Below are 57,671 nucleotides of genomic sequence, written 5' to 3'. Positions count from 1 at the left end.
GTCAGCACCGTCTCCAGCGTGCGCTCCAGCACCGCCAGATAGTCCTCATCGCCCATGCCTTTCGGCAGGGGTACGTCCAGATCACTCTTCTGCTTGCGGGCCGGGAAGTTGCTCTCGGCATGCAGCGAGAGCGTGAAGACCCGTGGCTCGTCAGCGAAGATCAACGCGGTGCCATCGCCCTGATGGACGTCGAGATCGACGATCAGCACCCGCGTCACGCCATCTTCCAGTGCCTGATGCGCCGCCACGCCGATGTCGTTGAGCAGACAATATCCGCTGGCCGCCTCGGGATGGGCGTGATGGGTACCCCCGGCGGTATTGCAGGCCAGGCCGCGCGTGAGGGCTTCGCGCACGGTGGTCAGCGTGCCGCCCACCGCCAGCACGCTGCGCTCGCGCAGGGCCTCGCTCCACACGAAACCGCTGCGACGCTGGGCCTGATGACTCAAGGTGCCACTGAGAAATTCATGCACGTAGCGGCGGGTGTGCACGCTGAGCAGGTCTTCCTCCTCGGCGGGCTGGGGCATCACCCACTCGACGGCCCAGGCGCAGTCGGCCAGCTGGCGGTCCAGCAGCCGTTTGAGCACGCTGAACTTGTCCATCGGGAACGGATGTTTCTCGGGCAGCGCGATGCGATAGCCGGGGTGATGGATCAGCGCCAGTGGCGGGCAGGCAGCCTCAGCGACGTGGGACAAAGTGCACCTCCCGGCCCTCGGTGGTCAGCTGACGAATGGCGATGGGGCGGCCCTTTGCATCGAGATCCACCAGTCCGATACCACAGGCATTCAGCAGGCGTTCGCCGTGACTCGCGGCATCGTGACGACGTGGCGTGATGCGCATGTTGCGACGCCGTGTCAGCAGGTTGAGCGGTGAGCGTGGGGCGTACAGCCAGCGATTGAGGCGATCCAGCACGTCAAGCAACCCTACCGGGAAGCGGTTGCGGATGCCGCTGCTGGTGATCTGCCAGATGTGCGGGCTGGAACGGCGGTGCCTGAGGCGCACGTCGTAGGCGAAGGAGTAGTGCACATCGCCGGACAGAATCACGAAATGCTGCGGCGTGCGCGAATGGCGGAAGATGTTGAGCATCACGCTGGCGGCGCCCTGGTGGGCCATCCAGTTCTCGGCGTCCACCATCAGCGGCTTGCCGGCGAAGGTGAAGAGCTTCTGGATCGTCTCGATCAGCTTGACCCCGAACACGGGAGCTGGAGACACCAGTACCACCGCGCGCTGCTCCACCAGACGTTGCTGGAGTTCACACAGCGCCTCCCAGTCCATCAGACCCGAAGGGTGCGACAGCTTGCGCTCACTGCGCCAGCGGCGAGTGCGGGTGTCCGCCACGATCAAGGCCGGAGTGGTCTCGAGCTGATAGTCCCAGCGCTCGCAGCGCTCGAGCCGGGCGATCAACGCCTCCTGACGCTCGACGTCGAAATGGCCCTCCGGCGCGGTCTCGGTGTCGGCATGCGCATCGGTGAACAGCTCGCTGGCCTGCTCCAGCAGCTCACCGAGCGCCCGAGGTGCGTTGCCCGCGCCCTGACACAGCAGGTAGCCGGTCAGCGCATTGCCGATGATGCGCCGCGAGAAGGGATTGCCGTAGGCGGCTTTTTCCCAGGCGGCACTCAGATTCCAGTCATCGGTGACGTCGTGGTCATCGAAGATCATCAGGCTGGAGACGTTGGCCAGCAGGCGGCGCACCTGACCGAGCCCAGCGCGGAAACGTGCCAGATGGCGTGCCTCGCGGGCATGGCGCTCGCGGGTGGCCTCGTCGTGGCCTTCGAGCGCTGACGGGTCTTCCAGTTCGACCCCGAGGGCCGCCCACGGCACGTCGGACCACACCAGCAGGTACATCGCGACGACTTCCGACAGGCCGATCAGGTGATTGTCAGCCCCGGTGGAGGTGAAGATGGGCTTGCGCTTGGCGCCGAAGAAACTGGCGGCCAGTCCCTCATTGGCTGGCATGTCCGGCAGCAGCTGCGGGCGATGATAGAGGTGCGACGGGTGCTGGCGCAGTTCGCGGCTGTCGGAGACCTCGGCGCCCAGCAAGGTCTCTTCCGGCAGCCCCAGGCGCTCGATCACCTGATCGATGGCCCCCAGCATGGGGCCGGCGACGTCATCGGCGTAGATCTGATCGCCCGTGAACAGCATCACTTCCGGCCATTCCAGCGGTGTGGTGCGCCGCTCACTCAGCCAGTGATCCAGTGCGACCAGACCATCGCCGGCCGGGCCTTCAGGAGCGCTGTCACTGGCGTTGGCACAGACGCGTTCGGCCTCCTTGTCACTCAGGCCGTGATGCGGCTTGCGACAGCTGCCATGCGCGATGCGGGTCAGCTTCGCCGGCAGACGGAAACGTGGCAGAGGCTCGCCGGGGTAGCAGATCTCTGGGCCCCACTCGGCGATGCCATGCCAGTCGCCGTCCTGCGGCGCGGCGCTACTGTCAGCGGTGTCCTCGCGCTCGCTCAGTGCCAGCTCGTAGGCGATGGCGCAATCGGCGGGCAGGGGAGACTCGGCATGGGCCTCCAGCAGCATCAGCCAGGCATGGGTGCCCAGAGGGATGGCCAGATGCTCCGTCAGTCGGGCAGGTGGCGTATCTGGGAGCCCCGCGAGCGGTGGGCGGCTCTCGTCTTCCGGCAGTAGCCACACGCGGGCTTGTTGAGGGCGCGAGGTCACCAGCCACAGTACGATGCTGTCTGGCGTGACGCGCCTGAGCATCGGACCCGCGAGAACGCGTGGCAGGAGAAGGGAAGGCTCGGGGGACGCTGGGCAATCAGTCATGAACGAAACGGACTCGACGGGTGAAAATGGGCAGCGCTGCAGATCGCGGCCGGCAGCATGGTGTGGGTCCCCGGTCAGGCGACACGACGCGACGCCGAGCGTTCAGAGCGGGGCCGGATGCAGGCCTTCAAAGGCAGCCGAGTCGTCAGGCACGCCTTGTCGCAGGCTCGCAAAGCACAGGGTGGCTGACGTAGAGTTGTGGCTCTCTGCGGACGTGGCGTTGGCAGGATAGCATGGGACAGCAGGATGAAAGAGTGCATGGCAGGCCGCTTCAAGGCCATCTGGACAGAGGCAGAAAGCACTCTGGTGGCGCCTGACAAGAGCGGGAAGACAGCCGTGGCGATTCGCGCATGGCGTGGGGCGCGGCGGGTCTCCTCGCTGTGCCTCGCTCTGTTGGCGGCAGGCCTTGCCCCGTCGGCCTTGGCGGCGCACGCGTCAGTGCCCCCTGCAAGGGAGTCGCACCCGCTCAAGGCCAACGAATGCCTGCCGTCGCCCAAGGGCAAGGTCGTGCTGACCATCAGCGGCGTGGTGACGTGTGGCAATGCCGGCAGTGAGACGTCGCCATTGGCTCGCTTTGACATGCCGATGCTGGAGGCGCTGCCCTCGCGCGTGAATGCCACCCACACGCCATGGACCCAGGGAGTCGTCCGCTTCAGCGGGCCCTTGCTGCGCGAGCTGATCCAGCGGGTGGGGCAGGATGTCTCGACGGTGAGCGTGAAGGCCATCAATGACTTTTCCGCCGATATCCCGATGTCGGATATCACGCGATACGAGGTGTTGCTGGCGACGCGCCGCGATGGCGAGCCGATGCCGGTACGGGATTTCGGTCCCTTGTTCATCCTCTATCCCTTCGATGCCCATCCGGAACTGATGACGGAAGAGATTCGCTTCCGTAGCGTCTGGCAGGTCAACGGGCTGGTGCTGCGATGACCAAGGCTGCGATGACGGATGTCGTCAAGTCGCCTCCGGGCGCCGTCGTCCCGGGCATCCTCGTCCCGGGGACCCCCTTCCTCAGGTACCCTCTGGCTCGCGCTTGAATCGGATCTTCTCGTCTCTCTCGTCCACGCCCGGCCATCCACATGATGGTGAGCCGTCTTCCCCCTCGTCGGTGGCGGGCTCCCCTGCATCACGGGATGAGGTGCTGGGCGGCGAGGCAGACTCGCACGCCATGCATGCTCTGGCCCAGGCGCCACGGACACGCTGGCCGCTGTGGGTCGGCATGGCCATCATCATCGCCTTGCTGCTGGCGGCCGTGGGAGTGGGCGGTGTCATCCTCCACAACCAGGTAAAGCTCGAGAACCGCACTCGCGATGATGCCGTCTGGACGGTCTATCAGCTGGACCGCGAGGCCATCACCCTCACCAATTCCCTCGCGCGCTATGCCCAGGCGCAGGGCGTGAAGCGTGGTGCGGCCTGGCAGGAGGTGCTGGAGGATTTCGAGCTGCTCTACAGCCGGACCTTCATCTTCCGGCGCGGCGACTTCCGTCATCATCTGATGAGCCTGGCCTCGGTGCCCATGCTGGCCGATGAGGTGATGAGCCAGATCGACTACCTCGACATCCGACTGGGCGTATGGCGCGATGAGGGGGAGTGGCGGAAGGAAGCAAAGTGGCGTGAGGGCAGAGAGTTGCCGGACGCCGCCTCTGTCGCGAGGCTGCAGGCGCTGAGCGACGAGATCAGTGACGTCACCCAGACGTTGCTGCTGCGGGTGAGAGCCCAGCTTGCCGAGGAGTCCACCCAGGAACGCCAGCAGCGCGATCGACTCGTGCATTGGATGCTGCTGCTGCTCGGGCTGATGGTACTGACGACCCTGCTGGTCAGTCGCCAGGTCTGGCTGCAGGCCCGTGCGCGGGAGCAGGCCCGCCAGCAGCTGCTGAGCCTGTCCACGGCCCTCAAGCATGAAGCCGAACGCGCCGAGCAGGCCAGCCGTGCCAAGTCCGAATTCCTCGCCACCATGAGTCATGAGATTCGCACGCCGCTCAACGGTGTCATCGGCATGAGCGAGCTGCTGCTGGCCGAGCCGCTGGACAACAGCGCGCACCGGTATGCCACCAGCCTGCGTGACAGCGGGGAGGTGTTGATGGGGCTGGTGGATGACGTGCTGGACTTCTCGAAGATCGAGGCCGGCAAGTTGACCGTCGAGCGGCGACCCTTCGATCTCCAGCAGGCCGTCGATGGCGTCATCGATCTGTTGCTGCCACAACTGGACAGTACCCGTGTGGCCTTCGTCGATCACCGCTCGGCCCAGCTGCCACGCTGGGTCATGGGAGACTCCGTTCGCCTGCGTCAGGTGCTGCTCAACCTGTTGTCGAACGCCTTCAAGTTCACCCGGCACGGCAGGATCACCCTGATGGTGCATCCGCTGCCGGCGGGGCGAGTCCGTTTCGAGGTCAATGACACCGGTATCGGCATCAGCGAGATGCAGGCCAAGCGCCTGTTCGAGCCCTTCACCCAGGGGGATGCCTCGATCGCGCGGCGCTTCGGCGGCACCGGACTGGGACTGGCCATCGCACGCCGACTGGTGGAGCTGATGGGAGGGCGTCTGGGCATGAACTCCCGCGAGGGCGAAGGCGCCTGTTTCTGGTGCGAGTTGCCGCTGCCGCTTGCCCCCATGAGCCCGCCGCAGACCGACTCCCACGCGCCTCTGCCGCTCAGCCGTGGAGAGAAGGTGCTGGTGGTGGATGACAACCACATCAATCGTGAAGTGGCGCGCGCCATGCTGTGCAGTCTCGGCTATGCGGTGACGGTGGTCGAGAGCGGTCAGGCGGCACTGGACTGGTGTACGGAAAACGACGATATCGTGCTGGTGTTGCTGGATCTGCGCATGCCGCGGATGGATGGCTTCGCCGTGGCGCGAGGCTTGAGGGCTCTGGAGCGGCGCGACGGACGCACCGCCAGCTTGATCGTGGCGATGACCGCCAATGTGGAGGCCGGTGAACGGGCGCGCTGTCTCGCGGCCGGCATGAATGACTTCCTCTCCAAGCCGATGCGCCGTCACCAGGTCGCCACCATGCTGGCGCGCTGGCAGCTGCGGGACGGAGGCCTGGCTGGCTGGCATCAGAATGAGGCGGAACCGGACTGGGGTGTCGAGCCGGGGCTCCGCCTTCGCGGCGACGCCGGGGGTGAGGCTCAGCGTGATGCTCAAGGGAGAGCATCGCCGGGAGCATGCGCCGAGACGCCAGGCCGCCCAGGGTCGGCGCCGCAAGCCCGTCATCTGGCGAGCCCATCGCCCTCCAGCTTGCGCGATGAGCTGGACATCGCCAGCATCGCCGAGCTCGAGAAGGCCTTCGATGCTCAGCTGACGGAGCAGCATCAACGTCTGACGCGTGCGCTGGCGCAAGGGGATCTGGCGCAGCTCACCCATGAGGCGCATCTGCTCAAGGGCAGTGCCGCAGCGCTGGAGCATGACCTGCTGAGCGACGCCGCGGAGCTGCTTGAACAGCACCTCGCCCGGCAGGCACCGCAGGGACGTATCGAGGCCGCCGTGGATGCGCTGCTGGCGGAAATACGTGAGCATCGTGCCACGGCGGGCGGGCAGGATAGCTGAGCTGGTCGCGGGGCCGGGCCCGACGGCGCGTGAGGCGTCTAGCGGCGACGCAACTCGCGTTCCACCAGGGTCAGGCCCGGCGTGATATCGCTCTGGATGGCGGCGAGCGCCAGGGTGAGGGTGGTATCCGCGATGCGCTGGTGGCACTGGGGCAGCGAATGGATCGGCAACGGCAGGAAGTCGAGCAGGCGATCATCGCCGAAGCTGGCCATCGCCCTGGGGGCGTTGACAGGCGGGCCCTTCGAGAACAGCACGTCCAGCACGCCGTCCATCAAGGTGTAGGAGGCGGTCACGATCGCCTCCGGCATGGGCGAGTGCGCGAGGTATCCGCGCAGTGCCTCGGCACCGGCGGCGCGCTCATAGCGGGCGGCGTGCAGTGTCGTCGCCTCAAGCGGCGTCTGGCTCTGATGGGTCTCGAGCGCCGAGCGCATGCCCTGGGCACGTTCCCGCGATATCTCGAGTTCCGGCAAGGCATCCAGCCACAGCAGGTCTCGTGGTGAATGCTCAAGCACCGCACGGGTCAGCTGGCTGGCGGCATCGGCATTGTTGCTGACCACGCTGGCGAAGTGGCGCGTGTCCAGTGCGCGGTCCACCCCGATCACCGGGAAGCCATCCAGCGTCAGTTCGCGGTAGAAGGGGTCATCCGGTGCCAGACAGCTGGCGGTGATCAAGGCATCGACCCTGCGAGCCTTGAGCATGCGGGCCAGTTCGCGCTCCGTGTCGGGGATGTCGTCGGAGCAGACGATGAACAGCTGATAGTCGCGCTCGCGGGCACCGCGTTCCAGCAGCTTGGCGAGGCGTGCGTAACTGGCATTCTCCAGATCGGGCAGCATGAACCCCAGTGTCCGGCTTTCCCCGCGGCGCAGGGCGGCTGCCTGGGCATCGATCCGGTAGTGATGGCGTTGCACCACCGCCATCACGCGCTCGACCGTCTGTGGGCTGATACGTCGTGCCTGTGCCTGCCCATTGACCACATAACTGGCGGTGGTACGTGAAACGCCTGCAAGACGCGCGATTTCTGCCAGGGTCATGCCACTGTCCTTGCTGGAAGAGGGAGAACGGGACCTGCGAGCTCCATGTGCGAGGAATGATGCTCACTTGTGGCCTGAGGTGCAAATCCTCACTGATGACGGTATCCCTCGACCGACCCCTCGCAACCCCGCACCACAGGCGGCTCTACGCCCAATGTCTAGTCACGAAAACCGCGCATCTGCATGGCATTCACTTGATCACGCGCAAGAAAACGGCCAGCATGAATCCATTGAGGTGACACGATTCAGCAGTATTCGTCATCACGCCACGCCGCCGCTACCCTTGTGGTACTCGCCCCATGAAGTGCCGGTGCGTCAGATGTCACGCCCGCGCCGCACGTCACACATTCAGGCCTCTTGCCAGAGAGGGGCCTCAAGGAGCCCGCCATGCTCAGCCTTGCTCATGAGGATGTCCTCCTCGCCGCCCACGCCAATGACTGGCGCGACGCCCTGAATCAGGCCGCTGATGCCCTGGTTGCCGGTGGGCGCGCCACGCCGGCCTATCGTGAAGGTCTGCTGGCTCGCGAAGCGCAGTCTTCCACCTACCTGGGGCAGGGCATCGCGATTCCCCACGGAACACCCGACAGTCGTGAGGCCGTGCTGGCCACCGGCGTGCGTGTCCTGCAATTCCCGCAGGGGGTGGAGTGGCACGATGGCAACCGTGTCTTTCTGGTGGTGACCATCGCGGCGCAGTCCGATGAGCACCTCGATATCCTGCGTTCCCTGACGCGCGTGCTGGACCGCGAAGGCGTCAGTGAGCGCCTGGCATCCGCGACGACCGCAGAGCAGATTCTCGCCGAGCTTGGTCGCGAGGTGATTCCGCCACGTCTGGATGCCGATACCGTGCTGTGTGGCTTCCCGGCACGCGACCGCGATGAGCTGGTGCTGGCAGGCGCGGCGCGATTGCGTCAGGCCGGTTGCGTCGGGGACGGTTTTCTCACCGCGATGCTCCAGACCGAGCCGAACGCTCTGGGCCAGGGCATCTGGCTGGTGCAGTCCCGACAGGACGTGAGCCAGCCGGCGCTGTCCGTGGTCACGCCCGAGAAGGCACTGGATACCCGTCACGGGCGCATCAATGCCGTGGCCTGTCTGGCGCTGGACGCTGATGGCGGGCAGCACCGCGTGTTGCTGGAGCGTCTGCTGACGCTGCTGGAAGATGGCGCGGGCGAGCGCCTGCCGGGGCTGTCCACCTCCGCTCTGCTGGCGCGGCTGCTGGGGGAGTCCTCCACGGCACAGCTGGCGAGCGTGACGCTGCTCAATGCACATGGCCTGCATGCCCGTCCCGCCAAGCAGCTGGTACAGGCCGCGCGGGACGCCGGCGAGAGTTTCGGCATCATTCCCTCGCTGCGCCTCGAGCAGGGGGAAGGCGGTATCGTCAGTGCCGCCAGCCTCACCAAGGTGCTGGGGCTGGGAGCACGTCGTGGCCAGACGCTGGTCTTCAGTGCCAACGGCGAGGATGCCCGGGCCAATCAGGCCGCGCTGGATGCCATGGTCGCGGCGGTCAAGGCAGGACTTGGCGAGTCCGTGGAGCCGCTGATGGACCAGCGTCCCGAGGCCAGTGCGCCGGATGCCCAGCCGGCTTCCGACAAGGTGGCAGCCCCCGAGGCCGACAGTGTCGTGCCGGCGGTGGCGGCCTCGCCGGGCATGGCCATCGCGCCCTGCTGGGTGATGTATCAGCCGCGCTTTCTCTATGAGGCGCGCAGCGATGCGGGCGCCGAGCACGAGGCCCAGCGACTGGCGAGCGGTATCCAGACGGCGCGTGAGCAGCTTCAGGAGCTGGTCAATCGGGCCGAAGGCGCCGAGATGGCCGAGATTCTCTCCATGCACGAAGAGATGCTCGGCGACCCGGAGCTGTTTGCCGCGGCGCGCGAGAGTCTCGAGGAAGGCCACAGCGCCGAGGCTGCCTGGTGGTCCGCCATCGACAGCGCCGCGCGAGCCCAGGAAAACCTCGCGGACCGTCTGCTGGCCGAGCGCGCCGCTGACCTGCGCGACGTCGGGCGCCGTGTGCTTGGCGTGCTCACCGACACGCCGCTGCCCAGCGCCCCCGAGACGCCGCATGTGCTGGTGACCGAGGATATCGGCCCGTCGGATGTGGCGCGTCTGGATACCTCCCGGGTGCGTGGACTGGTCACGGCCCTGGGCGGGGCCACCTCGCACAGCGCGATTCTGGCGCGTTCACTGGGCATTCCGGCGGTGGTCGGGGCTGGCCCGAGCGTGCTGGCGATCGCCGATGGCAGCGAGTTGATCGTCGATGGTGAGCGCGGGCGTGTCAGCGTGATGCCTTCCGCCAGTCGCCGCGCCCGGGCCGAAGAGGCGATCGCCGGCCATGAACAGCGTCAGGCCGCTGCCTGGGAAACCCGCATGGCGCCAGCCATCACCCGGGATGGCCATCAGGTCGAGGTGGTGGCCAACCTGGGCAATACCGCGCATGCCGGCGACGCCGTCGAGCGCGGTGCCGAAGGGGTCGGCCTGCTGCGGACCGAATTCGTGTTCATGGCCCATCCGCAGGCACCGGATCTCGCCACCCAGACCGCCCAGTACGGTGAGGCACTCGATGCGCTGGATGGCCGCCCGCTGGTGGCACGCACCCTGGATGTCGGCGGTGACAAGCCGCTGCCTTACTGGCCGCTGCCGCGAGAGGACAATCCCTTCCTCGGGCTGCGTGGCATCCGTCTGGCGCTGACGCGTCCGGAAGTGCTCGAGACCCAGGTCAGGGCACTGCTGATGGCGGCGGGCTCCCGCCCGATCCGCCTGATGTTCCCGATGGTCAAGGACCTTGCCGAACTGCGCGCTGCACGTGCCATCGTCGAGCGCGTACGCAGCGAGCTGGACGCCGCCCATGAAGCCGAGCACGGCCAGCCGCTGGTGCGTGACGTGCAGGTCGGCGTGATGATCGAGATTCCCTCGGCGGCGCTGACGGCCGCCAGCATCGCCCCCGAAGTCGATTTCTTCTCGGTGGGCACCAACGATCTTACCCAGTACACCCTGGCCATCGACCGCGGCCATGCCACGCTCTCCGCACAGGCCGATGGGCTGCATCCGGCAGTGCTGCGTCTGATCGAGATGACGGTGGCGGCCGCGCATGCCCATGGTGCCTGGGTCGGCGTCTGCGGTGAGCTGGCCAGTGATGATCAGGCCGTGGGTGTGCTGGTCGGCCTGGGGGTGGATGAACTGTCCGTCTCCAGTCGCCAGATTCCGCTGGTCAAGGCGCGGGTGCGTGAGCTGGATCTGACCATGGCGCGCGAACAGGCACGCGTCGCCCTGGCGCAGCCGACGTCGGAAGACGTGCGCAGTGCGCTGGACAGCCTGATCGAACAGAACGCCCAACCCCATCCCCGGCAGGAGGAGCAGGTGTGATGACAGCTTCCCATCACTCGCCATTACACCCGGCTGCTGACTGTCCCGTGCTGTGCGTGACGCTCAATCCTGCGCTGGATCTGAGCATCGGGCTGGACAGTCTGACGCTGGGAACGGTCAACCGTGCACGCAGTCATCATCTGGAAGCCGCGGGCAAGGGCATCAACGTGGCGCGCGTGCTGGCGACGCTGGGCCACCCGGTGACCTTGAGCGGCTTTCTGGGGGCCGACAATCAGGCCGATTTCACCGTGGCCTTTGCCGACTGGGGACTGGTGGACGCCTTCGAGCGCGTGGCCGGTGCGACGCGCATCAACGTCAAGCTTGGCGAGGCCAGTGGCCGGGTCACCGACGTGAACGGTACCGGCATGCGGGTGGACGAGGACGCCCTGGCACGCCTGGAAGCGCGCATCGATGACTGGATCGACCGCCAGCAGGCCGAGGGCAATCTGCCACGTTGTGCGGTGGTGATCGCCGGCAGTCTGCCGCCGGGGATCAGCCATGCCCAGCTGGCAGCACTGGTCAGTCGCGTGCGCGAACGCCATGTCGCCTGCTGGCTCGATACCAGCGGCGCCGCGCTGGAAGCGGGGCTGGCGGTGCCGCCCACGGCGGTGAAGCCCAATGAACAGGAGCTGGCGCTGTGGGCCGGGGAGCCGCTGGACAGTGATGCGGCCCGCGAGCGTGCGCTCAGGCGTCTGATCGATCACGGCATCGAGCAGGCGCTGATCTCCGCCGGGCCGGAAGGCGTGCTGTGGGCCAGCCCCGGCGCCGCCATGCTGCGCGCTCGGCCGCCGCGCATGCAGGTCGTCAGTACCGTCTGCGCCGGCGATACCCTGCTGGCCGCCATGCTGCATGGCGTGCTCTGTCAGCCCGATGCCTCACCCGAAGACCGCAAGCGGATTCTGCGCCATGCCACCGCACTCTCCGCCGAGGCCGTGACCCATCCCGGTCCCGGCAATCCGCTTGCCACCACACTCAAGACCCTCCAACAACACACCAGCATCGAGACATTGGCGTCTGCCGATGTCGAGACAGCCGGAGAGCCACGCCAATGAACGTCATCATCGTCACCGCCTGCCCGAGTGGCATGGCGACCACCTTCCTGGCGGCGCGCCGCCTGGAGCAGGCCGCGCGTCGTCGTGGCTGGAATCCGATCATCGACATGCGCTCGCGCATCGAACCCGAGATCACCCTCAGCGAGGCGCAGCTGGCGGAGGCGGAGCTGGTGCTGATCGCCGCATCGCCGCTGGCCAGCGTGGCGCTGGACGACTTTCTCGGCAAGCGGGTGCATCTGGCCCCCATCGAGGATGCGCTGCCGGACCCGCAGGCCTTTCTGGAGCTGGCCGACTCGCGTGCCCGGGTGCTGGAGCGCAAGGACATCGCGGCCCTCACGGACTCGGCCGCACCCGCGTCTGCTGCCGGTGGGACACCCGTCACGTCGTCCCGGGGGCCGTCCATCGTGGCGGTCACGGCCTGTCCCACCGGTGTGGCGCATACCTTCATGGCCGCCGAGGCACTGAGCGAGGCCGGGCGGACGCTGGGCTATCCGACCCGTGTCGAGACCCAGGGCTCGGTCGGTGCCCAGGATGCGCTGACCGAACAGGAGATCGCCGAGGCCGAGGTGGTGATTCTGGCCTGTGACATCGAGGTCGACCCGACCCGCTTCGCCGGCAAGCGCGTCTGGCGCACCTCCACCGGTACCGCGCTCAAGAAGCCGCGCGACACCATCGAGCAGGCGCTGGAAGGTGCCGAGGTGGAATCCGCTTCGGCCTCTGGCGGTCAGGGTGGCCAGCAGAAGGGCGAGAAGCGCGGTCCCTACAAGCACCTGCTGACCGGGGTGTCCTTCATGTTGCCGATGGTGGTGGCAGGCGGCCTGATGATCGCGCTGTCCTTCGTGTTCGGCATCAAGGCCTTCGAGGAGGAGGGCACGCTGGCGGCGGCGCTGATGCAGATCGGTGGTGGCTCGGCCTTCAAGCTGATGATTCCGGTACTGGCGGGCTACATCGCCTACTCGATCGCGGACCGCCCGGGGATCACGCCAGGCATGATCGGGGGCTGGCTGGCCGCGACACTGGACGCCGGGTTCCTGGGTGGCATCATCGCCGGCTTCCTCGCGGGGTACACGGCCTCTGGGCTCAGCCGCTACGTGAAGCTGCCGCAGTCCATCGAGTCGCTCAAGCCGATCCTGATCATCCCGCTGGTGGCGAGCATGGTCACCGGGCTGGTGATGATCTACGTGGTCGGCACGCCGGTGGCGGGGCTGATGACGGCGCTGACCGAGTTCCTCGAGTCCATGGGCTCGGCCAACGCGGTCCTGCTGGGCATTCTGCTCGGTGCGATGATGTGCTTTGACCTGGGTGGGCCGGTCAACAAGGCCGCCTATGCCTTCGGGGTCGGCCTGCTGGCCAGCGAGACCTACGCGCCGATGGCCGCGATCATGGCCGCGGGCATGGTGCCGGCGCTGGGCATGGGGCTGGCAAGCTTCATCGCACGTTCCAAGTTCGCCGAACCGGAGCGTGAGGCCGGCAAGGCCAGCCTCATTCTCGGGCTGTGCTTCATCTCCGAGGGCGCGATTCCCTTTGCCGCCAAGGACCCGCTGCGCGTGATTCCCACCTGCATGGTCGGTGGCGCCGTGACCGGTGCCCTGTCGATGCTGGTGGGTGCCAAGCTGCTGGCGCCGCACGGTGGTCTGTTCGTGCTGCTGATCCCCAATGCCATCAACGTCCCGCTGATGTATCTGGGCGCCATCGTCGCCGGCACCCTGGTGACCGCGATCAGCTATGCGATGATCAAGAAGGGCGCACAGCAGGTCGAGACCGTCGCCGCGACTTGAGATGTCCGGTGCCTCGGGCACCCGTGACGTGATGGCGCAGACATGGAAAAGCCCCCGCCGGGAGACCGGCGGGGGCTTTTGCGTTGCAGGCCGAGCGTAGGCTCAGCACCGGGTGACGACTCAGTCGATGTCGGTCTGCTTGCCGATCACGCCTGGCATCACCGGGGCTTCATTGACCGTATCGTTGCGCACGAAGGCCAGATGCTGCTGATAGGCGGTGACCACTTCATCGAGCACCTGAGCACGCGACAGGCCGTTGAGCTCCTGACCGCTGCCACCCTCGGAGAGGTGGACGGCCAGACGCAGGTAGTAGTCATCGTTGGCATCGATGAAGCTCGGCGTCTGGTGACGCACCGAACGCACCTGGTAGACGAAGTTGGAGGCATCCTCGAACTCGACTTCCAGTGTCACGCGCGGCAGCGGCTCACCCTCTGCCGTCTCTTCACTGACGGAGGAGACCTGGCCGCGACGGTTGAGCTCTTCGGCCAGCTGATTGAGCGCCGGACGAATGGAGCGCTTCAGCGTTGCCTCGGCACTGCCGCTCTTGGCGAAGTCGAGCACGTGATCCAGACGCTCGTGCCAGTCGACCCCTTCATAGACGCAGCTGTTGTCCTGACGCACGTTCTCCTTGCGGTCCTCGATCATCAGCGCCTTGTACATGCCGATCATCATGAAGATCAGCACGATGGAGAAGGGCACGGCGGTGATCACCACGGCGCTCTGCAGCGCGCTCAGCCCCCCGACCATCAGCAGAGCCAGCGTCAGCAGGCCGATGATGGCGGACCAGAAGATGCGCAGCCAGATCGGTGCATCGTGGTTGACGTCCTTGAGGATGGACGTGAAGTTGGCCAGTACCAGGGCGCCGGAGTCGGCGGAGGTCACGAAGAACACGATCCCCAGAATCGCCACCACGGCGGTGGTGATGGTGGAGTACGGCAGCTGCTCCAGGAAGGTATAGATGGTGTTCTGCGGTGCGTTCAGGGCTTCGGTGGCCAGTGCGCTGACGCCCTGGTTGGCGACCATGTCGATGGCCGAGTTACCGAAGACGCTCATCCATACCATCATGAAGCTCAGCGGGATCAGCAGCGCACCGAACACGAACTGACGGATGGTGCGGCCACGTGAGATGCGCGCGAGGAACAGGCCCACGAACGGGGTCCAGGCGATCCACCAGCCCCAGAAGAACAGGGTCCAGCCGCTCATCCATTCATCGGTCCCCGGCGTGTAGGCATAGGTATCGAAGCTCTTGGCGGTGAACTGGGTCAGGTAGTCACCGATGTTGAGCACCAGCGCGTTGAGCAGCTGGGAGGTGTCGCTGACGGCCAGCACGAAGATCAGCAGGGCGGTGGCCAGCAGCATGTTGAATTCGGACAGCAGGCGGATGCCCTTCTCGACACCGGTGATGACGGAAATCGTCGCCAGAATCATCACGCCGATGATCAGTGCCGCTTGCACGGCGAGGTTCTCGGGCACGCCCAGCATGAACTTGAGACCGTAGTTCAGCTGGATGACGCCGATGCCCAGTGAGGTGGCGATCCCGAACACGGTGGAGATGATGGCGAAGATATCCACGGCGTTGCCGATCGGGCCATTGATGCGGTTGCCCAGCAGCGGATAGAAGGCCGAGCGGATGGCCAGCGGCAGGCGGTGGCGATAGCTGAAGTACGCAAGCGACATGCCGGCGAGCACATAGATGCCCCAGCCGGAGAGCCCCCAGTGGAAGAAGGTTTCCACCATGGCGTTGCGGATCGCCGCCTGGGTCTCGGGGTCCCCCGTGACCGGTGCCACATAGTGGGACAGCGGCTCGGCGATGCAGTAGAACAGGATGTCGATGCCGATACCGGCGGCGAACAGCATCGCGGCCCAGGACATCAGCGAGAATTCAGGACGCGAGTCGTCCGGTCCCAGGCGGATGCGCCCGAAGCGTGAGCAGGCGATCAGCACACCGAAGACCAGATAGGCCACGATGGCCAGCATGTAGAACCAGCCGAAGGTATCGATGGTCCAGCTCAGGGCGTTGCCGATCCACTGGTCAGCCAGTTCGGTGAACAGCATCGCGAAGGCGAGGAACGCCACGATACCGATGATCGATCCGTAGAAGACCGTCGGATTGATGCGACTCGAGGTCGGCGCAGCGCTCTCGGAGGAAGCGGGTTTCTGCATGAGGAACTCCTGTCATGGGGAAGTTTCACTCGTGCGTAGTGCTTTGCTGACAGCCTGCGGCTGTGGGGGCAACGGCAGGGTGTCAGCAAAGACGGACACGAACGGCACGGGCCTCGCTCAGCTCCCGTCATGGGCAGCGCTGAAGCGGTGGCAGTGTCGACTGGCAGGCGGAGGAATGGCAGGTCCATCCGCAGGCAGCAGGCGAGAACGGCCTCAAGGCGATTCACGAAGGTCGGTCGGCGGGCGCCTCGGCAACGGCATGCCTGGCGACTGTCTCGCGACCTTCATCATGGTGAACGTTCACAGGGCGCTGCTGGACGTCAGAGACTGTCTTGCCAAGATCTCTGACTCCGACATCTGCGCGGCGCGAATTCCTTCGCGGCCAGTGCCGGGTCCGCTTTCCGCTGACGGTTGCAGGCATCCCCCTGCGGTGGCTTCTGTCATGGACACCGTTGCTCAATGCCCTGTCGTTCGAGAGAACCCTCGGACGGGGGAGCTCAGCAGTCAGGAAAGCACGACTCTCATCATCACGCCATGTAATGCTCAAGGCCTCGCAAAATTATTTTAATTGATTGTTCAATAAAAATATAACCCCCATTACCCAAAAAGACAGGGGGACTGTCGCTTTCTCTTATGAACCTGTCGCGATCCGTCGGGCGCGAGCCCTCATGCCAGAGCCTCCCGTCAGGAATGTCGCGGAGAGAGACATTTCTGTCGCCAATGGACGAAAACGACACCGCCCCGACCACCAGAAGGCGGCCGGGACGGCATCGTTTTCGCGTTTTCTTCCCCACAAGACCGATCAGGGTCACTTCATGGGGCGTGTCTGGCTGGCACCTGAAAAGGGGAGTCGCCTCTCAGGTGCCGCGCATCAGGCCTGCGGAGCCGGCTCGCCCAGTCCCTCCTGCGGACCACCGTGCGGGCCGCCATGACGCATGCCATTGGCCATGAAGGCCTCCAGCGCGTCCAGCTGTTCGGCGGACAGGACATCAGCCAGTTTCTCGCGGCCTTCCTGACGCAGTTCCAGGCGCTGCTCCTTCATCTCCTTGCGCATTTCCTGACGGGCCGCGACACGCTCCTGTCTGGTGTCGGCATCCTTCATGGCATCCCGCATGTCGTCGTGCATCTCTTTCATGCTGTCATGCATCTCGTCACGCATTTCCTTGCGGACTTCCTTGAGCGCCTGCATCTGATCATCGCTCAGATTCCAGCTTGCCAGCAGGGCCTTCATGCCTTCGCGCTGCTGGCGCTCCGCCATCTTCGGGCCGCGCTTGTCGCGCTGGTGCATCATGTCCAGCACCTTGATCTGGTCATCGTTGAGCACCTTGGCGAGGCGCTCGTGCTGCGTCTCGCGCAGTTCCTTGAAGGCGGCCTTGCGCGCTTCACGCGAGTCGAAGTCGGTTTCCTTGAGCGACTTCATGTCGCCGCGCATGGCATCGAAGGAATCCTTGAGGGACGCACGCTGGTCCTCATCCAGGTTCCAGCTGTCGAACAGGGCGCCCATCAGTGCCATGCGCTGATCGCCATCGCGTCCCATGTGCTTGCCGCCGGCCGGCTTGTCCTTCATGGCCATCGGCTTGTCGCCATGCTTGTCGGCCCCATCAGGGCGCTTGGCATCATGCTTGCCGTGCATCGGCTTGCCTGCGGCCCAGTAGGCTTCAAGCACCTTGACCTGGTTGTCGTCGAGAATCTCGGCGAGGGCGGCCTTGTGCTGGTCACGCTGGGCCTTGATGGCATCACGACGTGCTTCGCGAGAGTCGAAGGTCTGTTCCTTGAGCTGCTTGCGGCTTTCCATCTGCTGCTGCTTCAGCGTTTCGAGCTTCTGTTTCTGAGCATCGCTGAGGTGCCAGCTGGCGAGAATCTTGTCCAGGCCTGCCTGGCGGCCGGCGGCACCGTCGTGCTGTTCCTGTTGCTTGACGCCGCTGGCGGCCATGGCGGTCATCGGCAGTGCCAGGGCGGTCAGCAGACCGGAAACGATGAGCTTGCGAGAAATGCGGTTCATGGCGTACTCCGTATGTCGAGATAAAGAACTGCGTTCATGCGATATGGCGAGTATCGGCGGCGAATGTGCCGGGATTGTGCAAGTACTCGCGGGTAAGTGTGCAATGTGTCATGTCAGGATCTGCAACGCTGTCGCGGCAGCCTGCCACGAGGCCGTCAGTGCCGGGCTTGCTTGCCCGTGCTGGCCTTGTCGGGGTAGTGGCGATCGAAGTGCTGATGAAAACGGCTTGTCTGCTCGGCGTTCAGGATTCTGTCGACCTTGGCCAGATAGTCCTGACGGGCCTTGGCCAGCGCCTTTGCATCGTGGTAGCTCTCGGCCGCCTGACGCTGCTGGCGGTAGTGACGATATTGCGTGTCGAGGGTGTCGCGCTGACTGACGTTCAGGCTGATGCCATCCAGCAATACGCTCAGGGAGACATCGGCGGCGCTGGCGCTGCTCACGGTCAGCGGTGACACCATCAGCATGACGCTCAGCATGCCGGCACTGATCAGACGAGTGCGAGGACGCGCACGCTTGGCAGGACGGTGGGACATGGCGAATACCTCACTTGTGGCGTGAGCCCGAGCTCATGCGGCAGTCGATGTCGCGTACTCAGGCAGTGATGACAGTATCCGTCGCAGTTGGACAGCAAGTTAGCACCGCGGGTGCAACAAAAACGCAACCGCCGTCTGTGGTCACAGACGGCGGTTGTCATGTTGCTGAAAGGTTCGCGGGCCCGGGGAGAGGCGGGGAGTCAGTCCAGCACGTCAGGCTCGAACTTGTAGCCGACGCCATAGATGGAGCGGATCACGTCGCGCTCCGGCCAGGCACTGGCGATCTTGCGGCGCAGCTTCTTGACGTGGGAATCCACGGTGCGCTCCGAGACGATGCGGTGATCCCGGTACATGTGGTCCATCAGCTGATCACGGGAGAAGATGCGCCCCGGTGATTGCATCATCACCTTGAGCAGCTGGAACTCGACGGCGGTCAGCCCCAGGTCATGGCCATCCGCCAGGGCCTGCCAGCCTTCTTCGTTGAGCGTCAGCTGGCCCTTGGCGGAGCTTTGCGAGAGCGTCTGGTCGAGTGCCTGGCTGCGACGCAGCACGGCCTTGATGCGGGCGACCACCTCGCGCGGGCTGAAGGGTTTGCAGATGTAGTCATCGGCGCCCAGCTCCAGCCCCAGCAGGCGATCCACTTCCTCGACGCGGGCGGTCAGCATCACGATGGGCAGCAGGCCGTCTTCAGCGCGCAGCTGACGGCACAGGGTGAGGCCATCGGTACCCGGCAGCATCAGGTCGAGCAGGACCAGTGCCGGTCTCTCGTCATTGACCGCGGCGATGACGGCATTGCCATCATCCACGTGGCGGGTGCGATAACCGCTGCCATTCAGATAATCGCACAGCAGGCTGGCGATCTTGGGCTCATCCTCGACCACCAGAATCAGTGGCTTGCGAGATTGTGCCTGGTCATCGGAGTGGTCGGCGTGAATGTCGCTCATGGTCAAGAGTCCTTGCGGATGAAAAAGAGTCAGTCTCAAGTAGACAACAGCGGCAGGCGAATGTCCCATCGCAGCCCGCCCAGTGTGGAGTGCCCCGGCACCAGCTCGCCTTCATGGGCACTCACCAGCGCGCTGGCGATGGCCAGCCCCAGCCCGCTGCCACCGCTTGAGCGATTGCGCGAGTTCTCGACGCGATACAGTCGCTCGGTGAGGTGGGCAAGCTCGGCGTCCGGCACGCCGGGGCTGGAATCCTCCCAGCGCACGATCGCCCAGCCGGGGTGGCCGGCTCCCTGGGCGGGGCTTGCGGCTTCGTGCAGCAGACTGACCTTGAGTCTGCCCGGTGCATCGGTATAGGCACGGGTGTTGCTGGCCAGGTTGCTCCACAGCTGATGCAGGCGTTGCGTGTCGCCCAGCACCCGCAGCGGCAGCGGGATGTCGGTCTCCAGTGCGATCCCGGCATCCGCCAGCCAGCCGCGCAGGTCGTCCAGGCTGTCACGGAGCTGGGTATCCAGCGCCAGCGGCTCGCGCCAGGCTTCCAGCGTACCGGCATCGCTCTGTGCCAGCAGGCGCAGGTCCGCCACCAGGCGATTGAGGGCGTCCACCTCCTGGGCCAGCGAGCCGAGGCTTGAATGGCTCATCGGGCGGAAGCCATCCTGCATGGCTTCAATCTCACCCTTGAGCACCGCCAGGGGAGTCCGCAGCTCGTGGGAGATGTCGCTGACCCAGCGCTGGCGGGAATCGCGATTGCTCTCCAGCGTCGCCGCCAGGGCATTGAAGTCCTCGGCCAGCCGCGACAGCTCATCCTGCCCGCGAACCGGCAGACGGGTGGCATAGTCGCCACTCGACAGGCGATTGGCACCAGAGGCCAGGTCACGGACGCGGTGCCCCAGCCACCAGGCGATCCCGGCGGCCGCCAGCAGCGAGGCGAAGGCGGATGAGAGCATGATGATGGCCAGATCGCGCGACTGACGTTCCAGATACTGGTCCTTGCCGCGTTTCAGCATCTCGCTTACCGGCAGATAGCCGAGTTCTCCGATCTTGCTGCCATCAAGCATCAGGTCCTTGAACTGCATGCCGGGAATGGGGCGCGGTGCCCCATTGAGACGCTGGCCATCGGCATCACGCAGCATGTAATCCTGCGGGCGCGTCATGTTGGGCCCCAGCAGCATGGCCTGCTCTCCGACCGGCGGGCGCGACATGCCGGGGCCGGGCATCATGCTGTCCTCCCGTCCCGGCGGGCGCGACATGCCGGGGCCGGGCATCATGCTGTCCTCCCGGCCTGGCGGCGGTGACATGCCGGGCCCGGGCATCATGCCGTCCTCTTCGCTCGGCGGGCGGGAGTGCACGATACGCCCCCAGTTGCGCCGACTCTTGAGCCATTGCCAACTGCCCTCGGCGGCATAGGCGCTGATCAGGTCCGTCGAGATCATCTCGACGCGTTCCTGCTGGGTCTGCTGCAGGTACTCGGCGAAGCCCTTGTCCATGCTCTTGGAAATGAACAGGTAGATGCTGCCGCCGATCACGACATTGGTCAGCAGCAGGATCACGAACAGGCGGACCGAAAGTCTCGAGCGCAGGGCGGTCACGGGTTGGATCATGACGCACGTTCCTCCTGAGGCGGGGTGCGGGGCGGCAGTCCCAGCAGGCGACGCAGGCTGTGCTGCAGGTCTTCCAGCAGCAGATAGAGCGACGGCACCAGGATCAGCAGGATGACCGTCGCGAACAGGATGCCGAAGCCGATGGATACGGCCATCGGGATCATGAAGCGAGCCTGGCGCGAGGTCTCGAAGATCATCGGCGCGAGACCGAAGAAGGTGGTCAGCGTGGTCAACAGGATCGGGCGCAGACGTCGCGTGGCGGCCATGATGATCGCCTCACGCGCACTGGCTCCGGCCAGCCGCTGGCGGTTGGCATAGTCGATGAGGACCAGCGCATCGTTGATGACGATGCCCGACAGCGCCAGCATGCCCATCAGGCTGATCACCGATAGCCCGTAGCCCATCAGCTGATGGCCGATCACCGCGCCGATCAGGCCGAAGGGGATCGCCGTCATCACCAGCAGCGGCTGCAGATAGCTTCTGAAAGGCAGGGCCAGCAGCAGATAGAGCGCCGCCAGGGTCAGCAGCAACGAGACCTGCAGGGACCCCAGATTGTCGGCGGTCTCCTCCTGACGCCCGCCATAGCCGATGCTCAGAGTTGGATACTGACTCTTCAGCTCGGGATAGACATCGCTTTCCAGACTGGTGATCACCTGACTGACCGCATCGGACGGCGTGACGTTGGCGGTGACCTCGATCACGCGGCGACCATCGATGCGCAGGATGCTGGAGGCGGCGCGCCCCTGCTGGATGTCGGCCACCAGTCCCAGCGGCACGCTGACGCCGTCGGCCGTCTGCACGCCGAAATTCTCCAGCTGGGCCAGACTCGCGCGCTGGGCTTCGGGCAACAGCACCTTGACCTCGACCTCATTGCGACCCTGCTGCTGCTTGAGTGCCGTGGCGCCGGACAGCGGTCCGCGCAGCTGGTTGGCCAGCGTCGCGCCGTCCAGTCCCAGCGAGCGTCCATAGGCATTGAGCTGCAGATAGAGCTCGCGCTTGCCGTCATCCAGACCGCTGTCGATATCCGACAGCGAGCTGTAATCCTCAAGCGAGGTCGCCAGGGTCGCGGCGGCCGCCATCAGCGCGGCACTGTCGGAGGATGACAGTCGAATGGTGAGGCCCGCGCCGCGTCCCGGCCCGCCGATATCGGATTCGAACAGCAGCGATTCGGTATTGGCGATGGTGCCCGCTTCCTCGCGCCAGGCCTTGATCAGCTGCGAGGGCGACCAGTTGTTCTCCACCGTGGTGTCCAGATTGGCGATGATGCTCAGCGAGTTGCCTTCTATCTCGGCGCTGGTGGAAAAGACCGCCAGGTCGGCTTCGCGCTCGCGCACGCGGTCCAGCGCCGCCAGCAGCAGGGTGCGCACTTCGCGGTCCTGGCTGATCGGGCTGCCCACCGGCAGATTGGCGGTGACGCCGGCGCGGTTGGATTCCACTCGTGGCATCAGCGAGAAGCCGAGACGGCCACTGGCCATCCAGGCCATCGCCAGCACCAGCAGCGCCAGGCCACAGATGGCGGTCAGACCACGGTAGTTCAGACACCCCTCGAGGAAGGGCTGGAAGCGCTGACGCGTGAAGCGCTCCAGTCCGTGCTGGACGCCGTGACGCACGCGGTCCAGCGGTGCCAGCCAGCGAATCGGCTTTTCGCTGGTGTGTCCCAGGTGCGCGGGCAGGATGAAGATCGCCTCGATCCAGCTCAGCGCGAAGATGCTGATCACCACCAGCGGGATGATGCCGAATACCAGCCCGAGGAAGCCGGGCAGGAACAGCAGCGGAATGAAGGCCACGATGTTGGACAGGATCGAGAACGCCAGTGGCACCGCGATCTCGCGTGCGCCGAGGATGGCGGCTTCGCGCATGCTGGCGCCGCGCTCGCGATGCGAGTGGATGTTCTCGCCGACGATGATGGCGTCATCCACCACGATGCCCAGCGCGATGATGAAGGCGAACATCGAGATCATGTTGATGGACACGCCGACCAGCGGCAGGAACAGCATCGCGCCCAGGAAGGCCGTGGGGATGCCCAGGGTGACCCAGAAGGCGAGGCGCGCCTCCAGGAACAGGCCCAGCAGCACCAGTACCAGCACCAGCCCCATCCAGGCGTTCTTGAGCAACAGTTCCAGACGGTCCTGGTAGACCAGCGAATCATCGTCCTCGACACTCAGCGTCAGGCCGCGCGGCAGGCTGGCGGACAGCTCCGGCAGCATCGCCATGGTCGCGGCGGACAGCTCGTTGGGTGTCTGGGAGCCGACCTGATAGATGTCCAGGCCGATCGCCGGTTCACCGTCATAGAGCACTTCCTTGTCACTGTCGGCGAAGCCGTCGGTGACGGTGGCGATATCGCCCAGGCGGATGACATTGCCTTCCTGACTGGAGATCACCGGCAGCTGCGCGAACTCGGCGGCACCGTCGCGTCGCGCCTCGTAGCGCACCAGGTACTCGCCCTGCTGGGTGTCCAGACTGCCGCCGGCCAGGTTGAGCGCCTGATTGCCGATCAGGCTGGCCACATCCTGATGCGAGAGGCCGTAACGGCGCAGCGCCCCTTCCTCCAGTGACACGTGCACTTCCCGGTCACGGATGCCGGTCAGCTCCACCTTGGTGATGTCGTTGCTGTCCAGCAGGCTCAGGCGCAGACGCTCGGCGACGTTGCGCAGGGTCTGGTCATCCGTCTGGCCGTGCAGCTTGAGTTCCATCACGCTGCGCGAGCGACCTGCCAGCGAGTAGACGGGCGGATCGGACTCATCGGGCAGGGTAGTGATGCTGTCGATGGCCTGCTGGATGTCCTGGTAGGCGCGCATGGTCTCGACGCCATCCTGAAGCTCGATGGACAGTGAGCCGAGGCCTTCCTCGGCCGTGGCGGTGATCTCCTCGATCCCCTCCACGTCCTGCACCGCGGATTCCATGGCCTGCAACAGACTCTCGGACACTTCATCGGGGGTCGCGCCGGAATAGCTGACGCTGACGTTGATGATCTCGAGCTCGAAGGAGGGGAAGACCTCCTTCTTGATCTGGCTGGACATCAGCAGACCGCCGAGAATCAGACACAACATCAGCAGGTTGGCGGCGACACCATGATCATGCATCCAGCGGATGGGGCCCTTGAGGCGCGACGGTGCCGTCATGAGTCACTTCCGGTGGTCGTGGCGCGCTTGTCGGCAACCGGGGCGTTCTTGTCACCAGTCGCGGTGTCCTGCTCAACTGTCGCGGTGCTCTTGTCGCCAGCCGTCGTCTTGTCGTCAGCCGCCTTGTTATCAGGGGTCCTGGTGGTCGGCGTCGGCGCATCACCGCGGGCACGCAGCGCCATGCCGGCCTCGACATTGCTCAAGGCACTCACGATGACCCGCTCGCCATCGCTCAAGCCTCCGGCGATCAGCAGGGTGTCGTTGCCCAGATGGCGCACGCCCACCGCACGTTTCTCCAGATAGCCATCCTCCGTCAGCACCCAGACCTGCTGGCCACTGCGCAGGGCGCTGACCGGCAGCTCGATCAGCGATGCGGTGCGCTGAGGTGTCAGAGTCGCTTCCACCACATCGCCCAGACGCAGGGCCGGCGTGCTGGCGCGCGCCTCCTCGGAGACGTCGAGCGCCAATGGGTCTTCCACTGCCACCATCACCTGAGTCAGCAGGCCGTTGTCCTCCAGGGACGGCAGGACGCTCCACACTTCGCCGCGCCGATGCTGGCCCTCCGGCCATGCCTTGCTGGACAGCAGGACCGGCGTGCCCTGTCCGTCACGGGCATGGGTCGAGAGCCATTCCATGTCGGCCTGCGGGAGATTGAGACGCACCCAGAAGCGGTCGGTGGCCACCAGCGTCAGCAGGTCGGTGAAGGCGTTGAGGTCACTGCCTTCGCCGACCAGACGCTCGCTGATCAGGCCGTCATAGGGCGCGCGGATCTCGGTACGTTCCAGATTGAGTCTGGCCTGGTCGCGGCTGGCGCGGGCACTGTCCACCGCGGCCTGAGCCGACTTGAGCTGAGGCTCGCGCAGCACCAGCGCTTTCTGCGCCGCCGGCAGGTTGCGACCGAAGGTCTTGTATTCCGAGGCCGCGCGGATCTGCTCGCCCTTTTCCGAGGCGAGGCTGGCTTCTGCCGTGGCGAGATCCGCCTCGGCCTGACGCAGCGCCAGCTGGTAATCCAGCTGGTCGAGACTCGCCAGCAGCTGGTTCGCGCGGACTTCACGGCCCGCCTCGATGCCCTCGGGGAAGGGGGCCAGTTGACCGCTGACCCGGGTGGATACGGTCGTCTGACGATCGGCGATCACGCGGCCGTAGCCTTCCAGTGTCGGTGCACTGGCCGTATGGCTGACCGTCACCACTTCCACGCTGGGAACCGGGGCGTCACTGGGCGCGCGCTTGGGGGCGCCGGGGCGATGGGTCATCCACCAGGCCGCCAGCGCTATCGCCAGCGCGAGAATGATCAGCGCCAGCAGGCGCATCCAGATCAGACGGCGGGAGGAGGGTGGCTTGCTGCCAGTGGCGGAGGGTGGCGATGCCGGGGTTGGCGACTCAGGGCTGTTGTCCATGCGGACTCCGGACGAAAGATGTCAGGCCCTGATGTGCAACGCCCTCTGACCAGTCGCGAGAGCGCCGGGCAGAGACGTAGGATCATGGGCCAGAATGGCGGACGAAAGGGTGGATGATCGCATGATGTCATGCAGGCGCAATGCAAAAGTGGGAAATAGCGTGCAAGACGCGCGATAGGGAATTCTGGCATTTGCCAGGCACAAAAAAAGCTGCCACATGACGTGGCAGCTTTTCGTCAGCGCTCCGGGTCGCGGGTGTCTAGAGGAACAGCCCGATCAGCAGCGCCATGCTGACGCCGATCACGCCGATCAACGTCTCCATCACCGTCCAGCTTTTCAGGGTGTCCTTCTCGGTCAGGCCGAAGTAGCGGCTGACCAGCCAGAAGCCGGAGTCATTGACGTGGCTGAGCACGGTGGCGCCACTGGCGATGGCGATCACTACCAGTCCCAGCACCGGACCGGACAGCGCCAGCGTATCGATGACCGGCGCCATCAGGCCGGCGGCGGTGATCATCGCCACGGTAGCCGAGCCCTGGATGACACGCACCGCGGTGGCGATCAGGAAGGCGAGCAGGATCGGTGGCAGATTGCTGTCGGCCATCAGGGTGCCGAGCACGTCACCGACGCCGGAGTCGATCAGCATCTGCTTGAAGACACCCCCAGCCCCGGTGACCAGAATGATGATGCCGGCCGGCTCCAGTGCCTTGGTGGCGACTTCCATCACCTGTTCACGCGTCATGCCGCGACGCGTGCCCAGCAGGGTGAAGGCCATCAGCGTGGCCAGACTCAGTGCCACGAACGGGTGGCCGAGAAAGCCCAGCCAGCCGACCAGCGGACTGTCGTCACCGAACAGGAAGCCGGAGATGGTGTTGAGCACGATCAGCGCCAGCGGAAGCAGCACGATGGACAGGATCAACCCGAAGCCCGGGGCGCGCTGATTGACCTCTTCATCGCTCATCACGCTGCCGGCATTTTCCATGTACTCCGGGATCCTGGCATCGATACGCTTGGCGATGAAGCGACCGAAGATCGGCCCCGCGACGATCATCGCCGGCAGACCGCACAGCGCCCCGAACAGGATCACGTAGCCGAGGTCGGCACCGATCAGCTTGGCGACCGCGATCGGCCCCGGGGTCGGCGGAATGAAGGAGTGCGTCACGGCCAGACCGGCCAGCAGCGGGATGCCGTAATAGAGCAGCGAGCGGCCGCTGCGACGCGCCAGCGCATAGACCAGCGGCACCAGGATGATGAAGGCGACATCCAGGAATACCGGAATCGCGACCAGAAAGCCGGTCAGCGCCAGCGCCCATTGCGAGCGTGAGGTGCCGAAGCGCCCCAGCAGGGTGTTGGCCATGCGGTCGACGCCGCCGGACACTTCCAGCATCTTGCCGAACATCGCGCCGAGCCCGACCACGGTGGCCACGAAGCCCAGGGTGTTGCCCATGCCGTTGGTGACGGAATCGATGATGGCGTCGGGCTGCATGCCGGTGGCCAGCCCGACCCCCAGACTCACTACCAGCAGGGCGACGAAGGCGTGCAGGCGCAGACGCATGACGAGGTACAGCAGCAGCAGGATACCGCCGAGGGCGGCAAGGACGAGGGTGCTATCTGGGGACATGATGGCGAACTCTTGCGGCTGGCGGTGGCGGTGCGATCTGCCACGGCCTTGGGCGTATGGTGTGAGGCGTGTCGTGTGAGGCCTGTGGTGCAGGGCCGGTTTTGCCAGACCTGTTGTGCAGACCTGTTGTGCAAGACCTGTTGTGCAAGACCTGTTGTGCAAGACCTGTTGCTTCGTGCAGGATGAAAGTTACCGGTAACATAAGCGTCTGTGCAATGATCCGAAAGGTGCATGTCGCCGGGTCGCCACGACATGGATGATGCCTGCGCGGGGTATCCTGCGCAGCACCGCCGCTCATGGGCTCGCCACGCAGGGTTCGCCGTGGCCGGCCCGGGTGGCAAGGTGGGACGACAGACAACACGGATATTCTTCAAGGGGAAGGGGTGTCATGCAGCAGCAGGCAGAAGGGGTGTCATCCACGGCGTCCGCTCAGGGTAGCGTCGCGCTGGACGACGAGAGCGTCACCTTGCCCGAGGGTGGGGTGCGACTGGTGGTGATGGGCGTGTCCGGGTGCGGAAAGTCGCATGTCGGCCAGGCGTTGGCGGCATGTCTGGGGGCGCAGTTCATCGACGGTGATGACTATCATGGCGAGGCCAACGTGGCCAAGATGGCGCGCGGCATCCCGCTCAATGATGAAGACCGCCATGGCTGGCTGGCCCGCCTGGTCGAGCTGATCGATGAGGCGCGTCGCGAGGGACGCAGTCTGGTGCTGGCCTGCTCCTCGCTGAAGCGACGCTATCGCGATCAGCTGCGTGGCGGGGATGCGGCGCTGGGCTTCGTGTTCCTGGAAGGCACGCGCGAGCTGTTGCTGGAGCGTCTGGAGGCGCGCACCGATCACTTCTTCAAGGGCGCCGCCATGCTCGATGACCAGCTGGCGACCCTGGAGGTGCCTGAGCGTGAGACGGAGCGCGTCTATACCCTCGACATCAGTGCCACACCGCAGGCGTTGGTCGAACAGGTATGTCAGCAGCTGACGGCGCAGCACGCATCCTCGAAAGCGCTCACGCCCGGGGCAGACTCCCGCCTCTCTGCAGGCTGAAGCCCAGGTCTTCCCACAGGCCACGCGGCGTGGAGGCGTGGTCGCCGCTCAGGCGTGCCAGCAGCAGGGCGGCGGTGCGTTCGCCGATCTCTCGGCGCGGCGTGACCACGCTGGCAAGCGCAGGCCAGGTGCCACGGGTCATCTCCAGACCATTGAAGCCGGCCAGCGCCAGCCGTGCCGGCACTTCCAGGCCGCGACGCTGACACTCGAACAGTGCACCAGCGGCCAGGTCGTCGTTGCAGCAGAAGACGGCGTCGAGATTCGGCCACCGGGTCAGCATCTCGTCCAGCAATTCGCCGCCCAGCTTGACGCTTGAGGGTGCCGGAGTGGTCATCAGGTACTCCTGTGACAGGCCGGCGGCCTCGACGGCGGCGCGCCAGCCCGCCAGACGCTGCTCGACGCGGCGGTCCATGCGCGCGGCCAGAAAGCCGATGTGCCGGCGGCCGCTCTCGATCATCGCCTCCGCCATGGCGCGGCCGGCGGCGTGCTGATCCAGCCCCACTGCCATGTCCAGTGGCGCCTCACGCTTTTCCATGCACTCCACCACGGCACAGCCGGAGCGCGCGATCATCTCGGTGACGCGTTCGCTGTGGCGGCTGCCGCACAGCACCAGACCGTCCACGCCGAACGAGAGCCAGGTCTCGATCAGGCGCTCCTCTTCTTCCATCGAATAGCCGGTATGGCCGATCAGCAGCTGATAGCCGGCGGCGGCCAGCGGTGCCTCAAGCCCTCGATGCAGTTCCGAGAACACGGCATTGGACAGTGACGGGATCAGCAGCGCGATCAGCCGGGAGCGACCACTGGCGAGGCTGCCGGCCTGACGGTTGGGCATGTAACCCAGTTCGCGGGCGCACTCCCGTACCCGCTCGCGCATGGCGGCGGAGACCTTTTCGGGCTGGTTGAGCGCGCGCGAGACCGTGACCTTGGTCACGCCCAGGCGAGCGGCGATGTCGGCGAGCGTCACGCGTCTGGGGCGCGGTGGAGTGTGATGCAGAGGCGGCATGGCAATGTCAGGCGCTGGAAAGAGAGAGGCCGAGTGTCACCGTTCCGGGGTGTCATCGGCAAGGACCACGACGTCAGACGTGGCTGAGCGAGAGCAGGAACAGGATCATCGGCGGCGAGGCCAGCGAGAGCAGAAAGCCGGATACGACGGCCACGGGCACGCAGGCAACACCGCCGGTCTGCTGGATGACTGGCAGAGTGAAGTCCATCGAGGTCGCGCCGCCGAAGCCGATGGCCAGCGGCGTGAAGCGTTGGATGGTCAGCGGGATCAACAGGAAGGCGAGCAGTTCGCGGCTCAGGTCATTGAAGAAGGCTGCGCCACCCAGAATCGGCCCGAGCTGATCACCGATCAGGATGCCTGACAGCGAATACCAGCCGAAACCGGCCGACATCGCCATGCCCTGATTCCAGTCGAGTGCCAGCAGTGGCGCGGCCAGAAGGCCCCCCAGCAATGAACTCACCATCACGGTCAGTGCGATGAAGAGCCCATGCTTGTTGAGCAGAATCTGGCGCAGGCTCATGCCGGAGCTTCTCAGCTGGCAGCCGATCAGCGCCAGCAGGGCATAGAGTGCCCACTCGGCCAGGGTGTCGGTGTCGAGCGAGATCTCCATCAGTCCCAGCACGACGCCCGCCGCGACGCCCAGCGCGACCGCCGCCGTCAGTGTCAGGGAGCCGGACAGCGCTTCCCAGCGGGTCATCGGCGCTCCCTCCACCACGCGTGAGGCATCCGCACGCAGTGCACTGCGGCGTGACAGCGCCCACAGTGCCAGCAGATTCAATGGCGTGATGATGGCGAACAGAATCACCGCCTGCCCGCTCATGGCGGCCATGCCGGCGCCGAGTTGCTCCAGCCCGGCAAGCCCCATGCCCATCAGGAACAGGATGACGTAGATCGAGGCATTCACCAGCTGATTGACGACCGCCAGGCGTGCGGGCTGCTCGATACGCACCAGATAGCCGAGAATCAGCGGCAGCAGGATGAAGATGAGACCCGAGAGCATGACCCTTCCTTGTCATTGGCCGTCGACAGGACCAGAGCGACGTAAGCGATTGATTGTCAGTGAGTATCACTGGGAAGGGTTACTGTAACGATTGCCGGGGACAGAGGGTATCCCCGGGAGTGGATCCTGCGCGATAACTGCTGATGGGGGATCAGCGCGGCTTATGCCGCGGCCTGGACACCGAGCACCGGACACCGAGCCTCACGACGGGTCACGGACTGGCCTGGCGCCGCGAGCTGCTGAGCCGGTCGAGGGTCAGATGTGCGGAGCGCTTGGGGACTTCACCTGCGGGGCTGTCCTCGTAGTCGAGGTAGTCGAGAGCCACCATCAGGCCCGGCCAGCGGGGGGCCAGCCACAGGCGGTAGTGCTTCTGATCACGATGCTTGCGCCAGGTGTCCAGCCGCAGGGTGCGGAAGGTCTGACCGGCGGCCACGCGGGATTCCTGTGCCTGGATCTCATACATCAGTGTCCGGGTGCGCCCCTTGTGATCCAGATATTCCAGCGCACAGGGGGCTCCCGTCAGGCAACTTCCCGCGGCCCACTGGGCATCGGCCTGCTGGCTCAGCAGTACCAGCAGGGTCTGGCGGTCGGGGAGGAGCGTCTCGTCAGGCTCGGGTGCCTCGCGGCTGTAGTCCTTGCCGATACCCGCCAGACGATAACCGGAACGATACCCGGCCGGCTGCAGCTGGCCCTCCTTGAGGAGGAAGCGTCCCTGCTCGTAGCCGCTGGCCACCTTGATGGAGGCCTCCATGCTGGCGATGTAAAGCTCCCCGCTCTGGCTGATGCGCTGCGTGATGGGCACATCCGGCCAGCCGTCCAGCACCAGGGTGTATTGAGCGGTGAAGGGCACGGGAGACTCCGCGCTGCTCACGTCAGCGCTCGCCTGTTGCGCCGTGCTCAACAGGGCTGATCCCAGCAGCATCGCGCCAAGCCAGCCGTTCAGGCGGCAAGGCGAGGGTATCCGTCGCAGGCGTGTCCAGTGGATTCGTCGTGGTACAAGGGCAAGCATGGTGACTCCTGTCGAAGCTTTCTGTCCGCAAATGGGGCCGCCCTTGGGGAGTGGTGTCGTTCGGGGCGAGAGCATGATGATTGGGCAGCGTGGCCGCATGCAAGGTTCCCTCGCGCTGGCGCACCTCTCCTGCCAGTCGTGGATGACGCATGAGGACCTGCTGGCGATGGCCCCGATGACAGGCGCATCAGGCACAGGACGCTATTTCAGCGCTTGCTCATGCGCGCCGGACAGGTACTCTGGGAACGCCTTGTGCGTGAGCTGCAGGCTTCCCGACATGTTAGGCAGAGGTGATGTCAGGCGAGCGCGATGCAGTGATGCCAACCCCGTTTGTTCAATCAGGAGATCATCATGGCCAGCATTGTCATCATTGCCGGAGATTTTGTGGAAGACTATGAGCTGATGGTGCCGTTCCAGGCGCTGCAGGCGATGGGTCATCGGGTCGATGTGGTATGCCCGGACAAGCGTGAAGGCGATATCGTCAAGACGGCGATCCACGACTTCGAAGGCGATCAGACCTATACCGAGAAGCCGGGTCACAACTTCGCGCTCAACGCGAGCTTCGCCGATCTCAAGGCGGAAGACTACGATGCGCTGCTGATCCCCGGTGGCCGCGCTCCCGAGTACCTGCGTCTGGACGAGCGCGTGCTGAACCTGGTGCGTCACTTCGTCGAGGCCGACAAGCCCATCGCCGCCGTCTGTCATGGCCCGCAGCTGCTGGCGGCTGCCATGTCGCTGGAAGGCCATCGTGTCAGCGCCTATCCGGCCTGCGCGCCGGAGGTCAAGCTGGCAGGTGGCGAATTCGTGTCACTGGAAGTCACCGATGCCGTGACCTCCGGCAAGCTGGTGACCGCGCCGGCCTGGCCGGCCCACCCGGAGTGGCTGCGTCAGTTCAATGCCCTGCTGGCATGAGGCGTGACTGACCTCCATTGCGGCTGACATGCATTGCGACTGACATGAGCCGTGGCACGAGCTGCCATCGCGCCTCGTGATGCTCGACGACGACACCCCGCCTTGGCGGGGTGTCGTCGTTTCAGGCGGTGAGTCTCTCGATCCAGGCGCGATGCGGGGCGAGGCGTGACTGGTGTTCCGCCCGCCAGACGGGGTCGCCCAGGGTGCTGGCGTAGCGGCTGGCATGATCACAGGCCAGCAGCAGCCAGCTACCCGTCAGCGCCTCGCCGCGGGCGTGCTTGAGCTCGAGGGTTTCCAGCAGGCCCGCGAAGGCGGTGCCGGTGGAGGGCCCGACGGCAAGCCCGGCATGCTCTGCCAGCCATAGTGCCGCCGCCTGGCTGCGGGCATCCGCGATGCGTCGATAATCATCGAAGTGCACGGGGTCGAACGCTTCCAGTACACAGGGGCGGCCAATGCCCTCGATGGGGTTGGGTGCCTGAGGCGCGGGCAGTGAGGTCATGCGGGTGCCATGGGTGTGATGGTGCTGCCAGCAGGCGTGATAGACGGAGTGTTCGGGGTCCACGCCGATCACGCGAGCGCCATGGCCGCTGTGGTGAAAAGGCCCCGAGTGGTGAAGAGGCCCCGAGTGGCGAAGAAGACCCTTGTGACGCAGATGGCGCGCGAAGGTGGCGGCGCTGCCGCCGGTGCCAGCGCCGAGAAAGACCGCTTCAAGCTCCGGCAGCTCGCGTTCGGCGATCTGTGCCAGACACTCGCCCGGCAGGCTTGTCTCGCTCTGCCAGTCGCTGGCCGTGGCGGCATGCTGGAACTGATTGAGGAAGTGGCCGCCGCTGTCCTCGGCCAGCGCCTGGGCGGACTGGCAGAGGTGGGCGGCATTCTCGATCTCCACGACACGCCCGCCCTCGTCACGAATCGCCTTCAACTTGTCACATGCGGTGCCCTTGGGCACCACGGCGATGAATTCCAGTCCCAGGCGGTGTGCCAGCCACGCTTCAGAGACCGCCGTGGAGCCTGACGAGGCGTCGATGACCGGGCGTCCGGGACTGAGCCAGCCTTGCCTCAACGCCTGCTCGAACAACGCCATGGCCAGTCGATGCTTGAGTGAACCACTGGCGTGGGCGCGCTCGTCCTTGATCAGCACGCGCGCCTCGCCAAGCCCGCAAAGCGCAAGCTCCCTGAGCGGAGTGACGGGCGTGGCTGCCTTCAAGGCGGTCAGCTGTGCCAGGCACTCCTGTCGCCATGCTTCCAGAGGCGCCCTGTGCAGCAAGCCCTCCGAGGGAGTGGCGAGTGAAGAGGGCGCACACGGCGAGCGAGGGGGAAAGGCAGTGGTCGGCATGGCAGCGGTTCCTGTGGCGGGGAGGAGCCTTCATGGTACGACCGGCTGTCAGGCAAAACTTGCCAGTTGTCATGGCGTAGGCCATGTTCTGTAGCAAGATTTTGTCGTGAGGAGGGAGTATGGAGAAAATTGTGCTCGATGCCACGGACCGCGCGCTGCTGCGGCTGTTGCAGCGTGATGCCAGCCTGTCATTGGCGGCACTGGCGGAGTCGGTGCATCTGACCACCTCACCCTGCTGGAAACGCCTCAAGCGGCTGGAGGAATGCGGGGTGATCACCGCGCGGGTGGCGCTGCTGGATGCCGAGCGGGTCGGGCTGGGGCTGACCGCCTTCGTGCAACTCAAGACCCGCGATCATTCGCGGGCCTGGTTCGAGCGGTTCGTGGCGGTGATCGAGGAGATCGAGGAAGTCACCGAGTTCTATCGCATGGCGGGCGACTACGACTACCTGCTCAAGGTTCAGGTCGCGGACATGAATGCCTACGACCGCGTCTACAAGCAGCTGGTCAATACCCTCGATGACCTCACCGATGTCTCGGCACGCTTCGCGATGGAGTGTCTCAAGTCGACCACCGCGCTTCCGGTGTGAAACGCACGCCTCAGTAGCCGTGTTCCAGACTGATGCCCGTCAGGGACTCACCGCGCTGCACGCGGCGGATGTTCTCCGCCAGCTGGTCGGCGGCCTCGGAGACCGGGGTCGGGGCGGCGGCGTGCGGGGTGATGATCACCTTCGGGTGCTGCCACAGCGGGCTGTCGCCGGCGAGCGGCTCATGCTGGAAGACATCCAGCAGCGCGCCGCGCAACTGATCCTTCTCCAGCGCCGCGAGCAGATCCTCCTCGACCACGCTGCTGCCGCGGCCGGGATTGATCAGCACGGCGTCATCGGGCAGGGCCGCGAAGACCTCTGCATTCAGCACGTCGCGAGTGGCGGTGGTGTTGGGCAGCAGGTTGATCACCGCCTTGAGGCCAAGCGTTTCATCTCCCAGCACTGCCTTGAGCGAGCGACCGCCTTCCCCCTGTTCATGGTGGCAGGTCACGCCCTCCAGGGTGTGGGCGCTGCGGCTGAAGCCATGCACGGGGTAGCCGTCTGCCGCCAGCGCCTCGGCGATCTGCCGGCCGATGGCACCCAGGCCGAGCACCGCGACCGGATAATGCCTGGCGCGCACCACGCGATGTGGCGCCCAGTGACGCTCTGACTGCTGGACAGCGTAGCGATCGAAGTCACGTCGGAAATGCAGCAGGCCGTAGCGCACGTAATCGAGCATGTGGCTGGCCATGCCGGCATCGCGCAGTTTGAGCACCGGCACCTCTCGAGGCAGGGCGGGATTGGCCAGCAGGCTGTCCACGCCGGCACCCAGATTGAGAATCGCCTTCACGTCGTGATCGCGATGCCGCTCGAACAGTGCCGCCGGGGGTGCCCACACCACCAGGATGTCGCCCAGGGTCTCGCCGTCATCGGCGAGGATCTCGATGTCGCTGCTGTCCAGACGCTCACGCAGTGCCTCGCACCAGCGTTCTGCCCGCTCGTGATGTACCAGAATTCGCATGTGGCTCATCTGAAAGAGTCTCCTGAAAGGTCCTGGAGTATTTCCCGGTGATGTCGTGATGATGGCGCGGCCCTTGCAAGGGCCGAAGGGAAGGGCGACAGTGCCAGAGTCGCCTTTGACCCGCTGTCGGCAGAGTGACAGACTCGAATCAAGAGGGGAATTCGGATGTTCGCATATACGTTGACGGCTCTGGGCACCAGAGGCGCGCGTAAGGCTCCGCCCCGACGTGCTGCTTGCCTCAAGGCCTGATTGAACAGGAGCGCTGCATGAGCCAATTCCCGTCGCATCCGCCTATTGCCCAGCCTCCATTCGCGGGGCTCAACAACTTGCCGAATGGCGAAGCGCAGGCGATGCCCGACAACTGGGTACCGCGGCCACTGTCGGCCGGACGCCAGGCCTTCACCATCGGGGAATATCACGCCCGTATCCAGCGTGTCCGGGAAGCGATGGCGCGTGCCGGCATCGATGTGATGGTGATTTCCGACCCCTCCAACATGGCCTGGTTGACCGGTTATGACGGCTGGTCCTTCTATGTGCACCAATGTGTACTGCTGGGTCTGAGCGGTGAGCCAGTCTGGTACGGACGCCGTCAGGACGGCAACGGCGCGCTGCGTACCTGCTGGATGGGCGAGGACAACATCCTGTGGTATCCGGATTACTACGTGCAGAATCCGGACATGCATCCGATGGAGTTTCTCGCCCAGTCGATCCTGCCGCAGCGCGGCTGGCACGACGGCGTGGTGGGGGTCGAACTCGACAACTACTACTACTCGGCGCGTGCCCATCTGGCGCTGGTCAAGGAGTTGCCCCACGCGCGACTGGTGGACGCCAATTCGCTGGTCAACTGGTGTCGGGCGATCAAGTCCGAGCAGGAGATCGCCTACATGCGCGTGGCGGGGCGCATCGTCGAGCGCATGCACTCGCGCATCCTCGAGATGATCGAGCCGGGCCTGCCCAAGAGCGCACTGGTCGCCGAGATCTATCGTGTCGGGGTCGAGGGTGTGGTCGGGCCGAATGGCGAGATTCTCGGCGGCGACTATCCGGCCATCGTGCCATTGCTGCCGACCGGCAGTGATGCCGCTGCCCCTCACCTGACTTGGGATGACACGCCGTTTCGCGAGGGCGAGGGCACCTTCTTCGAGATCGCCGGCTGCTACAAGCGCTATCACGCGCCGCTCTCGCGCACCGTGTTTCTCGGTCGGCCGCCGCGCGATTTCGTGCGTGGTGAGTCTGCCCTGCTGGAAGGCATCGAAAGCGGCCTGGCCATCGCCAGACCGGGCAATCGCTGCTGCGACATCGCGCTGGCGCTGGGCGCGGCGATGGACAAGTACGGCTTCGACCGGGGGGGCGCACGTTGCGGCTATCCCATCGGCATCAGCTATCCGCCGGATTGGGGCGAGCGCACCATGAGTCTGCGCCCCAGTGACGAGACGGTGCTGGAACCGGGCATGACCTTCCACTTCATGCCCGGCATGTGGATGGATGACTGGGGGCTCGAGATCACCGAGTCGATCCTGATCACCGAGAATGGTGCCGAGCCATTGTGTGACGTGCCCCGCCAGCTGTTCGTCAAGTGACGGGCTGGCCGTTCGTCAGTGATGCGATGCCATACGCCTTTGTTGTTGTGAGTTCGTCCGGCCAAGGAGGCCTGTCATGCGTGAATCTCCCGTCAGCCTGACCATTGACCTGAACGCCGATGGCCTTCAGCACGGCTTCTTCAAGCTGCCGATTTCCACCGATGAGTCTGCCTGGGGTGCCGTGATGACCCCGATCAGCGTGATCGCCAACGGTGAAGGGCCCACGGTGCTGCTCACCGGCGGCAATCACGGTGACGAGTACGAGGGCATCACCGCGCTCTACAAGCTGGCGGCCCGCCTCACGCCCGAGGACGTGCAGGGGCGTGTCATCATCGTGCCGACCATGAATGCGCTGGCGGCCAAGGCCGGGCGGCGCTGCTCGCCACTTGATGGCGGCAATCTCAATCGCAGCTTCCCCGGCGATCCCGAGGGGGGACCTACCGAGCAGATCGCCGACTATTTCACCCGGGTGCTGGTACCGCAGTGTGACTACGCGCTGGACCTGCATTCCGGTGGCCGCACCCTGGATATCCTGCCGTTCGCGGCCGCGCACCGCCTGGACTATCTCGAGGCGTCGCTGGGCGTGGAGCAGTGCCGTCATCAGGAAGCCGAGAGTCTGGCCGGCGCGCTGGCCTTCGGTGCGCCTTCGGCGATGATGATGTTCGAGCTGGATGCCGAGGCGCTCTACGACACTGCCGTGGAACGCCAGGGCAAGGTCTTCGTCACCACGGAGCTGGGGGGCGGCGGTTCCACCACGCCTGAGCGCCAGGCGATCGCCGACCGTGGCGTCGACAACTTCCTCGCCTTCAGTGGCGTGCTGCGCGAACGCAGTCGTGCCGACCTGGAAGGCGATGTCGAGCGACGCCATGCCGACCAGATGACCAGGCCGCTGCTGATCGACATGCCGGACGCCAGCTGCTACGTGCAGAGTGAGCATGAAGGCCTGCTGGAACTGTGCGTGACGCTGGGTGAGCAGGTCAGCGCGGGGCAGTGCGTGGCTCGGGTCTACCCGCTGGGGCGGGCCGGTCAGCCGGCGGTGGAATATCGTGCCGAGCGCGACGGCGTGCTGGTGGCACGGCGCTTCCCGGCGCAGGTCAGTCTCGGCGATACGCTGGCGGTGATCGCTGAGGTGGTGGACGACCTGGCGCGAGATGCCTCATGAGTTCAGGCGCTGCGCGCGCGATGCCCGCGCCCAGGCTTGATGCCTTCGATCTGAAGATTCTGGCGATCCTCGAGCGCGATGGTCGCATCACCAAGTCGCGGCTGGCCGAGGAGATCAATCTGTCGGTCAGCCCGTGCTGGGAGCGGGTCAAGCGCCTTGAGCAGGCCGGTATCATCGAGGGCTATTCGGCGCGCATCAATCAGGCGCTGCTCGAGGCGCAGCGCGGCGGCGCCGTGGTGGCAGCCCCGCGCACGCCGGTATGGGTGGAGATACACCTCAAGCATCACGATGCCGAGAGCTTCCAGCGCTTCGAGCGCGCCATGCGCGAGGCGGACGAGGTGATCGAGTGTGTGGCGGTCGGCGGCGGCGTGGATTATCTGCTGCGTCTCGAGACGGCGAGCATCGATGCCTACCAGCGATTGATCGACCGCTGGCTGGTCTCCGAGCTGGGGATCGATCGTTACTTCACCTACATCGTCACCAAGCAGGTAAAATAGCGCGCCATTGCAGCCGACCTTCCTCTTTCGCAGCGCGAGATATCATCACCATGGCGCCTTCCACCGCCCCTTCAGGCTCCGTTGTCAGCCAGTCCCATGCCCTATCTGACGCGCCTGACGCGCCGGTGCTGATCTTCGATTCGGGGGTCGGAGGACTCTCGGTGGCGGCGGAGATTCGCCGCCAATGGCCGACGTTGCCGCTGGCCTATGTGTGTGACAACGCCGCGCTCCCCTACGGCACCAAGGCCGATGACTGGCTGGTGACGCGCATCGCGCAGGTGTGTGCGGCGGCGGTCGAGGCAAGTGGAGCGCGTGCCCTGGTGGTGGCGTGCAATACCGCCAGCACGCTGGCGCTGCAGGCATTGCGCGAGACGTTGTCGATTCCGGTGATCGGTACCGTACCGGCGATCAAGCCTGCCGCGCTGCTGGCGCGCAGCCGTCAGAGCGCGGTGCGCCGCGCACAGGGCGAGCCGCCAGTGTTCGGCTTGCTGGCCACCTCCGCCACGGTGAGGCGTGCCTATACCGAGCAGTTGATCCATGATTTCGCGGCGGACTGCCAGGTGATTCGCGTCGCGGCGGACCCGCTGGTCGCCGAGGCCGAGCGCCGTCTGCGTGGCGAGGCGGCTCGCCCCGAGGTGGTCGCGGCGAGTCTGGCGGATCTCGCGGCGGTACCGGGGCTGGAGGTGGTGATTCTCGGCTGTACCCACTTCCCGCTGCTCAGCGCGGATATCGCCAGCGCCTTGGGCAGGAATGCTCCGGGTGAACCACCGCTGGCGCTGGTGGATTCCGGCGCGGCGATCGCACGGCGCGTGGCCCATGTGCTGGAGTTGCCGGCCCGCACGGCGCAGCCCACGCTGGCGCAAGACGAGGTGTCTGACGCAGGCATCGCCCTGGCGACGGACGCCTGTCAGCCCGGCCTTGCCACTGCACTTGAAAGCCAGGGGTTTGCCGCCCCTCGAGGACTCGCGCTCGGCCCCTGACGGCCCCTGTCGCTGCATGAGTCACCAACCCGTGCTTGAGCTTCGCGCTGCCGGTGGTAGGCTAGCGCGCCCAACCTTTGAATGGACGTGATCGGCATGGCTTGCCATGACCCCATCCGCGTCCCTTTGCTCATCGTTTCAGTGCTGCGGTATGCCCGCAGGCAGGAGTCAGTGTGGCCATCGCCGTCGTCGATCCCAGTCAGTATGAACAGCAGCTTGCCGAGAAGGCCGAGCAGACCCGCGCCCGTTTCGCCGCCTTCGATGCGCCGGAGCTCGAGGTGTTTCCCTCGCCGCCCAGTCATTACCGCATGCGCTGCGAATTTCGTATCTGGCATGAGGATGACGACCTCTACTATGCGATGTTCGAGGTGGAATTCGACGACGAGGGCAACAAGAAGAAGACGGTCGTGCGCATGGACGACTTCCCGGTGGCCAGCCAGCGCATCAATACGCTGATGCCGCTGCTGCGTGAGCGGCTCAAGGCCAGTCCGGTGCTGCGTGAGCGTCTGTTCCAGTGTGAATTCCTCACCACTCTGAGTGGCGAGGCACTGGTCACGCTGATCTATCACCGCAAGCTGGAAGAGGACTGGGAAGCCGAGGCGCGCGCGCTGGAGCAGGAACTCGACATCATGATCATCGGGCGTTCACGCAAGCAGCACCTCGTGCTGACGCGCGATCACGTCTTCGAGCGTCTCGAGGTCGATGGACGTGAATATGTCTATCAGCAGGTCGAGAACAGCTTCACCCAGCCCAACGCCGAGATCTGCCGCTCCATGCTCAGCTGGGCGCGCGACGTGACCCATCCGGACAAGGCGCGAGCGGAAGGCCGGGAGCAGGGCGACCTGGTCGAGCTCTATTGTGGCAACGGCAATTTCACCATCGCGCTGGCCGAGAACTTCCGTCGCGTGCTGGCCACCGAGATCTCGCGGACGTCGGTGGCCTCGGCGCAGGTCAATCTGGCGGCCAATGGCATCGACAATGCCCAGGTGGCGCGCATGTCCGCCGAGGACTTCTCGCTGGCACTGGCCGGCGAGAAGGAGGGGCGTCGCGTGGCGGAGATGGACCTCGAGAATCATGACTTCCGCACCGTGCTGGTGGACCCGCCGCGCGCCGGTCTCGATGCCGACAGCTGCGAGCAGACCGCGCGCTACGAACGCATCGTCTATATCTCCTGCAACCCGCAGACGCTGAGCGAGAATCTCGAGGTGCTGTGCCGCACGCATCGCATCGAGCGTTTCGCGCTGTTCGACCAGTTCCCCTATACCGACCACCTGGAGTGTGGGGTCTATCTCGTCAGGAAGTAAGTGAAAGCAGGCGTGTCAGCAAGTGAGAGACGGCGGAGCGTTTTCCGCCTCGACGCTTGAAAAGCCGAGGCCCCGTTGCCAACTAGACTCCAGATCCGGCTCCATGAGCCATCGGGAGTGATAGTGGCGGCGGGGCCTCGTCGTGTCTGTCTCGATGAACGCCTTGTTAGACTTTCGTTTCATGACGCGAGGCGCAAGTCAATACCCGATGCACAGATGTCATGCAGCATGACCAATATGGAACAGGCATGGGGCCGAGGCACAGACTGCGCTAGTCTGTGATGCACTGCATGAGCCTGCGCCTTGGCATCCTGTCACGGGTGCGAGCGTGGGCTCTCTATGACTATTCTTCCTGATACTTCCATCAGGTCAGTCGAGGTGATTGATGCTACACGTGGCGACGGACGGCAAGCAGGAATTCCTTGCGCAGCTCCAAGAGCAGCTGGACAAGCGACTTCCCAAGGACAAGGTGCAGGAAATCGCGGCCTTTGCGCGCGATTATCATGCGACGGCTTCCTTCGAGGACATGGCCGAGCGCAAGCTGGATGACCTCTACGGCTCCACTCTGGCCGTATGGCACTTCCTGCAGAGTCACGCTGCCCCCAAGGTGCGCGCCTACAACCCTGACTTCGAGAAGCATGGTTGGCAGTCCACCCATACCATCATCGAAGTGCTGCACCCGGACATGCCCTTCCTGGTGGACTCGGTGCGCATCGAGCTCAATCGTCGCGGCATCACCGTGCATGCCATCCACAATGCCGTGCTGGCCGTGGCGCGCGATGCCTCCGGTCAGCTGGAGCGCGTGACCGCGCCGCGCGCCGAGAACGCTCCCGAGACGCGCGAGTCACTGATCTATATCGAGATTGATCGTCACAACGATGGCGAGATGCTCGAAGATCTGGAAAACAGCCTGAGTGAAGTGCTGGCTGAAGTGCGGGTCGCCGTGGCGGATTTCGAGGCCATGCGCTCCCAGGGGGCTCAGGCGCTCAGAGAGCTGCGTGACAACCGTCCTGCCACCGTGTCCGAGGCGGATCACCAGGAAGCCTGCGAGTTCATGGAGTGGATGGGCAACGATCACTTCACCTTCCTCGGCTATGACGAATACACCGTCGAAGAGCAGGACGACGGCACTCGCGTGCTGAGCAAGGTCGAGGGTTCCGAGCTTGGCGTCCTGAAGCTGGACCTCGAGCGCTACCACGAGCAGTCCCGCCATCAGCAGAGCGTCAACAGCGATCAGTACGTGCTGATCCCGGAGCTGCTGTCCTTCGCCAAGAGCGCCTTCCACGCCCGCGTGCACCGTCCGGCCTATCCGGACTACATCACTGTCGAGCGCTTCGATGCCGAAGGCCGCGTGATCGGCGAGCGTCGTTTCCTGGGGCTCTACACCTCCACGGTCTACAACCAGAGTCCGCGTAACGTGCCGATTCTGCGTCGCAAGGTGCAGGACGTCATGGAGGCCGCCGGGGTCAACCCGAAGGGCCACAACGGCAAGCACCTGCTGCAGATTCTGGAAGTCTATCCGCGTGATGACCTCTTCCAGATCTCCACGGATGAGCTGACCCGCACCGCCACCAGCATCCTCAATATCCGTGAGCGTCGTCGCGTGCGTCTGATCGTGCGTGAAGACCGCTTCGGCAAGTTCTTCTCCGTGCTGGTGTTCGTGCCGCGCGATGTCTACTCCACCGACCTGCGCGTGCGCATCCAGAATCTGCTCTGCGAAGAGCTGGATGCCACCTTCGGTGATTTCACGCCGTATCTGTCCGAGTCCGTGCTGACACGCATCCAGTTCATCCTGCGCTTCAAGGGCGACGAGCCTGGCCAGTACGACATGCGCGCGCTGGAGAACAAGATCGCCCAGCTGGCACGCAGCTGGCGTGACGAGCTGCACGCCGCGATGGTGGAAGGCTTCGGTGAAGAGCAGGCCAATGAACTGATGAGCCGTTATCGCGATGCCTTCCCGGGCAGCTACCGTGATGACTTCTCGCCGCGCACCGCCGTCTACGACGTGGGCCATCTGCGTGCGCTGGATGAAGGCGATGTCGTGGCCTTGAGCACCTATCGTCTGGTCGAGGATGACAACTCGGGTGTCAACCTGAAGCTGTTCCACAAGCATCAGCCGATTCCGCTGTCCGACGTGCTGCCGGTTCTCGAGAACCTGGGGCTGCGCGTCATCGGCGAGCGTCCTTACGAGATCGAGCGCAGCGATGCCACCTGCTGGATCCACGATTTCGATCTGGAGCACCACGGCAAGGGCGCAGTCGAGCTGTCCGAAGTGCGCGAGAGCTTCATCGAAGCCTTCAAGAAGATCTGGTCCGGTGAAGCCGAATCCGACGCCTTCAACCGCCTGATCATCGGCTCCGGCCTGGACTGGCGTGAAGTGGCGATGCTGCGTGCCTACGCGCGTTACCTGAAGCAGATCCGCTTCGGCCTCTCCCAGGCCTACATCGCCAATGCCCTGGGCAGCCATCCGGATATCACCCGCGAGCTGGTGCAGCTGTTCAACCTGCGCTTCGACCCGCAGGGTCAGGGCGATGAGGATGACGTCAGCGCCTGCCGCGATCGCATCAACGGTCTGCTCGATCAGGTCTCCAGCCTCAACGACGACCGTCTGCTGCGTCGCTACGTGGATCTGATGATGGCCACGCTGCGCACCAACTTCTTCCAGCCGGCGGAAGATGGTCAGGCCAAGGACTACATCAGCTTCAAGCTCGATACCCGTCAGATTCCGGACGTGCCCAAGCCGCGTCCGATGTTCGAGATCTTCGTCTACTCGCCGCGCGTCGAGGGCGTGCACCTGCGCGGTGGCAAGGTCGCGCGCGGTGGTCTGCGCTGGTCCGACCGTCACGAGGACTTCCGCACCGAAGTGCTGGGGCTGGTCAAGGCGCAGCAGGTCAAGAACGCGGTCATCGTGCCGGTGGGTGCCAAGGGCGGCTTCGTCTGCAAGCGCATGCCGGAAAGCAACGACCGTGACGTGATCCAGAAGGAAGGTATCGCCTGCTACCAGATCTTCATCCGCGCACTGCTCGACATCACCGACAACCTGTCCGGTGGTGACGTGGTACCGCCGAACGCCGTCGTGCGCTATGACGAAGACGACCCCTACATGGTGGTCGCGGCGGACAAGGGCACCGCGACCTTCTCCGACATCGCCAATGCCATCTCCAACGAGTACGGCTTCTGGCTGGGCGATGCCTTCGCCTCTGGTGGCGCCAACGGCTATGACCACAAGGGCATGGGCATCACCGCCAAGGGCGCCTGGGTCAGTGTGCAGCGTCACTTCCGCGAGATGGGCATCAACATCCAGGAAGACGAGTTCAGCGTGGTCGGTATCGGTGACATGGCCGGTGACGTCTTCGGCAACGGCATGCTGCTGTCCGAGAAGATCCGTCTGGTCGGTGCCTTCAACCACCGCAACATCTTCGTCGACCCGAACCCGGACACCGCGAAGAGCTTCGCCGAGCGCGAGCGTCTGTTCCGTCTGCCGCGTTCCAGCTGGGACGACTACGACAAGAGCTTGATCAGCGAAGGTGGCGGTCTGTTCTCGCGTGATGCCAAGACCATCACCATCACGCCGCAGATGAAGGAAGTCTTCGACATCCGCGAAGACCGCCTGGCGCCCAACGAGCTGATCAACGCGATGCTCAAGGCGCAGGTCGATCTGATCTGGAACGGCGGTATCGGCACCTATGTCAAGGCCTCCACCGAGACTCACGCCGATGTCGGTGACAAGGCCAACGACGGTCTGCGCATCAACGGCAACGAGCTGCGCTGCAAGGTGGTCGGAGAGGGCGGCAACCTGGGTCTGACCCAGCGTGGCCGCATGGAAGCCGCAGCCAAGCGTGGCGTGCGCGTCAACACCGACTTCATCGACAACGCCGGTGGCGTGAACTGCTCGGATCACGAGGTCAACATCAAGATCCTGCTGGACGACATCGTCGCCCGCGGTGACCTGACCGACAAGCAGCGCAACCAGCAGCTGGCCGAGATGACCGACGAGGTCGGCGAGCTGGTGATCAAGGACAACTATCGCCAGACCCAGGCACTGTCGCTCTCCGAGCTGCAGTCCAAGGAAGGCATGGGCGTCTTCCGTCGCTTCATCAATGAACTCGAAGCGGCCGGTACCCTGGATCGCGAGCTCGAGTTCCTGCCTTCCGATGAGGCGCTGATCGAGCGTTCCAATGCCGGTGAAGCCCTGACCCTGCCGGAACTGTCCGTGCTGGTGTCCTACGCCAAGAGCGATCTCAAGACCAGTCTGATCGCCTCTGACGTGCCGGATGACAGCTACGTGCAGCAGCATCTGGAGCGTGCCTTCCCGCGCGTGCTGATGGAGCGCTTCCCGGAGGAGATGTATCAGCACCGTCTGAAGCGTGAGATCGCCGCCACCCAGATCGCCAATGACCTGGTGGATCACATGGGCATCGCCTTCGTGCGTCGCCTGGAAGACACCACCGGTGCCGGCAAGGCCGAGATTGCGCGTGCCTACATCGTGGCGCGTGACAGCTTCAACCTGGAAGCGCTGTGGACCCAGATCGAGGCGCTGGATCACCAGGTGCCGGCCGACATGCAGTACCGCATGATGAGCGATCTGATGCGCCTGATGCGTCGCGCCACCCGCTGGTTCCTGCGTCAGCGCAGCAGCATGGGCGTCAAGGAGAGCATCTCGCACTTCGCGCCGCGTCTGGCTCAGCTGTCCGAGAGCATCGGCGAGCGCCTCAAGGGCGAAGCCCGCGAGCACTGGGAGGCTCGTCGCGACCACTACGTCGAGGCAGGCGTTCCGGAAGCGCTGGCCAGCACCATCGCGGCGACCTCAAGCCTGTATGCCGGTCTCGGCATCATCGAGGCCGCCAAGGTGACCGGCGAGAAGATCAACCGTGTGGCGGAAGCCTTCTACGGCATCGGCCATCGTCTCGAGCTGCCGTGGGTCGGCGACAAGATCAACGGCCTCGAGGTGCAGGACAGCTGGCAGGCCCAGGCGCGCGAGAGCTTCCGTGATGACCTGGATCGTCAGCAGCTGGCCCTGACCGTCAGCGTGCTCAAGCAGGACAATGCCCCGCGCGAGATCGATGAGCGTGTCGACAACTGGATGGCAAGCCATGAAGGACTGGTCAGCCGCTGGTGCTCACTGCTCGGCGAGATGAAGAGTGGTGCCCAGTTGAGCTTCCCGCTGTTCGCCGTCGCACTGCGTGAACTGGTCGATCTGGCCGAGTCCCGTCGCGAGGCGTGAGCCGGGCAGGAACTCTGCTGACCCGCGATACGCACATCTGTAAGCGTCATCGCTGAACGAAACCCCCGCCAATGGCGGGGGTTTTTTTGTGCAATCAAGAAAATCGCGATTGCCAAGGCTGGGGTAAGGTAACTGTCGTCGAGGGTCTGGTATGCTGAGGGCAGCGAGTGCAACCCCTGTTTCCTGAGCCGCATGGTTGCCGCGATGGCAGCGGTCGGCTTACGTTTTCAAGAACTTCAGTACAACAAGGCAGAGACACCATGTCACAACGTGCGTTACCCCTTGCCTGCGCCATTGCGCTCGGCCTCTCCAGTTTCGCATCCCAGGCCGTGCTGGCAGATGGCAGCCCTGCACAGCAGCGCGCCGAAGCCGCTGCGGGCAAGCTGGACATCTCCAAGTTTCTCAAGCCGCGCAGCGATGCCCACAGCCAGAACTTCCAGTTCGGTGGTACCAGTGTCCATCAGTTCACCATCAAGGAAGCCGGGCGCTATGAGATCGACGGCAACGCCAACTTCGATGTGAGTGATCCCTACACCCTGAATGCCAGCCTGGAAGACGAGCAGGGTGCGATCATCGCCACGGGCACGGGTGACAGGGCATCGGATGGCCTGAACATGAATGTCGAGCTGGAGCCCGGGGTCTACAAGCTGCGCGTACGCGCCGACAAGCTGGGTGCCGGCAAGTCGGGTGGCAATACCTATGAAGTGAACGTGGCGGGCCTCAGCGAGAGCGGTGAGAAGCTCTCCGCCGAAGAAAGCGGCATCGAGACCGGTGACGGTCTGGTGTTCCTGGACACCGATGGTGATGGCCGTCGCACTGCCTTCGTCGATGCAGACGATAAAGTGGCGACCATCAAGCCGGCCACCGTGGCCGCGGCTGAGCAGGCGGCGCGCGAGCAGAAGGCCGCCGAGACCGGCAACGCTGCCGCGGAAGGTAGCGCTACTGCCGGTGAAGCCGTCGCCAGCACGGCGACTGGCACGGCCGAAGCTGCCGCTTCTGTATCTGCCACTACGGCGTCTGCCACCACGGCGTCGGCGACCGGCAGCGCTGCTGTCACCGAGAGTGAAGCGGAGCCGGACCGTCGTTTCGATGAGATCGTCACCGATGTGCGCATTCGCGAGAAGGGCGAGGTCATGACCTTCGATGTCTCAGATCGCGGCACCGTGACCATCGACAGCGAGACATTCCCGGGCAGCGAAGGTACCTACAAGTTGCAGATGCGCCTGCTGGATGAGAACGGCAATACCGTGGCCAGCGACAAGGGCGAAGGTTTCGAGGGCGACTTCCACCTCGAGACCGTGCTGGAACCGGGGCGCTACACCGTGTGGGTCAGCGGTCAGAAGTTCGGCACTGCCATGGAAGGGGTCAACAACTACACCGTGCGAGTGCGTCAGCTGGACGTCAAATAAGCCCAGCGCTCAGACCCTGACAGTGACAAAGAAGGCGGCCCTCGGGGCCGCCTTCTTTCGTGTGTCGCTTCCTTGTCGCCTTCCTCTGTGCCTCATCTTCGTCACTTCTCTTTGTCACTTCTCTTCGTTCTCCCTCGTCATTCTCGCCTGAGGCAATCGCGTCCGGCGGAGTGTCTGTCGCGACGGGCTTCGGGTATACTTCGCGCCCAGTTCCGCTGTCGTCATGCCCCCTGTCGCTGCTGCCTGGAGATCACCATGTACTCGTTTGCTCGCTCGCTTCTGTTCAAGCTCGATCCGGAAACGGCTCATGGTGTGACGCTCAACGCCCTGGACATGGCCCATCGGCTTGGCATGGCGCGTGGATTGGGCGGTGAGGCACCACGTGACCCGGTGACGCTGATGGGGCTCGAATTCCCCAACCGTGTCGGGCTGGCTGCCGGTCTCGACAAGAATGCCGATCACCTCGATGCGCTCGCCGCCCTGGGATTCGGTTTCGTCGAGGTCGGCACGGTGACGCCGAAAGGGCAGGCTGGCAATCCGAAGCCGCGCCTGTTCCGCCTGCCGGAGCATCAGGCGATCATCAACCGCATGGGCTTCAACAATGCCGGGGTTGAGCATCTGGTCGCGAAGGTCAAGGCGAGTCAGGCGCGTGGTGCCTCCGGAGTCGTGTTGGGGATCAACATCGGCAAGAACCTGACCACGGCGGTGGATGATGCGCTGAGCGACTATCTGGTCTGCCTCGAGGCCGTGCATGCTCACGCCGACTACATCACCGCCAACATCTCGTCGCCCAACACGCCGGGATTGCGCAATCTGCAGTTCGGGGACCACCTCAATCAGTTGCTGGCGGGGCTGCGCGAGCGCTGTGATCAACTCGATGCCGAGCGTGGCAAGAAGGTCCCTCTGGTGATCAAGATCGCCCCTGACATGGACAGTGAAGAGATTCTGTTCGTGGCGCGTGCGCTGGCTGACAATGGCATCGATGGTGTCATCGCGACCAATACCACCATCGAGCGCTCCGCGGTCGCGGGGAGTTCGTACGCAGAAGAGGCCGGTGGCCTGTCCGGTGCGCCGGTGCGGGAATCCTCCACCCGCGTGATTCGCGGGCTGCGCGAAGCACTGCCGAACATGCCGATCATCGGTGTCGGTGGTATCACGGATGGTGAGAGTGCGCGCGAGAAGGTCGCGGCGGGCGCGGACCTGGTTCAGCTGTACTCCGGACTGATCTATCGCGGCCCGGCGCTGATCGGAGAGTGCGCGCGTGCATTGGAGAAGGCGGATACGCTCATCAAGCTGTGATCAGACAGCCAGACAACGAAAGAGCCGCCTCCTGACATCAGAAGGCGGCCTCGGTACCGGCGTGAATGATGATGTGGCAGTGTCAGCGATATGTCTCGTGAACTGACATTGCCGTGTTGGCTGCCATGTCCAGCCAGCGTGCACGATGCGAAGCGCTTTTGCCGTCAGGGACGGCGGTCGGGTATTGGCCCATCGAGCTCATCGGGTCCGTGGATGGTGATAGCAGGCCTGCAAGAAGCCTGCTGATGCAGTCAAGGTGAACGTTTGCCCGTGTCGTGCTCCGCGCTGAACCGTCGTTCATGCAGGCCGTCGCCTGCCGCGCATTCTCTGGAGCCATGTCGCGAGGGAATCGACACGAGCGCCAACATCTCGGCCTTTCAAGCGGAGAAGCGAGTCGGCCCCATTGCCTACTGCTTCACGCGCCTGACAGTGCCGTGCGTCTTCAAGATAGAAATAAGGCGTTACCTCCCTGGTGGCTTGTCATGTCGCTAAGCGACGTCCTTGGGATTTTCCGGGTGACATCAGCATCGACTGAGTCACCGTGAACACCTCGAGTCCTCTCTGTACGTGCCTTCCGGCGCCATTGATCAGGCGATCCGGTAGACTGATGCCGGAGAATCCGCTTGCGCAGCGCATCAGGCTGCGTGGGCGGGGTGAAAGGCGCCAGGCGCCATCTTCAGGTGTCACTCCTTGACGTCATGCATCCTGAAAGTCATCGGGACGGGAATCAACATCCCGGTGGGAGTATCCTGGTTTGTCCATTGCCGGAGCCCGCTGGGGCTCAGGACAGCACCATGGGGTTCTTGTGGATGCCGGACACGCCGGTCATGCCAGACCATTGGTCGCCACGTCCTTCGCGCCAGCCACTCATCCAGAATTCACGTAGATTGACATCGATACTGGGACAATCATCACGGGAACGACCGGTAACGCCGGCCTTGTAGCCGTGAACATAGGCACGCTGAAAGCGATCACGTTTCTGTCTCTTCATGGATGACCTCTATGTGAGAACCCATCGGCATTGGAGTCACTGTCGTGGTGTCTCTCGAGGAGACATCGTCCGGTGGCAGCGACTCGATACAGCATGGCTTGCCGAGTGAGAGAGTAGGCCGATGACCTGAAGGTCACTGCCGGCCTCGTGCTTCATCACCTCAGTGGCCACTGACCAGCCGTGTCGGGACAGGCCGTGGATGTGAGATGATGGAGGGTCTTGCCAGTACATGCTCGAGCGTGATGGTGGATAGGTCACTGCAGGCCCGGATCTCTGCTCTGAAGGTTGTGTCATCAGAATCCTGTTTCATCGGTGGCAATGGTCACCGAGATGCAGTCGGGCATGCTGCCTGAATGAGGGTTTCGCTCCGTGAACCTCCTTTTCGCTTGGCGTGTCACCTTTCCGAATTGCAGCTACACCTATAGTTTTTAGAACACTGCCTCTGGCTTGTCGACAGCCGTATAGGAATATCGCTAGTGCCAGAAGCCAACTCACAGGAATAAGTCCGGCCTTTGCCGGTGAGAGATTCATGACTGACACGACTTCTGCGACTTCGCCGCGCGCCCCCAGCAACCCGCTCTCCACCTGGTTTGCGACCTGTCCGCGTGGCCTCGAGACCTTGCTGGCTGACGAGCTGACGTCGCTGGGTGCCGAGGTGACCGGCACTACCGTGGCCGGCGTCCACTTCAATGGAAGTCAGGAGACGGCTTACCGCACCATCCTGTGGTCACGCCTGGCCAATCGCATCATTCGCCTGCTGACCCGCGTGGGCGGCGTCGACACCGGCGAGCAGCTGCGCAAGGCGAGCGCCGGCGTCGACTGGGCAATGGAATTGCCGGATCGTGCCTCCATCGCCGTCGATTTCCATGGAACATGGAAGGATATTCGGCATACCTTCTTCGGCGCTCAGACCGTCAAGGATGGCATCGTCGAGGCGATGTTCGAGGAAGGTCGCCACAAGCCGACCGTCGATGGCAAGAATGCCGATCTGCGCATCTATGCGCATCTGCACAATGGCTTCATCACCCTGGGCATCGACCTGGTGGGTCGCAGCCTGCATCAGCGTGGCTACCGCCCCGACCTCGCCCATGCGCCACTCAAGGAGAATCTGGCCGCGGCACTGCTGATGCGTGCCGATTGGCCGGCCCGTGCGGCGCGAGGTGAGAGCCTGGTCGACCCGATGTGCGGTTCCGGCACGCTGCTGATCGAGGCGGCCTTGATGGCGGCGGATATCGCCCCACAGTCGCTGAATGAAGACTTCGCCTGCCGCCACTGGGGGCGTCATGACGAGCGTATCTGGAAAGGTCTGCGCGAGGAGATGGAGCAGCGTGCCATCGCCGGGCGCCGCAAGGTCACCGCGCGTCTGTTCGGGCGTGATCATAGCCCGCAGGCGATCTCTGCCGCGCGCTCCAACGCCATGCGTGCCGGGATTCCGGCCCTGATCGAGCTGGAAGGCGCCTCCGTCGCCGAGCTGACCTGTCCTGAGGGCGCCACCACCGGCCTAGTGATGACCAACCCGCCCTACGGCGAGCGTCTGGGTGAGCTGCCGGCATTGGTGCCGCTCTATGCAAGCCTCGGTGAGCGCATGAAGCGTCACTTCGGCGGCTGGACGCTGGGCATGTTCACCGGCAACCCGGACCTCGGTCACCGTCTGGGCCTGCGTGCGCATCGTCAGTACGCCTTCCGCAACGGTCAGCTGGATTGCAAGTTGCTGATGATCGACGTGGCAGCGCGTGAGCGAGCGGTCGACGAGGACAGCGTGGCGGAAGATGCCCGCAGTCAGCCGGCACTCAGCGAGGGCGGCCAGATGTTCGCCAATCGCCTGAAGAAGAACCAGAAGACGCTGTCTCGCTGGCTCAAGCAGAGCGGCACCACCTGTTATCGCCTCTATGATGCCGACATGCCGGAATACGCGCTGGCCATCGATATCTACGGGCGTCATGTGCACGTGCAGGAATACACGCCGCCCAAGTCCGTGGATGCCAGTCAGGCGCAGCGCCGCCTGATGGATGCACTGGCGGCGATTCCGCAGGTACTGGGCTGCTCGCCCAACGATATCCATATCAAGCAGCGCACGCGTCAGGCGGGCAAGGCGCAGTACACCCGTCAGGACAGCTCCGGTCAGCGTATCGAGGTGCAGGAAGGCGACGCCAGACTGTGGGTGAACCTCAAGGACTACCTGGATACCGGCCTGTTCCTGGATCACCGTCCGGTGCGCAAGCTGCTGGGCAAGGAAGCGGACGGCAAGCGGGTGCTCAACCTGTTCTGCTATACCGCGACGGCCACCGTGCACGCGGTTTTGGGCGGTGCCAGCGAGAGTGTCAGCGTCGACATGTCCAATACCTACCTGGACTGGGGGCGCGAGAACTTCAAGCTCAATGGCATCAGCGAGAAGCGTCACCAGCTGGTGCGTGCCGACTGCCTGAAGTGGCTGGAGCGTTCCCGCGAGGAGTTCGACCTGATCTTCCTGGATCCGCCGACCTTCTCCAACTCCAAGAAGATGGAAGGCACCCTGGATATCCAGCGTGATCACGCGCGCCTGATCGATCTGGCGATGGCCAGTCTGGCGCCGGGCGGCACGCTGATCTTCTCCAACAACCATCGTCGCTTCGTGATGGATGACAGCGTCAGCCAGCATCATGTGGTGGAAGACCTGTCGCGCAAGCTGCTGGACCCGGACTTCAAGCGTCGTCCGGATATCCACCACGTCTTCCGCATCCGTCGCGCCAGCGACGTGAAGGGCTGAGCGATGGCCAACGTCCCGCTGTGGCTCTACACCACGGCGGGCTGTCATCTGTGTGCTCGGCTGGAAGCCACGCTGCAGGCGCTGGGGGCAGATGTCACGCTCACGCGGGTCGAGATCGCCTTCGACGCGCAACTGAGCGAGCGTTACGCGACACGCATTCCCGTGCTGGCAAGCGCATCGGGTGCAGAGTACTCGCTGGTAGATGGCGAAGAGGCCTTGCCGGGCTGGTTGCGCGCGCAGGGCGTCGAGCAGGGCGTCGATCGGACGCCCCCTGCCGGGCGTGACTCCGGCGTCGAGCCGCAGGGGCATGTCATGCGCCATGGACGTCGCTTTCTGCGCTGATTCGCATCATGCCCGGGCCTGAACGAAAGACCGCCGCTACCTCAAGGTAGCGGCGGTCTTCTTGTCTGCGGGTCCCGGCGGCGGCCTAGCCTTCCAGCAGTGACATCTGGCGCATGGCATCTTCGGCCTCGGGGCTGTCAGCCGTAGCCTCCAGCACCTTGGTGAAGCCACGTGAGGCCTGGATGTGAGCGAGGTCACTGACCCAGGTCATGGCCTGCTCGTAGCTTTCGGCCAGATCGTGCTTCAGTCCGCCGAACTGGGTGCCGATCTGGCCCCAGGAGCGACTGACGATCCAGTCGCCGAACATGTCCTGATGTACATGGACCAGGACGTAATCATGATGGCTTTCCCAGCGGATGATCACGCGTGACTCCCGAGGTGAAACAGAGGTGGCATGTGGATGGCTCGCAAGGCGCTGCAGGCTTGTGGCGCATGCTGCGTACGCCTAAGATGGCACGGCGGCGAACGCTGAATCATACCATTGTAATCTTCGCATGCCTTGCAGCAAGTCATGAAGCTTTGCAAGACGCCATGCACGCGGCAACGACCGCAACGCTACCCACCGGCACAGCAAGGAACAAGGCAACAGATGCACATCATCGTGGATGATAACGTCCTTCTGGCAGAAGAGTTCTTCTCTGAATTCGGGGAAGTGATCTGTCTGCCGACCAGCGAGATCACCAATGCCGTCCTCAAGGAAGCCGACATGCTGATCTGCCGCTCCACGCTCAGGGTGGATGAGGCATTGCTGAAGGGCACTCGGGTGCGCTTCGTCGGCTCGCCGATCATCGGTACGGATCATGTCGATCTCGACTGGCTCGAGTCGGCAGGGATTCACTTCACCAATGCGCCGGGCTGCAATGCCGATTCGGTGGTGGATTACGTGCTGTCCTCGCTGTGGCATCTGGCGGAGCAGGAAGGCTTCGATCTGCAGCTCAATCGTCGTTTCGGCGTGGTCGGTGCAGGTCAGGTCGGCTCGAGGCTGATCAAGCGTCTCGAGTCGCTGGGCGCCGAGGTGCTGGTCTGTGATCCTCCGCGCGCGCTGGCGCAGGAGTCGGGAGAGGAGGCGGCAGAAGCGCTGAATTTCGTCGATATCGATCATCTCGTGGCCGAGTGTGATGTCATCTGCGTGCATACCCCGATGGTGACAGGCGGTGAGTATCCGACCCATCACCTGATCAATGCCGAGCGCATCCGTGCCATGAAGCCCGGCAGCGTATTGCTGAGCGCAGGACGCGGTGGTTGCGTGGATACTGCCGCGCTCAAGCAGCGTCTGCTGGAACAGGCTGATCTGCTGACCGTGCTGGATGTCTGGGAGAACGAGCCGGACATCGATGCGGAGCTGGCCTCGCTGGTGGATATCGCCACGCCGCACATCGCCGGACACAGTCTGGATGGCAAGATGCAGGGAACCGAGATCATCTATCAGCAGGCCTGCCGGCATTTCGGCCTGCCGGCACGGCGCAAGCTGGGCCAGTTGAAGCCGGACCCGTGGCTTCGCAAGCTGGTGCTGACGGGGTGGGCGCCGCCGGAAGAGGCCCTCGGTCTCTGCGTTCGGGCCTGTTACGACGTGCGCCGCGATGCCTTGGGTCTGCGTCGCTATCAGCGCCGCTTCGGCAACGCCGAGGGCTTCCTGCGTTATCGGCGTGAATATCCGTTGCGTCGCGAGTTCTCCACGCTGCGCGTCGAACTCAAGAAGAACGCCCGTGAGCTGCGTGAAGTGCTGGAAGGCTTCGGCTTCTCGCGTGTGAAGCTGGCCAGCAAATGATGTGACATGCCATCTCTCCTGCGATATCCATCTGCAGGAGGTGTCGAGGCCGAGTGACGGATCTCGATCGTCAGGCAGTCAGAACGCCCCTGTCAGCTTCGCTGGCAGGGGCGTTCTCGTCTCAGGTACGGATGTGGGGCGGATGACCCGGTAGATGAAACCGGTTCTCGGACGTTTCGGACTGCGACCTTGGTCGATATAATGTCGCCCAAAATTACGCTGACGACAGATGTCAGGGCGCGCCCCGGGCGACTTGTCCGAGGGTGGTGTGGCCCGCTGGCTCCCCGCGTACTCCCCGTTTCTCGTGCCTTCTGCCATGCCCGTCACGACGGCGCGTGTCGGCGTCCTCATTTCCTGAAGATGGTGTCCTGAATGCAACAATCTCCTGATAGACCAGCCGAGGGCGGTGGCTTTCGCCCCCCCTCCCTGCTGGATGCCCTGATCCCCATCGTGCTGGTCATCGCCATGCTGGTGCTGGCGGTCGTGCTGTTCGGCGCCGATGCTTCCTGGGGGCCGAATCAGGTGGCATTGCTGTCTGGCGCGATGATCGCGGGAGCCATCGGCCTCAAGAACGGTTATCGCTGGAGCGATATCGAAGAGGGGATCAACAAGGGGATCCAGATCTCGCTGGGCGCGATCCTGATCCTGTTGGCGGTAGGCGCGATGATCGGTACCTGGATTCTCGGTGGCACCGTGCCGGCGATGATCTACTACGGGCTGGATGTGATCGCGCCTCAATATTTCTATGCCTCGGCATGTCTGCTGTGCGCGCTGGTGGCGCTGTCGGTGGGGAGCTCCTGGACGGTGGCCGGCACCATCGGTATTGGCCTGATCGGCATTGCCGATGGACTGGGACTTTCCGAGGCGATCACGGCGGGTGCGGTGATTTCCGGGGCCTACTTCGGTGACAAGCTCTCGCCACTGTCAGATACCACCAATCTGGCGCCGGCGGCGGCGGGGACCACGCTGTTCGCGCACATTCGTCACATGCTGTGGACGACGGTTCCCAGCATCCTGCTCGCGCTGGCAGGCTTTCTGTGGCTGGGCCACGACTCCGTCTCCAGCCTGCAGACGCCGGAGCAGGTCGCCAACCTGCGTGCCCAGCTGGGTGAGCAGTTCAACATCGGCCTGCACCTGCTGATTCCGCTGCTGGTGCTGCTGGTGATGGCCGTGCGTCAGATGCCCGCCTTCCCGGCGATCTTCATCGGTGCGGTGCTCGGGGGTGTCTTCGCGGTCATCTTCCAGCCGCAGGCCGTGGCGGGACTGGCGAATGTCCCTGACATGTCCACCGCCATGGCGCTGCTCAAGGGCGTATGGATGTCGATGTTCGATGGCTATGTCTCCCACAGCGGCGATGAGGTAATCGACTCGCTGCTCTCCAAGGGCGGCATGAGCAGCATGCTCAACACCGTGTGGTTGATCCTCTCGGCGATGACCTTCGGCGGCGTGATCGAACGACTCGGCCTGCTGGAGCGTCTGGTGCAGAGCCTGCTGGGCGCGACGCGCAATGCCGGTTCGCTGGTCATCACCACGCTGGGCACCTGCCTGGCCTCCAATGTGGTGACCGGGGATCAATACATCTCGGTCATCCTGCCGGGGCGCATGTATCGCGCTGAATTCCGCCGCCGTCGCCTGGCGCCGGTCAATCTGTCGCGGGCACTGGAAGATTCCGGCACCATCACCTCGCCACTGATTCCCTGGAACAGCTGCGGCGCCTACATGGCGGCAACGCTGGGGGTCGCGACTCTCAGTTATCTGCCGTTTGCGCTGTTCAATCTGGTCAATCTGGTGCTGGCGGTGGCCTATGCCATGGTCGGTTTCAAGCTGGAGCGTCTGGCCGAAGGCGACGAGGCGGATGGCGGAGAGCCGACTCCGCTGGCCGAATCTCTGGTGCTGGATACCCCTCATGAGACGGCAGAGTCTCGCTGATTGACGTACTGGGTGACAGAGACAGCCAAGCCCGCCGCGTGGTGAACGCGGCGGGCTTTTTCATGGGCACTCGAGGGGGGGGCGTCCAGCGTTCAGTCAGTGCACTGATGACGTGTGAGGCGTATCAGGAACTCGCGATAGCGCTCCAGTTCGGCGATGTCGATGTACTCATCCGCCTTGTGGGCCTGCGCGATGGAGCCTGGCCCGCAGACGACAGTCGAGAAACCGCGATCCTGGAACCAGCCCGCTTCCGAGCAGAAGCCGACACCGCAGCGTTCACGCTGACCCGTCAGCGCAAAGGCCAGCGCCTCTGCCTTGCCATCGGGCTCCGGCGTGAGCGCCGGGACCGAGGCGTAGTCCTCCAGTGTCTGGATGGCGCACTCCGGTGAGTGCTCCTGCATCTCGAGGGCCAGTCGGGCGGTGAAGTCATCGACTCGCGCGCGTACCGCGTCAGGGGTATCACCGGGCAGGTTGCGCAGCTCCCAATGCAGGCGAGCATCCTTGGCAATGATGTTGGTCGCATTGCCGCCCTGGATGGTGCTGACGTGCAGCGTGGAGTACGGGGGCTCGAACAGTTCGCCCCGTGAGGCCTGGGTGCGCAGGTCGTTTGCCGTGCGTTCCAGCTCCGAGATGATGCGCGCGGCGTAGAACGTGGCCGAGACACCCAGGTCCGGTCGGCTCGAATGCGCCGGCACGCCGGTCACTTCCGTGCGCCAGGCATGCACCCCCTTGTGCGCCGAGACCACGCGTCCCTCCGTCGGTTCTCCGATGATGACGGCGGCGACGTCGGGCAGCGTGTCGCGCATGTGGTCGATCAGTGGCAGACAGCCCAGACAGGTGCTTTCCTCATCGTAGGAGAAGGCAAGGTGGAGTGGCCGCTTGAGGGGAGCATCAAGAAAATCCGGCACCATCGCCAGGCACAGGCCGATGAAGCCTTTCATGTCCACCGAGCCACGACCGTAAAGACGACCCTCCTTCAGCGTGGCCTGATAAGGGTCATGGGACCAGTTCTGGCCGCTTACGGGCACGGTATCGGTATGGCCGGAGAGCACGACACCACCGGCCACCGCGGGCCCTATCGTGGCGAGCAGCGAGGCCTTGTCGCCTTCGGCATTCGAAAGCATGCTCGCCTGGATGCCATGTTCGGCCAGCAGATCGCGAACGAAGTGGATCAATGCCAGATTGGAGCGATCCGAGGTGGTATCGAAGGCGATCAGGCGAGTGATGATGTCGAGGGTGCGTTGCATGTCGAGCCTCATGAGGCATGGCGCCGTTCGGGGAGGGGCCGGATGTGAAAGCCCGAGGGGATCACATTGGCGCTGAACGGACGCAGGAGTCTGCTTTATGCAGTTGCCTGCATGCCAAGTCAATCGTGGCCGCAACCCCCTGTGGCACTTCGTGGCTGATCACGATGTGCCGCGAGGCATGCTTGGGAGTCTGCGGGGTCAGCCCTGACGCAAGAAGCCCGCCACGTGACTCACGTGGCGGGCTTCTGCATCGCTCAAGTGTGCGGTCCTGCTCGAGGCTTACTTGTAGGCAGCGGCCTTGAGCGCGGCGATACGGTCATCCAGCGGCGGGTGGCTGGCGAACAGCTGCTCCATCAGCTTGCGGCTCTTGCCGGTGGTGATGGCGAAGGCGGTCATGGTGTCGGGCATCTGGTCCGGCAGCTCATGTTCCTGCTTGAGGCGTGCCAG

At 64.6% G+C, this 57,671-nt stretch carries 40 protein-coding genes (2 of these 40 running past the window's edge); 20 read left to right on the top strand and 20 right to left on the bottom strand.

What is annotated here, in order from left to right; all coding sequences use genetic code 11:
• On the bottom strand, positions 1-692 hold the 5' portion of the coding sequence (locus PJK54_RS13840) for a histone deacetylase family protein (protein WP_271303179.1). It extends 283 nt beyond the left edge of the window; the window shows 692 of its 975 coding nt (coding positions 1-692); the start codon lies at positions 690-692; its stop codon lies beyond the left edge, outside the window.
• On the bottom strand, positions 676-2,703 hold the full coding sequence (locus tag PJK54_RS13835) for an alkaline phosphatase family protein (protein WP_240499655.1): 2,028 nt from the start codon (positions 2,701-2,703) through the stop codon (positions 676-678). Before PJK54_RS13835 ends, PJK54_RS13840 begins: the two co-directional genes overlap by 17 nt.
• Positions 2,704-3,024: 321 nt before the next feature.
• Here PJK54_RS13835 and PJK54_RS13830 point away from each other — a divergent pair, with 321 nt between their 5' ends.
• Positions 3,025-3,696, top strand: a complete 672-nt coding sequence (locus PJK54_RS13830; RefSeq protein ID WP_271303178.1) for a molybdopterin-dependent oxidoreductase — start codon at positions 3,025-3,027, stop codon at positions 3,694-3,696.
• Positions 3,697-3,799: 103 nt separating this feature from the next.
• On the top strand, positions 3,800-6,313 hold the full coding sequence (locus PJK54_RS13825) for a hybrid sensor histidine kinase/response regulator (RefSeq protein ID WP_271303177.1): 2,514 nt from the start codon (positions 3,800-3,802) through the stop codon (positions 6,311-6,313).
• Positions 6,314-6,351: 38 nt separating this feature from the next.
• Here PJK54_RS13825 and cra read toward each other — a convergent pair whose 3' ends face one another.
• On the bottom strand, positions 6,352-7,344 hold the full coding sequence (gene cra, locus PJK54_RS13820) for a catabolite repressor/activator (protein WP_077378370.1): 993 nt from the start codon (positions 7,342-7,344) through the stop codon (positions 6,352-6,354).
• A 387-nt stretch (positions 7,345-7,731) separates the two neighbouring features.
• On the opposite strand from cra, the gene ptsP reads away from it, so the two are divergent.
• From ptsP to PJK54_RS13805, 3 genes are read left to right on the top strand one after another with little or no spacing between them, the layout of a single operon-like run.
• A complete protein-coding gene (gene ptsP, locus PJK54_RS13815; protein ID WP_077378373.1) occupies positions 7,732-10,701 on the top strand; it encodes a phosphoenolpyruvate--protein phosphotransferase in 2,970 nt (989 codons plus the stop codon).
• Complete coding sequence (locus PJK54_RS13810; RefSeq protein WP_176493550.1) at positions 10,701-11,753, top strand: 1-phosphofructokinase family hexose kinase; 1,053 nt, start codon at positions 10,701-10,703, stop codon at positions 11,751-11,753. Before ptsP ends, PJK54_RS13810 begins: the two co-directional genes overlap by 1 nt.
• Positions 11,750-13,531 (top strand): PTS fructose-like transporter subunit IIB, encoded by a 1,782-nt coding sequence (locus PJK54_RS13805; RefSeq protein WP_271303176.1) that lies wholly within the window; start codon positions 11,750-11,752, stop codon positions 13,529-13,531. The genes PJK54_RS13810 and PJK54_RS13805 overlap by 4 nt, the downstream gene beginning before the upstream one ends.
• 120 nt (positions 13,532-13,651) lie before the next feature.
• Here the strand turns inward: PJK54_RS13805 and betT are convergent, their stop codons facing one another.
• The 8 genes from betT to PJK54_RS13765 all read right to left on the bottom strand — a co-directional run bounded on the left by betT (position 13,652) and on the right by PJK54_RS13765 (position 26,908).
• The gene (gene betT / locus PJK54_RS13800) at positions 13,652-15,694 is read right to left on the bottom strand and encodes a choline BCCT transporter BetT (RefSeq protein WP_077378383.1); all 2,043 of its coding nucleotides are present in this window, start codon (positions 15,692-15,694) and stop codon (positions 13,652-13,654) included.
• A gap of 871 nt (positions 15,695-16,565) precedes the next feature.
• Positions 16,566-17,696 (bottom strand): hypothetical protein, encoded by a 1,131-nt coding sequence (locus tag PJK54_RS13795; RefSeq protein WP_271303175.1) that lies wholly within the window; start codon positions 17,694-17,696, stop codon positions 16,566-16,568.
• Between the two features lie 155 nt (positions 17,697-17,851).
• A complete protein-coding gene (locus PJK54_RS13790) occupies positions 17,852-18,229 on the bottom strand; it encodes a hypothetical protein (protein WP_271303174.1) in 378 nt (125 codons plus the stop codon).
• A gap of 200 nt (positions 18,230-18,429) precedes the next feature.
• On the bottom strand, positions 18,430-19,173 hold the full coding sequence (locus tag PJK54_RS13785; protein WP_077378392.1) for a response regulator: 744 nt from the start codon (positions 19,171-19,173) through the stop codon (positions 18,430-18,432).
• A gap of 35 nt (positions 19,174-19,208) precedes the next feature.
• Positions 19,209-20,771: a HAMP domain-containing histidine kinase gene (locus PJK54_RS13780; RefSeq protein ID WP_077378395.1), complete on the bottom strand. Its 1,563-nt coding sequence runs from the start codon at positions 20,769-20,771 to the stop codon at positions 19,209-19,211.
• Positions 20,768-23,893 (bottom strand): efflux RND transporter permease subunit, encoded by a 3,126-nt coding sequence (locus tag PJK54_RS13775; protein WP_254696556.1) that lies wholly within the window; start codon positions 23,891-23,893, stop codon positions 20,768-20,770. The genes PJK54_RS13780 and PJK54_RS13775 overlap by 4 nt, the downstream gene beginning before the upstream one ends.
• A complete protein-coding gene (locus PJK54_RS13770; protein ID WP_271303173.1) occupies positions 23,890-25,290 on the bottom strand; it encodes an efflux RND transporter periplasmic adaptor subunit in 1,401 nt (466 codons plus the stop codon). The genes PJK54_RS13775 and PJK54_RS13770 overlap by 4 nt, the downstream gene beginning before the upstream one ends.
• Positions 25,291-25,549: 259 nt before the next feature.
• The gene (locus PJK54_RS13765; protein ID WP_271303172.1) at positions 25,550-26,908 is read right to left on the bottom strand and encodes a GntT/GntP/DsdX family permease; all 1,359 of its coding nucleotides are present in this window, start codon (positions 26,906-26,908) and stop codon (positions 25,550-25,552) included.
• A 388-nt stretch (positions 26,909-27,296) separates the two neighbouring features.
• Here PJK54_RS13765 and PJK54_RS13760 point away from each other — a divergent pair, with 388 nt between their 5' ends.
• A complete protein-coding gene (locus PJK54_RS13760) occupies positions 27,297-27,947 on the top strand; it encodes a gluconokinase (protein ID WP_307722835.1) in 651 nt (216 codons plus the stop codon).
• On the opposite strand, the gene PJK54_RS13755 is transcribed toward PJK54_RS13760, so the two are convergent.
• From PJK54_RS13755 to PJK54_RS13745, 3 genes are all read right to left on the bottom strand, one after another.
• Positions 27,910-28,950 carry a LacI family DNA-binding transcriptional regulator gene (locus tag PJK54_RS13755; protein ID WP_176493545.1) on the bottom strand — a complete coding sequence of 347 codons (1,041 nt, stop codon included), beginning with the start codon at positions 28,948-28,950 and terminating at the stop codon, positions 27,910-27,912. The two genes, PJK54_RS13760 and PJK54_RS13755, sit on opposite strands and share 38 nt — an antisense overlap.
• 73 nt (positions 28,951-29,023) lie before the next feature.
• Positions 29,024-29,950 (bottom strand): lysine exporter LysO family protein, encoded by a 927-nt coding sequence (locus tag PJK54_RS13750; RefSeq protein WP_271303171.1) that lies wholly within the window; start codon positions 29,948-29,950, stop codon positions 29,024-29,026.
• Between the two features lie 211 nt (positions 29,951-30,161).
• On the bottom strand, positions 30,162-30,959 hold the full coding sequence (locus PJK54_RS13745) for a hypothetical protein (RefSeq protein ID WP_271303170.1): 798 nt from the start codon (positions 30,957-30,959) through the stop codon (positions 30,162-30,164).
• A 351-nt stretch (positions 30,960-31,310) separates the two neighbouring features.
• Between PJK54_RS13745 and PJK54_RS13740 the strand changes: the two genes are divergently transcribed.
• Positions 31,311-31,871 carry a DJ-1/PfpI family protein gene (locus PJK54_RS13740; protein ID WP_077378415.1) on the top strand — a complete coding sequence of 187 codons (561 nt, stop codon included), beginning with the start codon at positions 31,311-31,313 and terminating at the stop codon, positions 31,869-31,871.
• Between the two features lie 121 nt (positions 31,872-31,992).
• Here the strand turns inward: PJK54_RS13740 and PJK54_RS13735 are convergent, their stop codons facing one another.
• Complete coding sequence (locus PJK54_RS13735; protein ID WP_271303169.1) at positions 31,993-33,204, bottom strand: PLP-dependent cysteine synthase family protein; 1,212 nt, start codon at positions 33,202-33,204, stop codon at positions 31,993-31,995.
• 119 nt (positions 33,205-33,323) lie between these two features.
• On the opposite strand from PJK54_RS13735, the gene PJK54_RS13730 reads away from it, so the two are divergent.
• Positions 33,324-33,791, top strand: coding sequence for an Lrp/AsnC family transcriptional regulator (locus tag PJK54_RS13730; protein WP_077378421.1), 468 nt, complete (start codon positions 33,324-33,326; stop codon positions 33,789-33,791).
• 10 nt (positions 33,792-33,801) lie between these two features.
• Here the strand turns inward: PJK54_RS13730 and PJK54_RS13725 are convergent, their stop codons facing one another.
• Positions 33,802-34,758: a 2-hydroxyacid dehydrogenase gene (locus tag PJK54_RS13725; RefSeq protein ID WP_333781922.1), complete on the bottom strand. Its 957-nt coding sequence runs from the start codon at positions 34,756-34,758 to the stop codon at positions 33,802-33,804.
• A gap of 341 nt (positions 34,759-35,099) precedes the next feature.
• Between PJK54_RS13725 and doeA the strand changes: the two genes are divergently transcribed.
• The 8 genes from doeA to PJK54_RS13685 all read left to right on the top strand — a co-directional run bounded on the left by doeA (position 35,100) and on the right by PJK54_RS13685 (position 48,201).
• On the top strand, positions 35,100-36,326 hold the full coding sequence (gene doeA / locus PJK54_RS13720; protein WP_077378504.1) for an ectoine hydrolase DoeA: 1,227 nt from the start codon (positions 35,100-35,102) through the stop codon (positions 36,324-36,326).
• A gap of 76 nt (positions 36,327-36,402) precedes the next feature.
• Positions 36,403-37,488 carry a N(2)-acetyl-L-2,4-diaminobutanoate deacetylase DoeB gene (gene doeB, locus PJK54_RS13715; protein WP_141392547.1) on the top strand — a complete coding sequence of 362 codons (1,086 nt, stop codon included), beginning with the start codon at positions 36,403-36,405 and terminating at the stop codon, positions 37,486-37,488.
• Complete coding sequence (locus PJK54_RS13710; protein ID WP_240499656.1) at positions 37,485-37,985, top strand: Lrp/AsnC family transcriptional regulator; 501 nt, start codon at positions 37,485-37,487, stop codon at positions 37,983-37,985. The genes doeB and PJK54_RS13710 overlap by 4 nt, the downstream gene beginning before the upstream one ends.
• Before the next feature lie 50 nt (positions 37,986-38,035).
• Positions 38,036-38,965 carry a glutamate racemase gene (gene murI / locus PJK54_RS13705; protein WP_271303168.1) on the top strand — a complete coding sequence of 310 codons (930 nt, stop codon included), beginning with the start codon at positions 38,036-38,038 and terminating at the stop codon, positions 38,963-38,965.
• A gap of 173 nt (positions 38,966-39,138) precedes the next feature.
• Complete coding sequence (gene trmA / locus PJK54_RS13700; RefSeq protein WP_077378432.1) at positions 39,139-40,269, top strand: tRNA (uridine(54)-C5)-methyltransferase TrmA; 1,131 nt, start codon at positions 39,139-39,141, stop codon at positions 40,267-40,269.
• A gap of 385 nt (positions 40,270-40,654) precedes the next feature.
• A complete protein-coding gene (locus PJK54_RS13695) occupies positions 40,655-45,493 on the top strand; it encodes an NAD-glutamate dehydrogenase (protein ID WP_271303167.1) in 4,839 nt (1,612 codons plus the stop codon).
• Between the two features lie 260 nt (positions 45,494-45,753).
• Entirely contained in the window at positions 45,754-46,902 is a 1,149-nt protein-coding gene (locus PJK54_RS13690) for a hypothetical protein (protein ID WP_271303166.1), read from the top strand.
• Between the two features lie 255 nt (positions 46,903-47,157).
• The gene (locus PJK54_RS13685) at positions 47,158-48,201 is read left to right on the top strand and encodes a quinone-dependent dihydroorotate dehydrogenase (protein ID WP_271303165.1); all 1,044 of its coding nucleotides are present in this window, start codon (positions 47,158-47,160) and stop codon (positions 48,199-48,201) included.
• Positions 48,202-48,982: 781 nt separating this feature from the next.
• Here the strand turns inward: PJK54_RS13685 and rmf are convergent.
• Positions 48,983-49,192 carry a ribosome modulation factor gene (gene rmf, locus PJK54_RS13680; protein WP_043334308.1) on the bottom strand — a complete coding sequence of 70 codons (210 nt, stop codon included), beginning with the start codon at positions 49,190-49,192 and terminating at the stop codon, positions 48,983-48,985.
• Between the two features lie 529 nt (positions 49,193-49,721).
• Between rmf and rlmKL the strand changes: the two genes are divergently transcribed.
• Both rlmKL and PJK54_RS13670 read left to right on the top strand, forming a co-directional pair.
• Positions 49,722-51,938, top strand: coding sequence for a bifunctional 23S rRNA (guanine(2069)-N(7))-methyltransferase RlmK/23S rRNA (guanine(2445)-N(2))-methyltransferase RlmL (gene rlmKL / locus PJK54_RS13675; protein WP_077378443.1), 2,217 nt, complete (start codon positions 49,722-49,724; stop codon positions 51,936-51,938).
• A gap of 3 nt (positions 51,939-51,941) precedes the next feature.
• Positions 51,942-52,280: a glutaredoxin family protein gene (locus tag PJK54_RS13670; RefSeq protein ID WP_271303164.1), complete on the top strand. Its 339-nt coding sequence runs from the start codon at positions 51,942-51,944 to the stop codon at positions 52,278-52,280.
• Positions 52,281-52,365: 85 nt separating this feature from the next.
• Here the strand turns inward: PJK54_RS13670 and PJK54_RS13665 are convergent, their stop codons facing one another.
• Positions 52,366-52,644: a WGR domain-containing protein gene (locus PJK54_RS13665; protein WP_077378449.1), complete on the bottom strand. Its 279-nt coding sequence runs from the start codon at positions 52,642-52,644 to the stop codon at positions 52,366-52,368.
• Positions 52,645-52,869: 225 nt separating this feature from the next.
• Between PJK54_RS13665 and pdxB the strand changes: the two genes are divergently transcribed.
• Positions 52,870-54,048 carry a 4-phosphoerythronate dehydrogenase PdxB gene (gene pdxB / locus PJK54_RS13660; protein ID WP_141392555.1) on the top strand — a complete coding sequence of 393 codons (1,179 nt, stop codon included), beginning with the start codon at positions 52,870-52,872 and terminating at the stop codon, positions 54,046-54,048.
• A gap of 372 nt (positions 54,049-54,420) precedes the next feature.
• Positions 54,421-55,977 (top strand): Na+/H+ antiporter NhaC, encoded by a 1,557-nt coding sequence (nhaC, locus tag PJK54_RS13655; RefSeq protein WP_271303163.1) that lies wholly within the window; start codon positions 54,421-54,423, stop codon positions 55,975-55,977.
• 92 nt (positions 55,978-56,069) lie between these two features.
• Here nhaC and argE read toward each other — a convergent pair whose 3' ends face one another.
• The gene (argE, locus tag PJK54_RS13650) at positions 56,070-57,224 is read right to left on the bottom strand and encodes an acetylornithine deacetylase (RefSeq protein ID WP_271303162.1); all 1,155 of its coding nucleotides are present in this window, start codon (positions 57,222-57,224) and stop codon (positions 56,070-56,072) included.
• A gap of 279 nt (positions 57,225-57,503) precedes the next feature.
• Positions 57,504-57,671 carry the end of a protease HtpX gene (htpX, locus tag PJK54_RS13645; RefSeq protein ID WP_077378460.1) on the bottom strand. 732 nt of this gene lie beyond the right edge of the window, so the window shows 168 of its 900 coding nt (coding positions 733-900); the start codon falls outside the window, past its right edge — the gene reads right to left on this strand; its stop codon occupies positions 57,504-57,506.

The organism is Cobetia sp. MMG027 (assembly GCF_027947415.1).
Lineage (GTDB): Bacteria > Pseudomonadota > Gammaproteobacteria > Pseudomonadales > Halomonadaceae > Cobetia > Cobetia marina.
The sequence above is the reverse complement of the archived record's forward strand: the minus strand, read 5'-3'. Positions and strand labels throughout refer to the sequence as shown.

Bases quoted from the DNA above. Each gene is read 5' to 3' on its own strand.
- PJK54_RS13835 (WP_240499655.1), bottom strand. From the start codon at position 2,703: ATGCTCAGGCGCGTCACGCCAGACAGCATCGTACTGTGGCTGGTGACC.
- PJK54_RS13830 (WP_271303178.1), top strand. From the start codon at position 3,025: ATGGCAGGCCGCTTCAAGGCCATCTGGACAGAGGCAGAAAGCACTCTG.
- cra (WP_077378370.1), bottom strand. From the start codon at position 7,344: ATGACCCTGGCAGAAATCGCGCGTCTTGCAGGCGTTTCACGTACCACC.
- ptsP (WP_077378373.1), top strand. From the start codon at position 7,732: ATGCTCAGCCTTGCTCATGAGGATGTCCTCCTCGCCGCCCACGCCAAT.
- PJK54_RS13810 (WP_176493550.1), top strand. From the start codon at position 10,701: ATGACAGCTTCCCATCACTCGCCATTACACCCGGCTGCTGACTGTCCC.
- PJK54_RS13805 (WP_271303176.1), top strand. From the start codon at position 11,750: ATGAACGTCATCATCGTCACCGCCTGCCCGAGTGGCATGGCGACCACC.
- betT (WP_077378383.1), bottom strand. From the start codon at position 15,694: ATGCAGAAACCCGCTTCCTCCGAGAGCGCTGCGCCGACCTCGAGTCGC.
- PJK54_RS13795 (WP_271303175.1), bottom strand. From the start codon at position 17,696: ATGAACCGCATTTCTCGCAAGCTCATCGTTTCCGGTCTGCTGACCGCC.
- PJK54_RS13790 (WP_271303174.1), bottom strand. From the start codon at position 18,229: ATGTCCCACCGTCCTGCCAAGCGTGCGCGTCCTCGCACTCGTCTGATC.
- PJK54_RS13785 (WP_077378392.1), bottom strand. From the start codon at position 19,173: ATGAGCGACATTCACGCCGACCACTCCGATGACCAGGCACAATCTCGC.
- PJK54_RS13780 (WP_077378395.1), bottom strand. From the start codon at position 20,771: ATGATCCAACCCGTGACCGCCCTGCGCTCGAGACTTTCGGTCCGCCTG.
- PJK54_RS13775 (WP_254696556.1), bottom strand. From the start codon at position 23,893: ATGACGGCACCGTCGCGCCTCAAGGGCCCCATCCGCTGGATGCATGAT.
- PJK54_RS13770 (WP_271303173.1), bottom strand. From the start codon at position 25,290: ATGGACAACAGCCCTGAGTCGCCAACCCCGGCATCGCCACCCTCCGCC.
- PJK54_RS13765 (WP_271303172.1), bottom strand. From the start codon at position 26,908: ATGTCCCCAGATAGCACCCTCGTCCTTGCCGCCCTCGGCGGTATCCTG.
- PJK54_RS13760 (WP_307722835.1), top strand. From the start codon at position 27,297: ATGCAGCAGCAGGCAGAAGGGGTGTCATCCACGGCGTCCGCTCAGGGT.
- PJK54_RS13755 (WP_176493545.1), bottom strand. From the start codon at position 28,950: ATGCCGCCTCTGCATCACACTCCACCGCGCCCCAGACGCGTGACGCTC.
- PJK54_RS13750 (WP_271303171.1), bottom strand. From the start codon at position 29,950: ATGCTCTCGGGTCTCATCTTCATCCTGCTGCCGCTGATTCTCGGCTAT.
- PJK54_RS13745 (WP_271303170.1), bottom strand. From the start codon at position 30,959: ATGCTTGCCCTTGTACCACGACGAATCCACTGGACACGCCTGCGACGG.
- PJK54_RS13740 (WP_077378415.1), top strand. From the start codon at position 31,311: ATGGCCAGCATTGTCATCATTGCCGGAGATTTTGTGGAAGACTATGAG.
- PJK54_RS13735 (WP_271303169.1), bottom strand. From the start codon at position 33,204: ATGCCGACCACTGCCTTTCCCCCTCGCTCGCCGTGTGCGCCCTCTTCA.
- PJK54_RS13730 (WP_077378421.1), top strand. From the start codon at position 33,324: ATGGAGAAAATTGTGCTCGATGCCACGGACCGCGCGCTGCTGCGGCTG.
- PJK54_RS13725 (WP_333781922.1), bottom strand. From the start codon at position 34,758: ATGAGCCACATGCGAATTCTGGTACATCACGAGCGGGCAGAACGCTGG.
- doeA (WP_077378504.1), top strand. From the start codon at position 35,100: ATGCCCGACAACTGGGTACCGCGGCCACTGTCGGCCGGACGCCAGGCC.
- doeB (WP_141392547.1), top strand. From the start codon at position 36,403: ATGCGTGAATCTCCCGTCAGCCTGACCATTGACCTGAACGCCGATGGC.
- PJK54_RS13710 (WP_240499656.1), top strand. From the start codon at position 37,485: ATGAGTTCAGGCGCTGCGCGCGCGATGCCCGCGCCCAGGCTTGATGCC.
- murI (WP_271303168.1), top strand. From the start codon at position 38,036: ATGGCGCCTTCCACCGCCCCTTCAGGCTCCGTTGTCAGCCAGTCCCAT.
- PJK54_RS13695 (WP_271303167.1), top strand. From the start codon at position 40,655: ATGCTACACGTGGCGACGGACGGCAAGCAGGAATTCCTTGCGCAGCTC.
- PJK54_RS13690 (WP_271303166.1), top strand. From the start codon at position 45,754: ATGTCACAACGTGCGTTACCCCTTGCCTGCGCCATTGCGCTCGGCCTC.
- PJK54_RS13685 (WP_271303165.1), top strand. From the start codon at position 47,158: ATGTACTCGTTTGCTCGCTCGCTTCTGTTCAAGCTCGATCCGGAAACG.
- rmf (WP_043334308.1), bottom strand. From the start codon at position 49,192: ATGAAGAGACAGAAACGTGATCGCTTTCAGCGTGCCTATGTTCACGGC.
- rlmKL (WP_077378443.1), top strand. From the start codon at position 49,722: ATGACTGACACGACTTCTGCGACTTCGCCGCGCGCCCCCAGCAACCCG.
- PJK54_RS13670 (WP_271303164.1), top strand. From the start codon at position 51,942: ATGGCCAACGTCCCGCTGTGGCTCTACACCACGGCGGGCTGTCATCTG.
- pdxB (WP_141392555.1), top strand. From the start codon at position 52,870: ATGCACATCATCGTGGATGATAACGTCCTTCTGGCAGAAGAGTTCTTC.
- nhaC (WP_271303163.1), top strand. From the start codon at position 54,421: ATGCAACAATCTCCTGATAGACCAGCCGAGGGCGGTGGCTTTCGCCCC.
- argE (WP_271303162.1), bottom strand. From the start codon at position 57,224: ATGCAACGCACCCTCGACATCATCACTCGCCTGATCGCCTTCGATACC.